The organism is Entomohabitans teleogrylli (assembly GCF_001484765.1).
Classification (GTDB): domain Bacteria; phylum Pseudomonadota; class Gammaproteobacteria; order Enterobacterales; family Enterobacteriaceae; genus Entomohabitans; species Entomohabitans teleogrylli.
In genome coordinates this window covers 1-56619 of sequence record NZ_KQ947377.1, presented here as the reverse complement: position 1 = coordinate 56619, position 56619 = coordinate 1, and the positions used below count along the sequence as shown (strand labels likewise).

Here is a 56619-nt window from a genome sequence, read left to right as displayed (position 1 = left end):
GCGGCATTGCAGGTCGGGAAGGGAATTATTCCGCCGCCGCTGCGCGAGTATGGCGCCTCTGAGGTGCGCTCGGTTACCCGGGCATTTAACCAGATGGCTTCCGGCGTCAAACAACTGGCCGATGACCGTACCCTGCTGATGGCGGGCGTTAGTCATGACTTGCGCACGCCGCTGACCCGCATTCGTCTCGCGACCGAGATGATGTGTAGCGAAGACGGCTACCTGGCCGAATCGATCAATAAAGATATCGAAGAGTGCAACGCGATTATTGAACAGTTTATCGACTATCTGCGCACCGGTCAGGAGATGCCGGTGGAGCCGGCGGATCTCAATTTAGTGCTGGGCGAAGTGATTGCGGCGGAGAGCGGCTACGAGCGGGAAATTGACACTGCGCTCCAGCCGGGCGAGATCCCGGTGACGGTGCATCCACTGTCTATCAAGCGCGCAGCCGCCAACATGGTGGTGAATGCCGCGCGTTATGGCAACGGCTGGATTAAGGTCAGTAGCGGCACCGAACTTAACCGCGCCTGGTTCCAGGTAGAGGACGACGGGCCGGGGATTAAGCCGGAACAGTTGCAGCATCTGCTACAGCCGTTCGTGCGCGGCGACAGCGCCCGCAGCACCAGCGGCACCGGGCTGGGGCTGGCGATTGTGCAGCGGATTATCGACAATCACCACGGGCAGATGGAGATTGGCGTGAGTGAGCGCGGCGGGTTATGTATCCGCGCCTGGTTGCCGATGCAGCAGAGCGCCAGGGCGCTACAGCCGGCTCAGAAAGAGAGTTAACCGGACGCCTGCCGGGGAGGCTGCGCAATAAAAAGGCCAGAAGCATGCTTCTGGCCTTTTTGCTGGTTTAGCCTGGCGGTGTTACCAGGCAAACCGTGCTTACAGCTGCGGACCGGCGCTGACCAGGGCAGCCCCGGCTGGCGTATCGGTATATTTCTCAAAGTTAGCGGTAAACAGCTTCGCCAGTTGGGTGGCTTTTTCCTGCCACTGTTCCGGAGAGGCGTAAGTATTACGCGGATCCAGAATGTGGGTATCCACGCCCGGTAACGAGGTGGGGATAGCCAGGTTGAACATCGGCAGCGTAAAGGTTTCCGCATCGTCCAGCGAGCCGTTGAGGATGGCGTCGATGATGGCGCGGGTATCTTTGATCGAGATACGCTTGCCGGTGCCGTTCCAGCCGGTGTTAACCAGGTAAGCCTGAGCGCCAGCCGCCTGCATGCGCTTAACCAGCACTTCGGCGTACTGAGTCGGATGCAGACTCAGGAAGGCGGCGCCAAAGCAGGCTGAGAAGGTCGGCGTTGGTTCGGTCACGCCGCGCTCGGTGCCCGCGAGTTTAGCGGTAAAGCCGGACAGGAAGTGGTACTGGGTCTGGTCGGCGCTGAGGCGTGATACCGGCGGTAGTACGCCGAAGGCATCCGCGGTCAGGAAGATAACCTTGGTGGCGTGGCCCGCTTTGGAGATCGGCTTAACGATGTTTTCAATGTGGTAGATCGGGTAGGAGACGCGGGTGTTTTCCGTCTTCGACGCGTCGTCAAAGTCGATAACCCCGTCAGCGCCTACGGTGACGTTTTCCAGCAGCGCATCGCGGCGGATCGCGTGATAAATATCCGGCTCGGCCTCTTCGGACAGGCGAATGGTTTTCGCATAGCAGCCGCCTTCGAAGTTGAATACCCCGTCGTCGTCCCAGCCGTGCTCGTCATCGCCGATCAGGCGGCGTTTCGGATCGGTGGACAGGGTGGTTTTGCCGGTGCCGGACAGGCCGAAGAAGACTGCCACATCGCCCTTCTCGCCGACGTTCGCAGAGCAGTGCATGGAGGCAATACCCTTGAGCGGCAGCAGGTAGTTCATGATTGAGAACATCCCTTTCTTCATTTCGCCGCCGTACCAGGTGCCGCCGATAAGCTGCATGCGCTCGGTCAGGTTGAAGGCCACAAAGTTTTCGGAGTTCATCCCCTGCTCTTTCCACTGCGGGTTAGTGCATTTGGCGCCGTTCATTACCACAAAGTCTGGCTCAAAACCCACCAGCTCTTCATCCGTGGGGCGGATAAACATGTTCTTGACGAAGTGCGCCTGCCAGGCCACCTCAGTAATAAAGCGCACTGAAAGACGAGTATCCGCATTGGCGCCGCAGAAGGCGTCAATGATGAATAACCGTTTTCCGGAAAGCTGCCCGGTGACCAGTTCTTTCAGGTGCTGCCAGGTTTCCTGCGACAGGGGTTTGTTGTCATTCTTGCCTTTACCGGTGTCCGCCCACCACAGGGTGTCACGGGTGGTGTCGTCACGGACGATGTATTTGTCCTTCGGAGAGCGGCCGGTAAAAATACCGGTATCTACAGCTACCGCGCCGAGGTTCGTTAACACACCGCGCTCATATCCTTCCAGGGAGGGATCGAGCTCTTCACGGTAAAGCGTGTCGTAATCGGGGTTGTAAACCACTTCACTTACGTCATGAATTCCATAAACCTTGAGGTCTTGCGGGGTCATACCTTTTTCGCGCATCTCACTACTCCTTAGCTAAATGGTACTGCCTGAAATTGTAGGGTTGTTTGGCGGTTGCTAACCGCGACGGGCCTCATAGATTTACGTATCTTCACAAACCCGTACTTCGTTGATCGTTGTGACCCCTGTCACACTGCGCGCCAGATTATGACAGGTTTTTACCAGAACTTGAGGTAATTGTTCTGACTATGTTAACTAAATGCAGGTAAAACCGACGCTTTGTGATGTGGGTAGCATTTTTTCGAAATTAGTGATTTTGATCCCATTTAAAAGTGCATGTGTAATCGCATCCAGAAATCGGGCTTTTGCACTATTTTCATATGAAAGCCGCGTGGGTCATCCATTAGCAAGGGTTGATGATAACGCGAGGGGATATTGACATCATGAACGGTTATGAAACAGACAGCGCGGAAAATGGCCCCTCCTGGTCGAGGGGCGCAGGGGATTAATGAATTTGCGGATCGGAAGGGGAGGCATTGGTACGGATTTCAGCGATATCCATACTGTTAAACAGATAATGCTTACCGCAGTAATCACAGTGCATATCAATTTCCCCTTCTTCCGCGAGGATGGTGTCGACCTCTTCTTCCGGCAGGCTTTTTAGCGCTCCTGCGCAGCGCTCCCGGGAACAGGTGCATTTGAATGCCACATCCTGCGGATCGTACAGCGTGACGTCTTCTTCATGATACAGGCGCCACAGCACGTCGCGGGCATTAAGCTCCAGTAGCTCTTCGGCCTTAATGGTTTCCGTCAGTGTCGCCAGGTGCTCAAAATCGCTGGTTTCGGCGTTTTGCGCCGGCAGCACCTGCAGGAGCATTCCGCCCGCGGCAGGCTCGCCGTTCGCCATGCCGGTACGGATAAACAGCCGCGTCGGCAACTGTTCCGAACGCATAAAGTAATCTTCGAGGCAGGCCGCCAGCGTATCGCCCTCCAGACCCACGACGCCCTGATAACGTTCGCCCTCTTCCGGGGTGATGGTGATCACCAGATAACCATTACCGACCAGGGTTTTCAGCGTGGCATTTTCCGGCACTGCGCCTTTAACGCGCGCTACGCCGCGCATCTGCTGTTGATGGGTACCGTTAATTACCGCCAGGCTCAGCGGGCCATCGCCCTGCAACTGAACGGTGATATCGCCGGCAAATTTCAGTGTCGCCGTCAGCAGGCTGGTGGCGACCAGTAATTCGCCGAGGATCTGTTTGACCGGCTGGGGATAGTCGTGATTTTCCAGAATGCGCCGCCAGGTTTCAGAAACCGTCACCAGCTCGCCGCGGACGGCATAGTTTTCAAACAGGTAGCGATGTAATTGGTCGTGTTGGGCCATAATTTTCTCTCTTGCGGGAGACGGTTATTCACCGTCGCCGTATTTAAATTTCATCAGATCGCGGCGCTCTTTTTTATCTGGCCGGCGATCGGGGTGCGGCATAGAAAGCGCATTCAGCTTTCTGGCCTGCGCCATTTGTTCGCGCTTGCTAATGCTCTGCGCCGTCTCTTCGTAGAGCAGTACCGCTTCGCTTGCCGGACGGCGCTGATCGGAAATATTTTTTACCACCACGGTACGGGTATCGTTTCCCTGGCGCAGGGTGACGGTGGCGTTCAGCTCCACCACTTTACCGGGCTTGCTGCGCTGCCCGTTATAGTGCACTTTTCCACCGTCGATCATCTCGCGGGCCAGGGCGCGGGTTTTGTAAAACCGCGCCGCCCATAGCCATTTGTCCAGACGAACCCCTTCGATCGTTTTCTCTTTCACGCGTGCTCCAGAAGTCCGGGGATGAGGCGCCGGTAATCGCTCAACGCCGGATGACGCTGGTACTGTTTGTCGCTCAAACCGGAGTCAGGATTGGCAACGCCGAAGCAGTAGCGGATACCGAAGCGGTTCGCGGCATCCAGTATGGCCTCGCTGTCGTCAATAAACAGTGTTCTGCCGGCGCGCAGGCCGGTACGTTCGGCCACGGCCTGCCACAGGCGCTGATCTTCTTTCGGATATCCAAATGTGTGGGTGGAAAGTAATAAATCAAGGTGTCTGTCCAGCCCGGTATGCTCCAGCTTCACCGCCAGATTATGGGGATGGGCGTTGGTCAGCAGGATGCGCTGCTTACCGCAGTTCTCCAGGCTCTCCAGGAACGGGATGGTATCGTCGCGTAATACCGCTTTTGGCCCCTGCGCGGTGGTCATCGCGCAGATATCCAGCCCCAGCCGATCGCTCCAGTAGTCCAGACAGTACCAGTTTAGCGTATGGGCGACGGCATGGTATTCATGGCGAATCAGCGCCTGCGCCTGTTCGGTGCTCAACCCACGCTGCTCGCTCAGGGTTTGCGGTACCAGCTCCTGCCAGAAGAAGTTATCAAAGGCGAGGTCCAGCAGCGTACCGTCCATATCCAGCAGAACGGTATCGATATTTTTCCAGTCGATATCACAAGACATAAAAGCTCCGGTTGCAGGGCTGAGTGCGCGACAGGGTAGCACAAGCCGGCGTCGCGCTCGAACAGCGCTGCGTCAGGGAAGCTCCTGATGGGTCAGCAGATGGTCATTGAGGCAGTTTTCGTAATACTGCTGGATTTGCGCCAGCCGCGACTGATGGCGCTGATAGCGGCGGATGGCGAGGAAGCCGTTGTAGCACAGCGCGACAAGCATCGACACCAGCAGTAGTGTGGTGCTGACGTTGCGCCACATGCCGGAACTGTCCGGGATCGCGTGCAGCATAACGTGGCGGGTGCCGTTGGCGTCGGTACGCAGACTGGTGACAATACCTTCCGCGCTGAACGGCGTGTCGAGTAGCGATTCCGCCAGACGGCGGAAGGCCTGCCACTGCTCCTGAGGCGGGTGGTCATTCAGCGCCACCGGCGGCGAGGGCAGGTTGACCAGATCGTTGCCTTCATCGCTGGCGATAACGAAACCGCCCGGCGCCGGGCTGTTCAACGCCTGTGCGGCGCGCGATGTTTCACGCAGGAAGAACGGCGCGGTAGACGTCGTCACCAGATTATCCAGCGACTCGGCGCTCACCGGACGCAACACCAGATTTACGCCGTTTAACTTTCCGGCATTGGCGCGCCGGGTCAGGGTGTCCCAGTCTTTACTGTTGCCCAGATTGACCAGCGCATTTTTCAGACGCACGCATTCATCTTCGCCGGTACACAGCGCCTGAGTGTTTTTCACAATACTGGCAAAATCGCTCATCAGGATCATGCCGGATTTCTGAATAGCCGAAGCCAGTTGCGGATTGACTTTATTATCATCCCCGGTTTGCGGATGAAGCTGGCGACTTACCACGTCAATCAGCGCCGAGGCCTTGTCGACCATATCCGATTCCGGCAGCGGCAGCGGGCGGGCGGTATTCCAGATAATCTGCGAGCAGTCGAAGGGCGCGAAAGCGCTCCCCTGACGCGCCGGGAAGCTACCGGACATGCTGATGTTACACATCCCTTTACCGCGCACCCGTAGCGTGTCGCCAACCCGTAGCCCGGCCTGTTCGAGTTGCCTGACATCGGTCGTCTCAATGGTCTGGGCGCCTTTAAGCCAGGAAAGGGTCAGTTTGAGCGGCATATCCAGCGGCACCCACAGCACCATCATGATCAGGACTACCAGCGCGCCGGTGGCGATGATCAGGTTGCGGATCCACGGCTGGAGGGGAAAATGTTTTACTTCATCATGCAGGGACAGATACGGCCCCTGGCGCGCCACGTGGCGATCGAGATAAATATCAATTTCCGTCGTCTGGCCCAGATCATTGGCGATAAACGGGCGCCAGTGCGCCGGATAAATCAGGTCGATAATGCCCATTGAGATATTGCTGGCCTGATCCTGGTTTGATTCCCCGAACAGCCCCCAGCGTTTTGGCGTCCCGCGCAGGCAGTGGATTTCCCGCAATGCGCTGTTCAGCGGCGGGCCAAACAGCCCCCACAGACTGGCCGCCAGCACTACACAGCCTCCGCCCAGCAGCCAGGGCTGCATAAATCCGGGGGTAATCAGACAAAGAAATAACAGCAAAAAGGCGCAGACCATCAGGAATGCTTCCCGCAGCCCTTCCTGGCGGCTGAGCTGGTACTCTTCCCGGGTCTCTTTACGGGTGCGCAGTAATTCAACCTGCTCGCTCTCTTCCCGGCGGATCGAGGCCTGGTTGGATGAGGGGTTTTCCAGCGCAGGAGCGCTGTGCGCTTCGCTGAGGTACTCCTGCAGGCTATGCCCGTTAAGGGAGATCACCAGCGGCAGAGAGTCGGTGGCAATCAGCTCAATGTCATTATCGCTGGAAATGTACTGTTCCCAGAAGGGGGGAAGATGAACTTCGGTGGATTCCAGGTAATAGCGCCATTTGTTCGGCGCATCGCCGGATAGCCCGTAACGAGTGATCGAGCGGGTCAGGCAGATGACGGTGTTGCTGTGGGCGTTGAGCGAAAGCGGCGCCGGCGCGGCGGACGCCATGATCTGCCGTGAGCGATTTACCGTGTCCAGATAGTTTTCGGCGGCGCTGCGTTCGGCGGCGGTCAGCCGACGGGTAGATGCTCCGGGGAATGGCAGGGACGAAAGCTTGCCGTACTGATAGCGCCAGTACCAGACGCCAGCCACGACAAGACTTACGAACATTACCGTAATGAATATCAGCACAGCGCTCATTCATTCCCCATGATTATCATCTTTCTTCTGGTGCAGCGTATAACATATGTTCACAAGCCAGGGTGATTGCGCGCTGGCGTGGGCAGAGGACTGCGGTATTTTTGTTCAGCGCGAAGGCACACCAACGGTGGCGCGATAGTAGCAAAGCCGCTAAAAGCGAAATATCAGCAAATTCCTGGTTCGTTTGCAACCGTCGGGAAGTTGCTTTTTTTTGACATGTGGTCTATGCAGGTTACGGAAATGTAAATAGATAGCGATTTCCATTGCTCAAAGCGTGCGGTGTGTCGCACAATGCTGCGTATGTCTAACCTGAGAAGTCCGCCCCGATGAGTGAACCACTAAAAAAACCGGTCATCCTGAACGTTGAAACCGTGGCTCGTTCGCGTCTGTTTAATGTAGAAACTGTCTCGCTGGAGTTCAGTAACGGCGTACAGCGGGTGTATGAGCGGATGCGGCCTTCCAGCCGTGAAGCGGTGATGATTGTGCCGATTGTTGATAACAGTCTGATCCTGATCCGCGAATATGCGGTGGGGACTGAAAGTTATGAGCTGGGCTTCTCGAAGGGGCTTATCGACCCGGGTGAGACAATGTATGAAGCGGCCAACCGCGAACTGAAAGAAGAAGTCGGGTTTGGCGCCCGGCAGTTGACGTTTCTGCGTAATCTGACTATGGCGCCCTCTTATTTTTCCAGCAAAATGAATGTCATGGTGGCTGAGGATTTGTATCCTGAGTCGCTGCCCGGCGATGAACCCGAGCCGCTGCCCCAGGTGCGCTGGCCGCTCAATGAGATGATGGCGCTGCTTGACGAACCCGATTTTGGCGAAGCCCGTAATGTCAGCGCACTGTTCCTGGTGCGCGAATGGCTGCGCCAGCAGGGGCGGCTGTAGCGGCTGATCCTGGCGGTTAAAAAAAGCCCCTGCTCAATGAGTCAGGGGTTTTTTTATTGTGGCGGGCCGGCAGCCGATACCTGTCAGAACAATTCCTGAGACTCGCCGTTATCAATTACCGTGGTGCCCACTTCATGGATCGCCTGGTGAGTGGGCTGTGTACCATCAATAAAGAACTCAGGTCGGCTGCTGCCGCCGCTGGCAAGCTGGCCGGTGGCCCGATCGATATTCACGGTAATAACGCCCGGCGGCGGCGTTAACGGTTGTTCCGGCACCCCTTCCAGCGCTGCTTTCATAAAGGCATCCCAGGCAGGTTGAGCGCTTTTGGCGCCGCCTTCATAGCCGGAAATCTGGTCTTTAATCGCACCGGAAGCCGTGGTGCGGCCCAGGTTGCGGCGGTGATCGTCAAACCCAATCCAGACCGTGGTGACGACTCCCGGGCCATAGCCGGAGAACCAGGCGTCTTTTGAGCTGTTGGTGGTACCAGTTTTGCCGCCGATATCGCGGCGCCCGAGATCGCGCGCAGCGCGCCAGCCGGTACCCTGCCAGCCTGGTTCACCGAAAACGTTAGTGTTCAGGGCGCTTTTGATCAGGAACGTGAGCGGGGTATTGATCACGTGAGGGGCGTATTGCTGCGGCTGGCTTTGGGCGACCAGCGCCTGGTTGGCTTGTTCCAGTTGCGGCATTGGCACCGTGCTGTTGTGCGGCTCCTGAGACACCGCAACGTTTTCCACGTCGTGATTTTCCAGCAAATCGGATTTCGGCGTGCTGCCGTAGATCACCGGCAGGTTGCATTCCGGACAGGCGATTTTCGGCTGCGCTTCAAACACGGTACCGCCCATGTCGCTTTCGATTTTCGCGATGAACCAGGGATCGACCAGGAACCCGCCGTTGGTCATTACCGCATAGCCGCGGGCAACCTGCAGCGGCGTAAACGATGCCGAGCCCAGCGCCAGCGATTCGGTATGGACGATATTCTGCGCCGGAAAACCGAAGCGCTGCAGATATTCAGCCGCGTAGTCAACGCCCATGGCGCGCATGGCGCGTACCATCACCACGTTTTTCGACTGCCCCAGCCCCTGACGCAGACGGATGGGCCCGTCGTACACCGGCGGCGAGTTTTTCGGGCGCCAGTCGGAGCCAGCGCCGGCGTCCCAGCGGGAAATCGGCACATCGTTAAGGATGCTGGCCAGCGTCAGGCCTTTATCCATGGCTGCCGTATACAGGAACGGTTTGATGTTGGAACCGACCTGGCGCAGGGCCTGGGTGGCGCGGTTGAATTTACTTTGATTGAAGTCGAAACCGCCCACCAGGGCGATGATCGCGCCGTCTTTCGGGTTAATCGAGACCAGCGCCGAGTTGACGTCCGGTACTTGCCCCAGCCACCAGGCGGTGTCTACCTGACGGACCCAGATCTGCTGGCCGGTTTGCACCACATCGGTGACTTTACGCGGCGTCGGCCCCTGCGCGGTATCAGAACGATACGGACGCGCCCAGCGCACCCCTTCCATCGTCAGCGCGACAGAACTCCCGTCCGCCAGTAGCGCGGTAGCTTCGGTCGGCGTGGCGGCGGTGACGACGGCCGGAAGCAGCGGTCCGTAGGTGGGCAGGCTTTTCAGGGAGGCGATAATTTTTTTCTGCTCCCAGGGCGTCTCGCCAATTTTCCATAACTGGTTGGTCGGTCCCCGGTAACCGTGGCGCATGTCATAAGCCATGACATTATCGCGCAGCGCTTTCTGCGCCGCCTGCTGCGTTTTGCGGTTTATGGTGGTGTATACCCGATAGCCGTCGGTATAGGCATTTTCGCCGTAGCGATTCACCATCTCGATACGCACCATTTCTGCGATATAGGGCGAAGAAAAGGCGATTTCCGGCGCATGGTAGTTAGCCTCAATGGGCTGATTACGCGCGTCATCGTACTGGCTGCGGTTGAGATAACCTTCTGCCAGCATGCGCGATAGCACCACATTGCGGCGCGCGGTGGCGCGATCCATAGAATACAGCGGGTTAAAAGTGGATGGCGCTTTAGGCAAACCTGCAATCACCGCCATCTCGCTCAGCGTAAGCTGATCGAGGGTTTTCCCGAAGTAGACCTGCGCCGCGGCGCCGACGCCGTAAGCCCGGTAGCCGAGATAGATTTTGTTCAGATACAGCTCAAGGATTTCGTCTTTACTGAGCAGTTGCTCAATGCGGATCGCCAGAAAGACTTCCTTGATCTTACGCATCAGCGTCTTTTCCGGACTCAGGAAAAAGTTACGCGCCAGTTGCTGGGTGATAGTACTCGCCCCCTGGGTGGCGCGTCCGGAAAAGAGCGCCACGCTGGCGGCGCGGAAAATCCCGATCGGATCGACGCCGTGGTGCTCGTAGAAACGGCTATCTTCGGTAGCGATAAACGCTTTGACCATTTCCGGCGGGATCTGGCTAAGCACTACGGGGATGCGGCGCTTTTCGCCGAACTGGGCGATCAGCTCGCCGTCGGCGCTGTAAACCTGCATCGGAATCTGGAGGCGCACATCTTTCAGTGTGGCGACGTCCGGCAACTGAGGCTCAACATATTTGTAGAGACCGTAGATCGAGCCGGCTCCCAACAGGATGCAACACACTGCAAGGATGAATAAATACTTTACGAACTTCACTCGGCATTTCTCATTTAGTGTTAACTGGGCAGTTTATAAACAACCGCGCGGTAGTATAAAGGCAAGCCAGAAGCTTTGATACGGCATTTTAGCAGCATGGGGCAGGGAGGTCGTCCGTCATGATAACAGGCAACTGGCAAATAGGGCTGGATATTCAGTCAGATAACATTTTCGCTGTGGGGGTGGTGCGCTGTCGCCAGGGGTGGCAACTGCGCCGCTGGTGGCAGATTCCGCTGGTGGGATGCGGCGCTGACGCGCAGTCGCTGGCGCCGGCGGAACGGCTGCGACGTGGCCTCGCCGGCTGGCATAAGTTATTGCCTTATCGCCATCGGTTACGGGTGTCATTTCCCGCTGGGCGTACCCTGCAGCGCCAGGTCGCCGCGCCGCCGCGCAGCCTGAACGAAGCGCAGCTTGGCGGCTATGTGGCACAGTCGGCGATACAGCAGCTACAGATTGTCGCTGAACCGCTGTACTGGGACTACGCGCCGCGCGTCGGCGAGGTCGGTGTGATCGACGTCACTGGTGGGCGAAAATCAGAAATAACATCTCTACAAAACACCCTTTCGTCACTCCATCTGCGCCCTGAAGCGATGGTTCCGGACGCCTGCGCGCTGCAAAGTTTTTTGCCGTGGCTGGCGCAGTCGCCGGCTCCCTGGCTGGTTTATGCGACCGCGCACCAGTGGCTGTGGGCCGGCGCAGAGCGCTGGGGTATGTATGAGCGGCAACATTGCCCGACGCTGGCCGATCTGTGCCAGCGCCTGGGCTGCAGCGACGGAGATATCTGGCTGTGTGACCGGGAACCCACAGCGGCGGCGGTGAACCGTTTCGATCCCTGGTGTGTGTTCGCACAACTCCAGCCGCCGCTGCCTACCCGTGGCGGCGATTTTGCTGTCGCCATTGGCCTGGCGATTGGGAGTATCGCGGGATGAGTTCGCTGGTTAATTTGCTGCCCTGGCGCGCCAGCCGGCGTCAGGCGCGCTATCGGCAAACCGGCGCGGCAGGAGCGGCGCTGCTGGTTGTTGTGGCGCTGGTGCTTTGGCAGCGCTGGGCCGGATGGTCGCTGGCGCTACGCCAGCAGGAGAGCATGATGATGCATTATCAGCATCTCCGGCAGGGTTACGGCAACGCGATAGCGCAGCGCGCCAGGGAAGTGGAACAGCTCAAGTCGCTGGAGCGGCAGGCTGAGCGTCAGCAGGCCGCCCGTGATGCGGTAAACCGCTGGCAGGGCGAACTTACCCAACTGGCGCAGCAGATGCCGGCCGATGTCTGGCTGACGACGCTGTCCGCCAGCGAGCAGCAATTGATACTTACCGGTCTGGGTGCGTCGGATTCCTCGATCCTGATACTTGAGACCGCGCTCGGACGGCTGGGCTACAACCACGTCAGTCTGGAGACGCTGCAACGTGAGGCGTCCGGAAAATGGTTATGGCGTCTCAGGCTGCGCCGCGGAGCGGCGTTATGAACCGACATGAACGACTCAGGTTGGCGGGGGGCGTTCTGGTGCCAGCGCTGGTCGTCGGGGTGTGTGGGGAGTGGTGGGGCGTGCGTCCTCTTCGATCGCAGATTGGGGAGCAGGAGCGCGCCGTTGCTGCGCAAATGCAGACTCTGGACGCCGGGCGGCGGCAGTTGCTGGCGTTGCCATTGCCTGAAGCCGTGGCGGCCAGAACCGAAATCGCCAGACAGCAGTCGGTCAGTCCGGCTTTTAATGTACTGGCCTTTGTGCAGCTGGCGGGTGGGCAACTGGTGAGCTGGAAACCTTCTGGTAATGAAGCCGAACTGCTGATCGACCTGGAGTGGGAGCAAGTTCCCGGGCTGTTTGCGGCGCTTGCGCGGTTTGCGCCGTCGCGGCTGACCTTTTCTCTGGCGCCTCATGAAGAAAAACTACGTCTGGCGCTCCAGTTGGCGGAGGTGCCAGGATGAGATTCAGAGGGGCGGTGGGGTTAGTTATTTTATGGCTGAGCGTTTCTCCGGCAGCGCTACGGGATCCATTTCGCCCGGCGGCAGATCCCTGTCGGCCGACGCTGGCGGAACCGTTTTATGCCGGGGCGCTGGTTGGCGAGCGCGGTGTTACGGGATTCATCAGAACCAGAGAAACCGGCTGGCGGCGGGTCAGCGCTGGTGCGGTGATTATTGATGGCTGGCGGGTGGAACAAGTGACGGCACAGTGTCTGGTACTGTCCGGACCGGCCCGGTGTCCGTCGTGGCGTTGGCCACGGGGAATAAAAGGAGGAGTCAATGGCAAGGATGCTGTGGGTTGTAATAGCAGCCCTGTTGTTAAGCCACAGCGCGGCGGCCCGGCAAAATAGCCCGGTCTCGCTGGTGGTGGATGAGGCGCCGGTCGCTCAGGTGCTACAGGCGCTGGCCGGTCATCAGCGGCAAAACCTGGTGGCTGCGCCGGAGATAAAAGGCAACATCTCCCTGAGCCTGAATAATGTACCGTGGCGCCAGGCGATGAATATCGTGGCGCACAGCGCCGGTCTGGAGTGGCGTAAGGAGGGTAATGTGCTGTTCGTTACCCCCGGCGGCTGGCGACATCAGCAGGAGCAGCAGCGCGCGCAGGAGCGCCAGGCCCGTTTGCAGCAGGCTCCTCTGCGCAGCGAAAGCCTGGTCATCCACTATGCGGATGTCGCGGAATTGGCCGAACAGCTAAAAGCCACAGGCCACCCGGGGATGAGCGCCAGAGGCAGCGTAGTGGCGGACCGCCGGACCAACCGGCTACTGATTCTCGACACGGCCGACAGGCTCCGGGAAGTAAAACAGTGGGTAGCGGAGATGGACATTCCGGTTGGCCAGGTCGAGCTTTCAGCCCATATTGTAACGATCGCCAGTAACAGCCTGCGCGAGCTGGGGATTAAGTGGGCTGCCGCCGGGCCGGCGGAGGGGCAGGGTAAGCTTTTACGCCCAACCGGCGTTTCGGCGGATCTCTCTGTCGGCAATGCCAGTACCCAGGTGGGGTTTAACATCGGGCGGATTGACGGGCGTTTTCTCTCTCTGGAACTTTCCGCGCTTGAGCAACAGAACAAAGTGGACATCATTGCCAGCCCGCGCTTGCTGGCGTCTCATCGCCAGCCGGCGAGCATTAAACAGGGCAGTGAAATTCCCTATCAGGTGTCCAGCGGCGAGAGCGGCGCCACTTCGGTGGAATTTAAAGAGGCGGTATTGGGAATGGAGGTGACGCCCACGGTGTTGTCCCGGGGGCGCGTCCAGTTGAAATTACGTATCAGCCAGAATATGCCAGGGCAGAAACTGCAGCAGGGCGATGGTGAAGTGCTGGCGATAGATAAACAGGAGATAGAAACCCAGGTTGAAGTGCAGGACGGTGAAACTATCGCGCTGGGCGGGATATTTCGCCACAAACAGCGTCGTGCAGAGGACCGGGTTCCGGTACTTTCTTCCGTTCCGCTGTTGGGGCATTTATTTCGCCATCGCGGAAAAGAGCAGGAACGCCATGAACTGGTAGTATTTATCACTCCTCGTCTGCTGGCGACGAAATAAATTTTCGTTGCCGAAGGTTTCTCCGCGGGTCGCCTTTTTGCGAGAAAAATCGCGCATCTGTTTGACGGCAGCAGTGAATTAGCATACAAGGAGTACCGATTTGCAGCGCCATAAGGCAGTGATGCAAAATACGGCGATGGCAGGGGATCGACATACGGCTCTTCCTTTCAGCGGTAAGGGGAGCGGTAATTTATTCGGTTGCCAAACAGCCTTGAGTGTTGAGATAATTTTCAGTCTGACTCTCGCACTATCGCATATGAGGTTTCAGTTCATGTCCTGTGCGCCACCGTAAGCTGGCGAACCAGGTTTATCATCAACGAATTGTCTTAGTAGTACCGAAAAAATGGCAGAGAAACGCAATATCTTTCTGGTTGGGCCCATGGGTGCCGGCAAAAGCACTATTGGGCGTCAGTTAGCGCAGCAGCTCAACATGGAGTTTTACGATTCCGATCAAGAGATCGAAAAGCGCACCGGAGCTGATGTGGGTTGGGTCTTCGACGTAGAAGGCGAAGAAGGCTTCCGCGAGCGTGAAGAAAAAATTATCAATGAACTCACGGAAAAACAGGGTATTGTGCTGGCAACAGGCGGCGGCTCTGTCAAATCCCGTGAAACCCGCAATCGTCTCTCCGCCCGCGGCGTGGTCGTATATCTTGAAACGACTATCGAGAAACAGCTGGCCCGTACTCAGCGCGATAAAAAACGTCCCTTACTTCAGGTGGATTCTCCGCCGCGCGAAGTTCTGGAAGCGCTGGCCGGTGAACGAAATCCGCTGTATGAAGAAATCGCCGATGTGACCATCCGTACCGACGATCAAAGCGCTAAGGTTGTCGCGAACCAGATTATTCACATGCTGGAAAACAACTAACTCTGGTTTAATAGCGGGTTACGCCTGCCTGCAGGCGCAGATATAAAGGGGCTGAGCGTCATGGAAAGGTTAAACGTCACGCTGGGGGAACGTAGTTACCCCATCACCATTGCCGCCGGGCTGTTTAGCGATGCGGCATCTTTCTGGCCGCTGCAGGCCGGCGATCAGGCTATGCTGGTGACCAACGAAACGCTGGCCGCGCTTTATCTGGAGCCGGTACGTCGGGTTCTGGAGCAGGCGGGCGTCAGAGTGGACCATGTCGTGCTGCCGGATGGAGAACAGTATAAAAGCCTGTCTGTGCTGGATACCGTGTTTACTGCCCTGCTGGAAAAACCGCACGGGCGGGATACCACGCTTATCGCGCTGGGCGGCGGCGTTATCGGCGATTTAACCGGATTTGCCGCAGCCTGTTATCAGCGCGGCGTGCGCTTTGTTCAGGTACCCACCACTCTACTCTCGCAGGTCGACTCCTCTGTGGGCGGAAAAACCGCCGTTAACCATCCGCTGGGCAAAAATATGATTGGCGCTTTCTGGCAGCCCGCCAGTGTGGTCGTTGATCTGAACTGTCTGCAGACCTTGCCACGTCGCGAACTGGCCTCTGGTCTGGCGGAAGTTATTAAATACGGCATTATTCTGGACGGTGAATTTTTCCTGTGGCTGGAAGAACATCTGGACGCCCTGCTGGCGCTGGATGAAAAAGCCATGGCCTACTGTATTCGCCGCTGCTGTGAAATAAAAGCCGAGGTTGTGGCGGCTGACGAGCGAGAAACCGGGTTACGTGCTTTACTGAATCTGGGCCATACCTTCGGACATGCGATTGAAGCCGAGATGGGCTATGGGAACTGGTTGCATGGCGAAGCCGTGGCGGCGGGCATGGTCATGGCGGCGCGTACCGCTCAACGTCTCGGGCAGTTCAGCGAAGCGGACGTTCAGCGGGTAATGGCGCTGCTGACGCGCGCCGGATTGCCGGTGACCGGCCCGCAGGGTATGGCGCCGCAGGCATATCTGCCGCATATGCTGCGCGATAAAAAAGTGCTGGCTGGAGACCTGCGTCTGGTATTGCCGTTAGCAATAGGGAAAAGTGAAGTGCGCGGGGGAGTGGCGCATGATGTGGTACTGAGCGCTATTGCAGATTGCCAGTAAAGGTCATTATTAGAACAATCTGCCGCCGTTTTACCGGCGGTTTTTAACTTCGGGTGTAGTGCGCTACAGGCATGCGCCGATGAGTGGGGTGTCAAATGGATGATTTTAAACCGGAAGACGAACTGAAACCCGATCCCAGCGATCGTCGTCCCGTTCGCTCGCGCAACAATGCTTCTGAGGCGGATCGCGAGCCCCGCATCAACGTTGATGATATCGATGTTGATGATGAGTATGACGAGCGTCGCGCTTCACGATCCCGCCGCAGTGGGCGTGAAGAGGAATATGATGAATACGAAACGGATGACGAAATGGCGGCGCAAGCCGCAGAGCGTCGTCCCCGCCAGCGTAACAAGGCGCTGGCAGGCAAAGGGCCGGTTTCCCGTCAGCATCTGATGATGGGCGTCGGGATTCTGGTTCTGTTGCTGTTGATTATCGGCATCGGTTCGGCCCTGAATTCGCCGCCTCCGTCTTCTGATACCGCCAGCCAGAGCGGCCCGAAAGATATTGATCTTTCTACCAGCGGCAGCGCAACGGCCTCTGCGCAGCCGGCGTCTGGCGAACAGCAGCAGAACGCGGCGCCTCAGGATGTATCTCTGCCGCCGATCTCCTCTACGCCGACGCAGGGGCAGGCTCAGGTTACCCCACAAGGCCAGCAGCGCGTTGAGGTTCAGGGCGATCTGAATACCGCCCTGACCCAGCAAGAGGGGCAGATAGATGCGGCGACTGGCGGCACCACAACGCTGCCGACTCAGCCAGCCACGGTATCGTCTACGCTGGGAGGAGCAGCGCAGGGGCGCCAGCCAGCGCGCACTGAGTCCACTGCGTCCACCGTCGCACCGCGCGAACGTCAGAGAACCACCATTGAAGTAGAACCGCGTAAGACGCAGGCGACTCAGTCCCGGCCGCAGGCGACGGCGAAAGCCGCTACTCCGGAACAAAAACCGGCAGCGACGGCGAAGCGTCCGGAAAATACGACGGCGGTGAGAACCCCTGCGGCAACCAGTACCTCGTCCACCGCGCCGAAAGCCGCCAGCAGCACGGCGACCACAACGGCGCCTGCGGCGACAGCGAGTAGCGCGGCGGTTTCCACCGGAAATGTCGGCGCGATGAAATCGGCGTCGGGCAGTAGCTATACGCTCCAGCTCAGCAGTTCTTCCAATTACGACAACCTGAATGCCTGGGCGAAGAAATCCAGTCTGCAGAACTATGTGGTGTACCAGACGCAGCGCAATGGTAAGCCATGGTATGTGCTGGTCAGCGGTATTTACGCTTCGCGTGATGAGGCCAAACGCGCCGTCGCGACGCTGCCAGCGGATGTTCAGGCGAAAAACCCCTGGGCGAAACCAATTCATCAGGTTCAGTCCGATCTTAAGCAATGAGTCAAAGCGCACAATGCTGTTGGAGTTTTCCCCACAGCTGGAGCAGGTGGTAAATAATCGGCAGCATGAAAAAAAATCGCGCTTTTTTGAAATGGGCAGGGGGGAAGTACCCCCTGCTTGAGGAGATCCGGCAGCATTTGCCGTCGGGAGATTGTTTGATTGAGCCCTTCGTTGGGGCAGGATCGGTGTTTTTGAACACCGATTATTCACATTATATTCTTGCCGATATTAACAGCGATCTGATCAATTTGTACAATATCGTCAAAGATCGCACCGATGAATATGTCAGCGCGGCGCGCGATCTGTTCAGCGAAGAACATAACCGCGCCGAGGCCTATTATCAGTTACGGTATGCCTTCAATACCAGCAAGGATCCGTTCCAGCGCGCGGTATTATTTTTGTATCTCAATCGCCATGGTTATAACGGGCTATGCCGGTACAATTTGCGCGGCGAATTTAATGTGCCGTTCGGCCGCTACCGGAAACCCTATTTTCCTGAAGATGAACTGCGTCAATTCGCCGAGCGGGCGAAACATGCGACGTTCCTTTGTCAGTCTTATGATATCAGTATGTCAGCTGCCCGGGCGGGCTGTGTGGTGTATTGCGATCCACCCTATGCCCCGCTGTCGGCTACGGCGAATTTTACCGCCTATCACACCAACAGCTTCAGCATGCGGCAGCAGCAGCACCTGGCTGAGCTGGCCGAGCGGTTGCAGTCGCAGGGAGTACCGGTACTGATTTCCAACCATGCCACGGAACTGACCCGGGCGTGGTATCAACAGGCGATGTTACACGAGGTGCGCGTGCGGCGTAACATCAGCAGCAATGGCGGCGCGCGCAACAAGGTGGATGAACTGTTGGCCCTGTATGACGTCCGGGCCGCTGTATCCGCCATTGAGTGAAACCCTCACCTGGAGAGACGGATGAAACAGTATTTGATTGCCCCTTCCATTCTTTCGGCGGATTTTGCCCGCCTTGGCGAAGATACCGCGCGGGCGCTGGCGGCTGGCGCCGATGTTGTCCATTTTGACGTGATGGATAACCACTATGTGCCGAACCTGACCATTGGCCCGATGGTGCTGAAATCCCTGCGCGACTACGGGATTACCGCGCCGATCGATGTCCATTTGATGGTCAAGCCGGTGGATCGCATTATTCCTGATTTTGCCGCCGCCGGGGCCAGCTTCATTACCTTTCATCCGGAGGCGTCTGAGCACGTCGATCGTTCGCTGCAACTGATTAAAGAACACGGCTGTAAAGCGGGGCTGGTGCTCAATCCGGCAACGCCGCTCAGCTATCTTGACCATGTGATGGACAAGCTGGACATCATTCTGTTGATGTCGGTGAATCCAGGCTTTGGCGGGCAGAGCTTTATTCCCCATACCCTGGAAAAACTGCGTCAGGTGCGCCAGTGTATTGATGAATCCGGCTACGACATTCGTCTGGAAGTGGATGGCGGCGTCAAAGCCAACAACATTGGCGAGATCGCCGCCGCCGGCGCCGACATGTTTGTCGCCGGTTCGGCCATTTTCGGCCAGCCGGATTATAAGAAAGTGGTTGATGAGATGCGCAGTGAGTTAGCAAAGGTACGTCATGGATAAGTTAGAACGTATTCGCGGCGTGGCGTTCGATCTCGATGGGACGCTGGTGGACAGCGCCCCCGGGCTGACGCAGGCCGTGGATCTGGCGCTGTATGCCCTGGAATTGCCCCAGGCCGGCGAGGCCCGGGTTACCACCTGGATTGGCAATGGCGCCGATGTGTTGATGGAGCGCGCGCTGGCGTGGGCGATTGAAGAGAAAGCCGCTCAGCAGGCGCTGTCCGGTAAAACGCCTGCGGCACGGCACGACATACCCGAGGCCGAACAGCGACTGATGATGCGTCGGCTGTTCGACCGCTACTATGCTCAGGCGGTTGAGGAAGGAAGCTTTCTGTTTCCTGAGGTTAGAGAGACGCTGGCGGCGCTGCGCGAGCAGGGCCTGCCGCTGGGGCTGGTGACCAACAAGCCGACGCCCTTCGTGCGCCCGATACTGTCGTCCCTCAACATCATTGATTATTTTGATGTCATCATCGGCGGCGATGATGTGCAGAACAAGAAACCGGATCCGGAAGCGCTGCTTCTGGTGAAGAACCAGTTTGGATTGTCCCCGGAGCAAATGCTTTTTGTCGGGGATTCCCGTAATGATATTCTGGCCGCCCGGGCTGCCGGCTTTTGCTCCGTCGGCCTGACTTATGGCTACAACTACGGTGAATCGATAGCACTCAGTCAGCCGGACTATGTGTTCGATCGGTTCAGGGATCTGCTGCCCGCGCTCGGGCTCCCTTACAGTGAACATCAGGAAGAGAAAAATGACTAAGCCCATCGTTTTTAGCGGCGCGCAGCCGTCAGGGGAACTGACCATCGGTAACTATATGGGAGCGCTGCGTCAGTGGGTGAACATGCAGGATGATTACCACTGCATCTACTGTATCGTCGATCAGCACGCCATTACTGTACGCCAGGATGCGCAGCAGTTGCGTAAAGCGACGCTGGATACTCTGGCGCTGTACCTGGCCTGCGGTATCGATCCGCAGAAGAGCACCATTTTCGTTCAGTCCCATGTGCCGGAGCACGCGCAACTGAGCTGGGTACTGAACTGCTACACCTACTTTGGCGAACTGAGTCGGATGACCCAGTTCAAGGACAAGTCCGCTCGCTATGCGGAAAACATTAACGCCGGGCTGTTTGATTATCCGGTGCTGATGGCGGCGGATATTCTGCTGTATCAGACCAACCAGGTGCCGGTCGGCGAAGATCAGAAACAGCATCTGGAACTGAGTCGCGATGTTGCCCAGCGCTTTAACGCTATCTACGGCGATGTGTTCAAAGTCCCTGAGCCGTTTATCCCGAAATCCGGCGCGCGGGTTATGTCGCTGCTCGAGCCGACCAAAAAGATGTCCAAATCCGATGATAACCGCAATAACGTTATCGGTCTGCTGGAAGAGCCGAAGTCGGTCATCAAGAAAATCAAACGCGCGGTGACGGACTCCGATGAGCCGCCGGTAGTGCGTTACGATCTGGCCAATAAAGCCGGGGTGTCAAACCTGCTGGATATTCTTTCCGGCGTGACCGGCCAGAGCATTGCGCAACTGGAGCAGCACTTCGAAGGCAAGATGTATGGTCATCTGAAGGGCGAAGTCGCGGAGGCGGTTGCCGGTATGCTGGGTGAGCTGCAGGAGCGCTACCATCGCTATCGCAATGATGAGGCTTTCCTGCAGCAGGTCATGCGCGACGGCGCGGCGAAAGCCAGTGAACGTGCGTCCGCCACGCTGAAGAAAGTCTATGAAGCGATTGGGTTTGTCGCCAAACCCTGAATCTGACTGGCGATGAACGACAAACCCTGGTACCTGCCGGGGTTTCGGACGGCTGACAAAAGAGGAAAAAGCGTGGTTTTTCCTCTTTTGTGGTTATCAACTGAAAATCAATAGATTGCTTTTCCTTGTTGGTTATCGGTGATATCCGCACGTTCGACAATAAGGTGAGATTGGTCATCCATATCAAACCCCGGTCGGTACCGGGGTTTGTGCTTTTAGTGGCTGGAAAACCAGTTGAGTTTGTCGCGTAACGCCACGACCCGGCCAACGATAATCAGCGCCGGACTTTCCACCTGCTGAGCCAGTTCGGATAACTGACTCAGGGTACCCGCGACGACCCGCTGTTTCACCGCGGTGCCGTTTTCCACCAGCGCGACCGGCATATCGCCGGACATGCCAAATGCGACCAGGTTGTGCTGAATATTGGTCGCCTGATTAAGTCCCATATAAAACACCAGGGTCTGTTTTTCCGCCGCCAGGTTTTCCCAGTCCAGTTCGCCGCCGGTTTTCAGGTGGCCAGTAACCAGACGGACGCTCTGGGCGTAATCGCGATGGGTCAGCGGAATGCCGGAATAGGCGGAACAACCGGAAGCTGCGGTAATACCCGGCACCACGGAAAAGGGGATACCGGCGTGGCACAGGGTTTCCAGCTCCTCGCCGCCGCGGCCAAAGATAAACGGATCGCCGCCTTTCAGGCGCACCACCCGTTTGCCGCGCTGCGCTTCACGCAGCAGGATCTGGTTGATCTCTTCCTGAGGCACGCAGTGGTAACCGGCGCGTTTGCCGACAAACACCCGATCGGCATCGCGGCGCACCAGATTCATAATCTCGTCGGAAACCAGTCGGTCATATACCACGACATCGGCCTGCTGGATTTGCTGCAATCCTTTAAGGGTCAGCAGCCCGGCGTCACCGGGGCCGGCGCCTACCAGCACCACTTCGCCGCGGTGATCGAGAGGTTCGCTGAGCAGGGTTTCAGTGATGCGTTCAACGGCCGCGATGTCCTGATTGGCCAGCGACTGGGCCAGCCGATCGTTAACAAAGAATTTTTCCCAGAAACGACGTCGCTCGCCAATGGTGGCGAAAGCGCTTTTCACCCGCTGGCGCAATTTTCCGGCGTAGCTGGCGACCTGTCCGAGATGTTGCGGTAGTACTGATTCCAGCTTTTCGCGCAGCAGGCGCGCCAGCACCGGAGAGGTACCGCCGGAGGAGACCGCCACCATCAGTGGAGAACGGTCAATAATCGAAGGCATGATGAAACTGGCCTGACGTGGGGCGTCTACCACGTTACAGAAAATCCGCCGCGCCTCGGCGGCGGCGCTGACCTGCTGGTTGACGGCGTCGTCGTCAGTGGCGGCGATGGCCAGCCAGCAGGTGTCGAGCAGCGTTTCGTCAAAATTACCGTGGACCAGCGTCAACATCTGCTCCTGTGCCCAGACCTGGAACTGGGGGCTGAAGGCCAGTGCGTTGACGGTCAGTCGGGCGCCGGCGTCCAGCAGCAGTCGGGCCTTACGTTCGGCGACATCGCCACCGCCAACCAGCAGGCAGTCACGTCCTTGTAGCTGGCAAAATATCGGCAGATGATCCACGGTATTTCCTCAGGTTAGTTAGCCGGTGATTGCTCGCCGACCGTCGCGTTAACCTGCGGACGCTCGGCGCGAGGGGTAGCATACCAGTAACCCAAACCCATGAATATGGCGCCAGACACACTATTTCCTAATGTTACCCACAGCAGGTTATGGCCAATGCCGGAGAGGGTATAGGCTTCGCTGTGGTTGCCGAACCAGGAGAGGGCGAACAGGGTCATGTTGGCGACGGAATGCTCGTAGCCGGACGCGATAAAGGCCAGCAGACACCACCAGATAGCGAGGAATTTCGCCGCCCCTTCACTGCGTAGCGCCATCCAGATAGCCAGGCATACCAGCCAGTTGCACAGGATACCTTTAAAAAACAGCGCCATGGCTGGCGCGGAGGTTTTCGCCAGCGCCACACTGTGCACGATGCTGTTGTCCGCAGGCAGCAAGCTGCCGCCGCCCCAGTGGTACAGCAGGGCGACGCATACTGAACCGAGCAGATTACCGACCCAGGTTTGCGGCAGGATGCGCCACATCTGGTTGTGGCTGATGGTGCCGGCTTTAACCCCCAGGGTCAGGAACATGGTATGGCCGGTAAATAGCTCGGAGCCGGCAATGATCACCAGCGTCAGGGCGATACCGAAAGTGGCGCCCATGACCAGCGGTCTGACGGCGGGGTCCAGCAGGTTGCCGAGAGTAAAAATCAAAATAATGCCCAGTCCGACGTAGGCGCCGGCCATGGCGGAGCTGACCCAGAAGCTGAGAGGATGGTTGGCGCTGAGACGCGCGATGCGCGCAGCATTCGCCGCACACTTATTAATGGTGTCGGTAAACATTGATTATCCTTTTAAAAATAGAGAGAAATTATTATTCGGTGCGGCGCATTTTTACCGGCCTGTATTTTCAGGGCTGCCTGGCGCCGTCACTGTGATTGACCGCAGACCCGCTCCGCATCCGGAAGCGGGCGAGAGCGTTAGCGTCTGACCTGGACCTGGCCGTCCTGAACCCGCGCTGCAAAGTGGGCGACGGAGCGGCTTTCATCTTCCATGCACACCCCGTCGCGCAACCGGAAGCGCTGTTTCTTCAGCGGGCTGGCGACCCATAGCTCGCCCTGGTGTTCGGCGATAAGTCCTCGGGAGAGTACGCTGGCGTCAAAAAACGGATCGATATTGCTGATGGCGTAGACGCGCTGGTCGTGCCAGGGACGGAAGACCGCCACCTGGTGTTCGTCTATCAGCGCGCAGACGCCGGTAGCAGGCACAATGTCGTCGATATGGCAAACGGTGATCCACTGGCTCATACGGTTTCCTCCACAAGCATTACCGGGATACGTTCATATGGGGTGGCCGGGCGATGCTGCTGGCGTTCCGCTACCACCTGAACATTGGGGTCGCGCAGCGGGCTGTTGATAAAGTGCCGGAAGCGGGTCTGAGCCTGCGGATTGTTGACCGTTGCGCTCCATTCGCAGATAACCGCGTCGCGCAGGCGCTTCATTTCGGCTTCCAGCTGCGAGTTGAGTCCCAGTTTGTCGTCAATGATAACGCTCTTCAGGTAGTCGATGCCCCCGTCGAGATTTTCCAGCCAGACAGAGGTGCGCTGCAGTTTGTCGCCGGTGCGGATATAGAACATCATGAAACGGTCGAGGTAGCGGACCAGGGTATCGCTGTCGAGGTCTGCCGCCAGCAGGTCGGCGTGGCGCGGCTTCATACCGCCGTTGCCGCACACGTACAGGTTCCAGCCTTTTTCGGTGGCGATGATGCCGACATCTTTCCCCTGGGCTTCGGCGCATTCGCGGGTGCAGCCGGAGACGCCAAATTTCATTTTGTGCGGTGTGCGAATGCCTTTATAGCGGTTTTCCAGCTCCACGCCGAAGCCGACGCTGTCGCCCACGCCGTAGCGGCACCAGGTACTGCCGACGCAGGTTTTCGCCATGCGCAGCGCCTTCGCGTAAGCGTGCCCGGTTTCGAAACCGGCGGCGATCAACTGGCGCCAGATTGCCGGCAGATCGTCTTTTTGCGCCCCAAACAGGCCGATACGCTGGGAGCCGGTGATTTTGGTATACAGATTAAATTCGCGGGCGATACGGCCCACGGCCATCAGCCCTTCCGGGGTGATCTCGCCGCCCGCAGAACGCGGGATCACCGAGTAGGTACCGTCTTTCTGAATATTGGCCAGGAAGTTGTCGTTGGTATCCTGCAGCGGCGTATGCTGAGGTTGTAGAACGTATTCATTCCAGCAGGAGGCCAGCAGCGAACCTACGGTCGGCTTACAGACTTCGCAGCCGTATCCTTTGCCGTATTTCGCCAGTAGTTCTTCAAAGGTTTTAATCCCTTCCACGCGAATCAGGTGATACAACTCCTGGCGGGAGAACGCAAAGTGTTCGCACAGGTTGTTGTCCACCTCGATACCCTGTTTGGCCAGTTCGGCATTCAGCACCTGGGTGACCAGCGGAATACAGCCGCCACAGCCGGTACCGGCTTTGGTTTCCGCTTTCAGCGCCGCGACGGTGTGGCAGCCTTGGTTGATGGCGGCAATCAGGTGGCCTTTGGTGACGTCAAAACAGGAGCAAATCTGGGCGCTGTCCGGCAGTTTATCCACTCCGATGGCCGGTTTACCGCCGCTGGCGTGGGCCGGCAGGATCAGCGAATCCGGGTTTTCCGGCAGTTCAATGGCGTTCAGCATCAGTTGCAGCAGGTTGCCGAAGTCGCTGGTATCGCCCACCAGTACCGCGCCGAGCAGCGTTTTATTATCGGCGCTGACGATCAGCCGTTTGTAGACTTCTTTGTTTTCATCGAGCCAGACGTAGCTGCGGCAGCCCGGCGCGCGGCCGTGCGCGTCGCCAATACCGCCGACATCCACCCCCAGCAGTTTGAGTTTGGCGCTCATATCGGCGCCCTGGAAGCGGTTCTCATTGCCCAGCAGGTGGTCTACTGTCACCTGCGCCATTTTGTAGCCCGGCGCCACCAGGCCGAAGGTACGGCTATTCCAGCTGGCGCATTCGCCGATGGCGTAGATATCCGGGTCGGAGGTCTGGCAGCAGTCGTTAATGACAATACCGCCGCGTTGAGCCACGGCCAGATCGCACTGGCGGGCCAGTTTATCCTGAGGGCGGATACCGGTAGAGAAGACGATAAAATCGATTTCCAGCTCGCTGCCGTCGGCAAAGCGCATGGTTTTACGCCCATCCGTGCCCTGCTGGACAATTTCCTGGGTGTTCTTACTGGTGTGTACTTTCACGCCCATCCGTTCAATTTTCCGGCGCAGCTGATCGCCGCCCATCTGATCGAGCTGTTCGGCCATCAGCATCGGCGCGAATTCGATAACGTGAGTTTCCACGCCGAGATTTTTCAGCGCCCCGGCCGCTTCGAGCCCCAGCAGGCCGCCGCCGACCACGGCGCCGCGCTTGCTGCGTCGGGCGCAGGCTTCAATGGCGTTGAGATCTTCAATTGTGCGGTAAACGAAGCAATCCTGAGTCTCGGCCCCTTTGATAGGCGGGATCCACGGGTACGACCCGGTGGCCATGATCAGTTTGTCATAGAACACGGTGCGTCCGGCGCTGGAATGGATCACTTTCTCCTGGCGATTGATGGTGATGGCGCGCTCCCCGATTAGCACGGTGACGCCGTGCTTCTGATAGTACCCTTCGCGTACCAGCGAAAGTTCTTCTGCGGTGTGGTGGGAAAAATAAGAGGAGAGATGAACCCGATCGTAGGCGATGCGCGGCTCTTCGCAGAAGACGGTGATATCGAACTGACCCGGTTCCGCTTTATCAATAAGCTCTTCGATAAAGCGGTGCCCGACCATGCCGTTACCAATAATAGCGAGTCTGGTTTTGCTCATTATTGCCTCAATTTCTGATCTTTTATCGCTTACCTTAACGATTCAGCAATGGCGATTATTGATGCAAATCAAATGCGGCTTTATATACCCCTTAAGTGGTATATCATTGATTTTGTGTGGTTTTTGTAAGTGATGGAAAACGATGGGGTTTCGCGAATCGGGGTGTTGACGACAAAAAACGCAGTATTGCGGCGCCAGCTATGCTATCACTCTGGGCAGGGAACCAATCATGAGGGTGTGGTGATGACGACAACGGCGCTGTGGCTGATTCAGAATGTGCGTTTACCAGGCAGAGAAGGGCTGTGGCAACTGGCTATCGATAAAGGGCGCTTCGGTGAGATTACGCCAATGGGGGAGATGCGCGCGGAGAGCTATGAAGTCCTGAATGCGCGCGGCGGGCTGGCGGTAGCGCCATTTGTCGAGCCTCACATCCATCTCGACACTACCCAGACCGCCGGTCAGCCGCACTGGAACCATTCCGGGACATTGTTTGAAGGGATTGAGCGCTGGGCGGAGCGTAAGGCGCTGCTGAGTCATGAGGATGTGAAAAACCGCGCCTGGCAGACCCTGAAATGGCAAATCGCCAATGGGATCCAGTATGTGCGCAGCCATGTCGATGTCTCTGACCCGACGCTCACGGCCCTGAAGGCGATGCTGGAAGTGAAACGCGAAGTGGCGCCGTGGATTGACCTCCAACTGGTGGCGTTCCCCCAGGAGGGCATTTTGTCGTATCCCAATGGCGAGGCCCTGCTGGAAGAAGCGCTGAAGCTGGGAGCGGATGTGGTGGGGGCGATACCGCATTTTGAGTTTACCCGCGAATACGGTGTTGAATCGCTTCACAAGGCTTTCACACTGGCTAAACGCTATGACCGTTCGCTGGATATTCACTGCGATGAGATCGATGACGAGCAATCGCGCTTTATCGAGACCGTTGCCGCGCTGGCGCACCGCGACGGCATTGGCGATCGGGTGACCGCCAGCCATACCACCGCGATGCACTCCTACAACGGCGCCTATACCTCGCGACTGTTCCGGTTATTGAAACTGTCCGGTATTCATTTTGTCGCGAATCCGCTGGTGAATATTCATCTGCAGGGGCGTTTTGACGATTACCCGAAGCGGCGCGGCGTTACCCGGGTGAAAGAGCTGCTGGAGGCGGGCATTAATGTCTGCTTCGGCCATGACGATGTCTTCGACCCCTGGTATCCCCTCGGTACCGCGAATATGTTGCAAGTGCTGCATATGGGGTTGCACGTATGCCAGATGATGGGCTATCCGCAGATTGATGACGGGTTAACGCTGATCTCGTCCAACAGCGCCCGCGCGCTGGGCGTGAAAGATTACGGCATCGCCACCGGCAATACGGCGAATCTGATTATTCTGCCGGCAGAGAACGGTTTTGAAGCGCTGCGCCGCCAGGTGCCGGTACGCTGGTCGATTCGCCAGGGGAGAGTGATCGCCACCACCCAACTGGCGCAAACCTGGGTGATGACCGATCGGGGCGGTGAGGAGATTGATTTTACGCGCTCCGCGCAGTAAATGCCGGGAGCGCGGCGGGTTATGGCGCGGCGTGCTGGCGATGTCGGGAGACAAAGCCCAGCGCCAGGCACATCACAACGACTACGCCGTACAGACCGTTGGCGGTAAATAATGCCGCCTGCGGACCGCTATGAGCGACGATAGGCCCGGTCACCACGAAAGTCAGCATGGTGCCGATAGTGCCGCAGGTCAGAACGAAATTGACCAGCTTCGGCGACGCGACGCGGGTTTGCTGGGAACCGAGGGTAATGATCGAGGTATAAATGGCGCTTGAGAAAAAGCCCAGCGCCAGTATAAACCACGCCATATGCCCGATATCGGCGTTGATAAAGCCGTACATCAGCACTGCCGCCATGGCGGCCAGCGCCGTCAGAATGCGCTGCAGATCGAAGTAGCGCAGGATAAAGCTGAAGGCCCACATCCCGAGCATGTAAGACATCCAGAAATCGCTGACCAGCTTACCGGCGTCATTGAGACTCATGCCGAGCCCTTTGGCGTATTCCGGTACCCAGGAGATAAAACCCAGTTGCCCGAGGATGTAGCACAGGGCGGCGATGGATAAAAACAGCACGCCAGGACCCCATTTTTCTTTGGCCGCCGGCTGATCGCTGGCATGGGCCTGTTTGCCCAGTACCGGGAAATCGCAGCCGATGGTCAGCAGGAAGATAGCGATATAGACCAGTCCGATACAGGCATATACCCAGTACCAGCTAATGCTGCGGGCCAGCAGGAAGGCGGCCACCATCGGGAAAATCATGCCGGCCATACTGAAAAACGAATCGGTAAACAGCAGGCGTGAGCCGCGCTGGCGACCGTGATACAGGTGAGTGACCAGAAATGTGCCGATCGACATGGTAATGCCGCTCACCAGCCCGAGAATGAACATCATCAGGGAAAACAGCGCCAGGCTGTGGCTGAACATCAGTCCGGCCACGGCGATAATCATCAGTATAAAGCCAAAGCGCAACTGGGTTTTCAGCGGCACAATTTCCATCAGCCAGGCGTTCAGGAAGATAGAGATCAGGATACCGGCGTTTAAAAAGGTGAAAGTGTTGCTCATGCTGGAGACGGGCAGATGAAAGTCGTCTGCGATGTTCCCCATCACCATCCCGGTGACAATCACTAGCGCGCCGGTGAGCGCGTAAGCGAAAAAACTGATCCATGTGAGCCTGATACGATTGCTGTTGGTCATAGCTGGCCTGTGAATAGAAAAGTAACGCGCACTGACTGCGCAGGAGGCGGCCAGATTGTAGAGATTAATGTGATCGAATTAAATATTTTATGAATTTATATATAAGAGTTGCTCATATTTTTATGATTATCATCACGCATGGATAATCTTACTGAGCCATTCCGCTGGCGGCAGGTAGTATTTTGGTTACGTAAATACAGGTAAAGGTGTGGCACGTTGCGCCATCGCTCTTTAGAATCATGGCTCTTGCCTTAATGATAGCTTTATAAAGGAAATCCCCATGTTCAAATCGACTCTGGCGGCTGTAGTAGCTGTACTTGCTTGTTCCGCAATGTCTCCGGCTGCGCTGGCCGCAAATGGCGATCCGCGCGTTCTGTTGACGACCTCTGCAGGAAACATTGAACTGGAACTGGACAGCCAGAAGGCGCCGGTGACAGTGAAAAACTTCGTCGATTATGTGAACAACGGTTTCTATAACAACACCACCTTTCACCGGGTGATTCCGGGCTTTATGATTCAGGGCGGCGGTTTTACCGCGGATATGAATCAGAAGGTAACCAATGCGCCAATCAAGAATGAAGCGGATAATGGTTTGCTCAACAAGCGCGGCACCATCTCTATGGCGCGCACCGCGGACAAAGACAGCGCTACCAGCCAGTTTTTTATCAATATTGCCGATAATGCCTTCCTCGACCATGGCCAGCGTGATTTCGGCTATGCGGTGTTCGGTAAAGTGGTGAAAGGGCTGGATGTGGCGGATAAGATAGCCCAGGTGCCGACCCATGATGTCGGCCCGTATCAGAATGTACCGTCTAAACCCGTGGTTATCCTCTCCGCAAAAGTTCTCCCCTGATTGATCGCGCGGGTGCTCCTGGCTGCCCGCTCCTGCCAGGCCTCTTTCCGGCGCATCCGGCGATTGCTGCTTATACTTGTGGCAATACTGTCCGGTACTGAAGGAGGCTGAATGAACGCGCTGACAGACAGACAAAAACAGCATTTCTGGGAATCCTGCCGCAGTCGCAACTACCAGGCCAGCCAGCGTCTGGAAGGTATTGATGCGCCACCGATCGCGCTTTCCGGCGAACAGGCCGTAGCCCGTATTGCCGAACTGAGGAGGCACTATGAGCGATAAATTCGGCGCCGGGCGCGATCCCTACTACTGGTCCGGTATTCAGGTACTGCGTAACCGCCTGAATATCCGCGAAGCGCACCGCCTCGCCGCCGCGGAGGCTGAACTTAGCGCCCTGCGCGCCGCGACGCTGCCTTTGGGGCCGCAGGCGCGCGGCCTGCCGTATCTGTGCGAAATCCATCATCAACTCTTTCAGGATCTTTACGATTGGGCCGGGAAGCTGCGTGAGGTGGATATTTACCGCGGCGATACACGTTTTTGCCATTTCGAATATATCGAAAAAGAGGGCAATGCCCTGATGCGCGCCCTTGAAGAGGAGGGGTATCTGGTCGGTCTGGCGCACCAGATATTTGTCGAACGGCTGGCTCACTATTATTGTGAGATCAATGTGTTGCACCCATTCCGCATCGGCTCCGGTCGCGCCCAGCGCGTCTTTTTTGAACAACTGGCGGTTCATGCCGGATACAGTATTGACTGGCGGGATATTGATGTGGATGGTTGGCGGGCGGCCAACCAGCAGGGGGCGATGGGCGATCTGCAACCGCTGATCGCTATTTTCAGCCGCGCGGTGAGCGTCGTACCGGAAGGCGCCCGGACAGACGCCGCCGGAGCTGATAGCCATTCAGGATGAGTCGGGGCGCAGGCACGCCTGCAACGCCAGAATATTTGCCTGGCCCATGCCGTTGCGCCAGATAATCTCAGTGGTGACGTCGCCGGTTGTCGGCGGCAGCGCATGTACCGATAACGTGCGCTTATCCGGGAACAGCGCCAGTACCGCCGCCGGGACAATCCCCACCCCCATGCCGGCGGCCACACCGCCCATAATCGCATGGTAAGAGGCCAGATCGACAATGTTTCCCGGTTCCAGATGACCGGACTGAAACCAGCCGATAAACCGTGTCCGGTAGGAACAGCCTTCCCGAAAAGTCAGCAGCGTCTTGCCGGCGATATCGTGAGGATCGCGCACCGGTGGATGAGCGGCAGGCGCAATCAGCACCAGTTGCTCCTCAAACGCTACCGCTCGTCCGGTTATCTCGTCGCTGCCGATATCCGCGGCGAAAATAGCGTCCAGTTGATTATCCAGTAGTTGTTCATAAAGCCAGCGGCTGGTGCCGGTGGTCAATTCCAGGGCGAGGCCTGGATAACGCTGGTGAAGTCTGGCCAGCGGCTCGGGCAGCCTGACGGCGGCGGTACTTTCCATGGCGCCGATGCGCAGCTTCCCGGCGGGCTCCGCGCTGGTGACCTGCTGTTCGGCTTCGCGCATCATTTCCAGAATGCGCCGGGCGTGTTGATACATCAGGCGTCCTTTGGGCGTCACCACCAGACGCCGCTTTTCACGCAGGAAAAGCGCGACGCCGAGCGTCGCTTCCAGTTGCAACAATCGGGTAGTGACGCCGGAAGGCACCCGGTTAAGCGTCCGGGCTGCGCCGGTAATGCTGCCGTTATCAACCACGGCGATAAGCATTCTGAGATCTGCAATATCCATTTTCACTATTCCAGAACAACCTGGTTATTTTTATTCATTTTACCTGAATATGGTTTTTACTTACATTGGCTGATGAATGACCCCCTGAAAAGCGGAGAAGCGGGTGTTGAGATCAAAAAACGCTGTAACTATGTCCGTCCCGGCATCCGGCTATGGCAATGGCATCATTTCCACCCTCGGAGGGCTGTGCGGGCTGGCGGTTGTGATGGGGATTGGCCGCTTTGCTTATACCGCGCTGCTGCCGGATATGATGGCGGACTGGGGATTTGGCGAAGACATTGCCGGCGCCATCGCTGCCTGGAATTACGCCGGGTATCTGGCTGGCGTACTCGCTGTGCGCAGGGCAAAGCCGGGGTTGAGCCGCTACCTTGGGTTTGTGCTGCTGTCAGGGGTGAGTCTGGCGACCACGGCGGCCATGGGACTGGCATCGACACCGCTATGGTGGTGTGCGCTGCGCTTTGCCGGGGGATTCGCCTCCGGCGCCTGCTTTGTACTCTGTTCTTCCATTGTGCTCGATACTCTGGCCGCACTCCGTCGTCCGGCGCTGGCCGGCGTTTTATACAGCGGCGTGGGGGTGGGGATCGCGCTGGGAGGCGCCGCCGCGGGTTTACTGCCCCAGGCCGGCGGCCCGGAGGCGATATGGCTCGCTCTGGCGGCGTTTTGCCTGCCGCTGACGCTTTTTGCCGCTGTCGCGTTACATCCGGGACGTAACCTGGCGCCGGAGGTTCGCCTGGCCGCGGAACCCGGCGTGACGCAGGGCGCCGATCGCCCGCAGCGCCGCTACCGTATATTGCTGGTCAGCTATTTCCTTGAAGGTTTCGGCTATATCATTGGCGCGACCTTCCTGGTATCGCTGATCCAGACTACCACGCAGTCGCCGGAAACCGCCCGGCTGGCTTGGGTGGTGACCGGCTGCGCCGCCGCGCTCAGTACGCCGCTGTGGCGCTATGCGGCCGGTAAGGGATACGCGCGAATGTTGATACTGGCGTTCGTGCTCCAGGGGCTTGGCGCGCTGCTACCGGTGTTGTCCGACTCAATGGTTGCCGCTTTGAGCGCAGGCCTGCTGCTCGGGGGAACCTTTATGGGTATCACCGTGCTGTCGCTGCAATATGGAGTAACGCTAAGCGGCCGCCCCAGCGCCCAAACGGTCGCCACCATGACGGCCCTGTATGGCGTCGGGCAAATTATTGGTCCGCTGGTCGCCGGGAGTCTCGCCGACGGGCAGGGATTTTCTATGGCGTTTGCGCTGGCTGCGCTCAGCCTTTTCATTGCGGCAGCCCTGTTGTTGCGCTTACGTAAATCTTAACCCACTGTTAATTATCAGGATAACACTATGCCATACGTTAATATTAAAGTGACTGGCGGCACAGAAGCGCCGACGGCAGAACAAAAAAGTGAGCTCATCAGGGGGGTAACCGAACTGTTGGCCCGGGTGCTGAATAAAAATCCAGCCACCACTGTGGTGGTTATTGACGAGGTTGAAATGGATAACTGGGGTATCGGCGGCGATTCGGTTACCGTGATCCGCAGCAGAAAATGATACCCTTGGGCGCTGGCGATCGCTCAACAGGGTGTGGATGAAAGAAATGGTATTGCTGATTGACAACTATGACTCCTTTACCTGGAATCTGTACCAGTACTTTTGCGAACTGGGCGCCGGGGTTGTGGTAAAACGCAATGATGAGCTGACGCTGAGCGACATTGAAGCGCTGGCGCCGCGGAAAATCGTTATCTCTCCTGGCCCCTGTACGCCGAATGAGGCCGGAATATCTCTGCAGACGATCCGCCGCTTTGCCGGGCAACTGCCGCTGTTAGGCGTTTGTCTTGGGCACCAGGCGATAGCCCAGGCGTTTGGCGCGCGTATCGTACGGGCAGAGAAGGTGATGCATGGTAAAACGTCGGCTATTCGCCATACCGGGGTGGGGGTGTTCAGCGGTCTGAATAACCCGCTGACGGTCACCCGCTATCATTCGCTGGTTATCGATCCGCAAACCTTGCCGGATGCGTTTGAGGTAACGGCGTGGAGCGATAGCCGTGAAATCATGGGCATTCGCCACCGGCGCTGGGATCTGGAAGGGGTGCAGTTCCACCCGGAAAGTATTCTCAGCGAACAGGGGCACGCGCTGCTGAATAATTTTCTACGGCGCTGATTTGCTATTGCCATGCTGTGATTTTTTATGCATATTTTGTGATTATATTTTCACTGAATGCGTTGGCGCAGTAAGGGATGGGATATAAATGGCAAGTGAACAATCAGCAATTACCCGGGATACCTTTGATGAGGTCATTCTGCCGATTTATGCACCGGCGGAATTTATCCCGGTAAAAGGCAAGGGCAGTCGGGTGTGGGATCAGCAGGGCAAAGAGTATGTCGATTTTGCCGGCGGTATCGCGGTAACGGCGCTGGGGCACTGCCATCCGGCGCTGGTCGGGGCGCTGAAAACCCAGGGGGAAACCCTGTGGCACACCAGTAATGTGTTCACCAATGAACCGGCTCTGCGGTTGGCGCGCAAAATTATTGATGCCACCTTTGCCGAACGTGTGGTGTTCATGAACTCCGGTACCGAGGCAAACGAAACAGCGTTCAAACTGGCGCGCCATTACGCGGTGACCCGCCACAGCCCGTATAAAACCAAGATCATTGCTTTCCATAATGCGTTTCACGGCCGCTCGCTGTTTACCGTTTCGGTCGGCGGGCAGCCGAAGTACTCCGATGGTTTCGGTCCCAAGCCGGCCGACATTGTCCATGTTCCCTTTAACGATCTCCACGCTGTCAAAGCGGTGATCGACGACCATACCTGTGCGGTGGTGGTGGAGCCGATTCAGGGGGAAGGCGGCGTCACGGCGGCTACGCCGGAATTTCTCACCGGGCTGCGCGAGCTGTGCGATCGGCACCAGGCGCTACTGGTATTTGATGAAGTGCAGTGTGGTATGGGGCGTATCGGCAAGCTCTTCTCTTATATGCACTATGGCGTCACGCCGGACATCCTCACCAGCGCCAAGGCGTTGGGCGGCGGTTTCCCGATAAGCGCGATGTTGACCACTGCGCAAGTCGCCGCGGCGTTTCACGCCGGTTCCCACGGTTCTACCTACGGCGGCAACCCGTTGGCCTGCGCGGTGGCTGGCGCGGCATTCGATATCATCAATACTCCGCAGGTACTGAGCGGCGTACAGGCGAAGCGGGAATTGTTTGTTGAACATTTGCGTCAGATTGATCGGCAGCTTGATCTGTTCAGCGATATCCGCGGGATGGGGCTGCTGATTGGCGCCGAATTAAAACCGCAGTATCGCGGTCGGGCCAGCGGTTTGCTGCACGCGGCGGCGGCGGAAGGGGTGATGGTATTGAACGCCGGACCGGACGTCATGCGCTTTGCTCCGTCGCTGGTGGTCGAAGAGGCTGATATTCACGCCGGGATGGAGCGTTTTGCCCGGGCGGCGGCGCGGGTGGTTAAAGGTTAATCCCGTGATTCTGACGTTCGCCGCCGCAGGCGGCGGTTGAGCCAGGAACCATGGTGGGGGCGCTGGCGCCAGGCGACCGACGAGATGGTGTGCATGGTGTTCAGGTGGCCGAGAATACGCCGCAGGTGTTGTTCCATGGTGCTCAGAGGCCCTGAGGGCGGTTGCTCTTCGGCTTCGAGAATATTGGCGTCGTGGGTCTCCCCCGGCCCATCGTACTCCAGTCGCTGCTGGCAGCGCTGGAGGGCGATTTCGCAGGATTGTAAGTATCGCTGCGCCAGGTCTGGCGTCAGCATCTCATGCTCCCTGGCCAGGGTTGTCATCGCGTTGATATGCTCGACGATAAACTGGCTATGGGTCACCCAGAGTTTCATGTCCGCCAGATAGTGGTTGTTAAAGCCCGGCTCCTGCATTGCCTGGTTAAGTGAGTTATACAGCGCATTATGGGCCTGATTGACGCGCATTCGTTGGTAAGCCAGCGGTTCGGGCTGTGGATCGTTGCTCAGTATCAGGCGGATCGCATCCTGATCGGTTTCCAGCGCGTCGTGGGCGTTCTGGCGCAGCAGCCCGCTCTGCCACTGGGGCCACAGCCAGACGGTGCCGCCGAAGGCGATTAGACAGCCAATCAGAGTATCCATCAGCCGGGGCAACAGTAGCTCTTCACCGTTCAGAGACAACAGTTGCAGGGTATAAACCGCTGTCACCGTAAAGCCAATCGTCGCCCAACCGTAGTTCTTGCGAATAATCAAATAGCTTACCAGGGTAATCAACAGCATCGCGCTCAGGGTGTAGCTCTGTGGAACGTGGAAGTGGAGCGTGGCGCCGGCGATCAGCAGGCCCGCCATGGTGCCGCCCGCCCGGTGCAGAATACGTACCCGGGTGGCGCTATAGCCATTCTGAGTGACAAACATGACGGTCATCAGGATCCAGTACGGCTTCGGCAGTTGTAGCGCCGCCCCCAGCAGGCTGGCGGTGGCCAGCATCAGGCCGGTGCGGGAGGCGTTGCGCAGCGCGGCGGACTTCAGCGACAGATAACTGCGCAGCGCCGGAATCAGCGGCAGACGACGCTCGCGATCGGCCATCAGATCGCGGCGGTACAGCGGGCGCTGGGTGCGTAAAACCCGGGCAATACGGCTGAAGTGGTAATGGCAGAACTGCCCCACCGGATTATCCGGATGCTGACGGGCGATCTTTTCGAGGGCGCCGATCGGTTTGTCCATGGTAAAACGGCGCGGATAGCGATGATAGAGAATGTCGTCCGCCAGTACCCGCAGGCGAGCGGAAATGGTCTGCGCGTTCCAGCGAATCACCGCTTCGGCGTGGCTTTGCTCCACCAGTTTCTGAACCTCCTCCGGCTGGTGGAGGCTAACGGAAATATGTTCCTGGAGATCCAGCGCCACCTGAAAAGCGCGCAGCAGCCGCTGATAACCCTGTTGCCTGGAGGTGGACAGCATATGCAGTTGTTGGTAGCAGACGCTGATCATGTCCACCACTTTCTGCTGACGGGTTAGCAGCGGCGGCAGCGCGCTTTCCGGGTCAGTATGTTGAGTGAGCAGGCTGTATTTAGCTTCGCAGTAGTCCGCCAGTTGTCGGTACAGCAGGCTCAGGGATTCGCGCAACGGCTGCTCTTTCCACAGCCAGAACCAGAACCAGTTGAACAGCCCGTACCAGAGGGTGCCGCAGATATACAGTAGCATCGGCTGTTGCGGTGGCATATTGCCGGCGAGGCTGAGCGTAAAAATCGCCGCAATCAACGCCGCCGGCAGCAGGCGGGCGTGCAGGGCGCTGATTTCCGCCGTCACGCCGAGTAACAGCGCCATACCAAACATCATCAATGGTAATGGCACACTGTGCTCTAATAGCGACTGGACGCAGAAGCTGCTGAAGGCGAACAGCGCGCCACCAACGATCAGGCGTTTGAAAAAACGTTTATGGGGGGTATCAAGACCGGCGATATTGCAACAGGCGGGGACCAGAGAGAATAATAACCCCTGCTGGAGGTGGCCCAGCAGCATACCGACAGCGACAGGCAGGCAAAGTACCAGCGTTTGCCGCAGTGCGTAGTTAACCTCCGGGTGGTAAATCAGTCGGCGCCACATAATCTCTGACATCAGAGACAAAAACGGCGCGCTACCCGAAAGGCAACACGCCGTATTGCAACGGAATTAACGGGTTCCGTAGACGACGATGGTTTTACCGTGGGCGGAGATCAGGTTTTGATCTTCCAGCATTTTCAGAATACGGCCAACGGTTTCACGGGAGCAACCAACGATCTGGCCGATCTCCTGACGGGTGATTTTGATTTGCATACCGTCCGGGTGTGTCATGGCGTCTGGCTGTTTTGCCAGGTTCAGCAGCGTTTGCGCGATACGGCCGGTCACATCAAGGAATGCCAGGTTGCCGACTTTCTCGGACGTGACCTGCAGACGACGCGCCATCTGCGCAGAGAGGCGCATCAGAATATCCGGGTTAACCTGAATTAGCTGACGGAATTTTTTGTATGAGATTTCAGCGACTTCACAGGCCGTTTTAGCGCGCACCCAGGCGCTGCGTTCCTGGCCTTCTTCAAACAGGCCCAGTTCACCGATGAAATCCCCCTGGTTAAGGTAAGAAAGGATCATCTCTTTTCCTTCCTCGTCCTTGATCAGGACGGCAACGGAGCCTTTTACGATGTAATACAACGTTTCCGCTTTCTCACCCTGGTGAATGAGCGTGCTCTTCGATGGATACTTATGAATGTGGCAATGGGACAAGAACCATTCGAGAGTCGGGTCTGTTTGCGGTTTGCCAAGCACCATGCGCTATTATCCTCTGTTGTAAACGGACGCCAAAGAGAGGGCGCGTTTTCCCGTCTCTGGGGTTGCAATCGTGAAAAATTTCCCCACCCTGGGGTATGACTATCAGCACATCTGTAGCCTTAAATTGTGATGTCCCGCTGATACATGCATGATGTGAATGTATCTTTGCTGCATCAGGTTTGTTTTAGCATAGCTTTGCGCCCATGTCTCCTGGTGTCTCGTTTCAGTTTGATTCAAGTCTCCTTCTGTTGCGACTTTTGTTTCCGCAGCTTACTCTGGGGAAAAATATTCGCATAAGGAGCGTACAACATGCAGGCGAGAGTGAAATGGGTGGAAGGGCTGACATTCCTTGGTGAATCAGCTTCCGGGCACCAGATCCTGATGGATGGCAACTCCGGAGATAAAGCGCCAAGCCCGATGGAAATGGTGCTGATGGCCGCCGGGGGCTGTAGCGCCATTGATGTGGTGTCGATACTGCAAAAAGGGCGCTATGACGTGAAAGATTGCGAGGTCAAACTGACCTCGGAGCGCCGCGAAGAAGCGCCGCGTTTGTTTACCCATATTAATCTGCACTTTGTGGTTTCCGGTAAGGCGCTGAAAGATAATGCCGTCGCCAGGGCTGTAGACCTGTCTGCCGAGAAGTATTGTTCTGTGGCGCTAATGTTGGGCAAATCGGTAAACATTACCCATTCTTATGAAGTTATTGAGCTATAGGGCTGAAAGGCGACGTGATTTGCCGTCAAAGTTGTTGCCGGAGTCCTGAAAACCTCTGGTTTCAGGGCCCTGGCGTTAAGCGGTGAAAAGTAGGATTAGCTACCCGCCGCTTTTGCGCCAGCTCCGCGGCAGGAACTGAGTATTATCAGGTTCAGGCCGCCCTGATTAGCCAATCGCGCGGCCTTCCATCAGGTGCTGCACCAGCGGCGTCATGATCAGCTCCATCGCCAGCCCCATTTTCCCGCCCGGTACCACCAGAGTATTCATGTGAGAAATGAATGATCCCTGGAGCATCGCCAGCAGCCAGGGGTAGTCGATATTTTCCAGATTGCGGAAGTGGATCACCACAAAGCTTTCGTCGAGAGAGGGGATGCCTTTGGCGGCGAAAGGGTTGGAGGTATCCACAGTGGGAACGCGCTGGAAGTTGATATGGGTGCGCGAGAATTGCGGCGTGAGGTAGGTGATATAGTCCTCCATGGAGCGCACAACCGAGTCCATCACCGCTTCCCGGGAGTGGCCGCGCTCGCTGGTGTCGCGGATCATCTTCTGGATCCACTCCAGGTTGACGATCGGCACCACCCCGACCAGCAGATCCACATGCTGCGCCACATTATGCTGTTTGGTTACCACTCCGCCGTGCAGTCCTTCGTAAAACAGGACGTCGGTGGGTTCCGGCAGCGACTGCCAGGGGGTAAAGGTGCCCGGTACCTGATTCCAGGGCACCGCTTCATCATAAGTATGGAGGTATTTGCGCGATTTGCCGGTGCCGCTGTGGCCATATTCGGCAAAGGTCTGCTCCAGCAGGCCAAAGTCGTTGGCGTCCGGCCCAAAGTAGCTGATGTGGCGCCCCAGATCCCGGGCTTTGCGAATCGCCATGTCCATCTCCGGACGGGTATAGCGATGGAAGCTGTCCCCTTCCACTTCGGCGGCGTGGAGATTCAGTTGTGCGAAAATTTTGCGGAACGCCAGGCTGGTGGTGGTGGTCCCCGCTCCGCTGGAGCCGGTGACGGCGATAACCGGATGTTTGGCAGACATAAGATGACAACTCCTGGGTTAGCAAATGGCAACTTACTGAATAGCGCGTGGTTTTTTGATCGTATTCAGCAGTATAGTCGGTGATTCATTCCCAAAACCTCAGCCGCGAAACGAGGTACGCGGCATGATATTGACTGTTTCATGCAATTCAGACCACACCAGCACCGCGTCTCCGCTCTGTAACTGGCGCTTTACGTCTTCTACCTTCTGTTCCAGGCTGCGCTCCTGTTCGCCATAATCGGTGCCTTCGCGTAATACAAAGGATTCGATCAGATTATCAAGAGTCTCCGGGGCGATGTCCTGCCAGGGAATAATCATGTTATTTCTCCAGCCGGGCCGTCAGCCAGTCCGGTATGCGCTGTTCCAGCCACATTTGCGGATGGCGCCAGCTACCGCCGACAAAACCGACGTGGCCGCCATGCTCTGTTAACTGGTATTCAATGTTATCCGGCAGATGCTGCGGATCGGGAATCACATTATGATCCATGAAAGGATCGTCTTTGGCGTGGATGATCAGCATCGGTTTCGCCACGCCCGGCAGTACCGGCAGGGCGCTGCAGCGCCGATAGTAGTCCAGGGCGTCGGCAAAACCGTGGATTCTGGCGGTGATCAGGTCATCGAACTCACGAATGCGGCGTACTTTTCTCAGTTGCGCCAGCCCGATGGGCAGCGAACCCGGGTAGGCCTGCAGCTTCCGGGTGGCGTTCCCCTTCAGCAGGTTGAGCAGATAGTGCTGATAGAAACGTGAAAAGCCTTTGTCCATATGGTAGCTACAGGCTTCAAGCATCAGCGGCGCAGAGACCACTACCCCGGCCGCCAGCGAACATTGTTCTCCCTGAGCGGCCATCAGGCAGGCCAGCATATTGCCGCCCAGCGAAAAGCCGACTGCCGCGGTGGGAGCTGCGCCATAACGTTGCGTCATCCATGTCAGGAAGTAGCTGGCGTCCTCTGTTTCCCCCGAGTGATAGATACGGTATTTACGATTGGGAATACCGCTACAACCGCGAAAGTGCATCACCACTCCCAGCCAGCCGCGCTGGCGGGCCGCCTCTATCAGACCGTGGGCGTATGGGCTGAGCAGACTGCCTTCCAGGCCATGAAACACGACCAGCCGCGGTTTATGGCGCGCCAGCGCAGGATCTTCACTCCAGGCCAGATCGACGAAATCACCGTCGGGCATGTCCAGTCGCTGCCAGTGCGGAGTGAATTTCAGCCGACGGCGAATGATCCGCGGCAGCATGGTCTGCAGATGCGGATTGCGGGCGCCGGGCAGGGGGATGAAATCGGCGCTGCTGCCGTTACCGGCGCTGTATTCAGAGGAGATGATATCGGACATGGTCAGTGTTATTTAATTTGCATGCTAATGATTATACCGGTTTTGACCGGCTCCTGGCGGCGAAGTACTAATCCGCCAGCAAATTGCGTGAAAACAGGTGGATATCGACATTCGGTTTACGCCGCCACAGACGCGCCTTGCGCGCCCCGGTCGCCACGCTTTCCCCGGTTTCTTCAAACATTCCCGAGGCTTCGAAACGGCGGATCAGGCTTTTACGCTGGATTGACTGACCGAGAATAATCTCGGTGGCCTCCTGAAGCTGCGACTGGGTAAACGTTTCCGGCAGGCAATAGGCCGGGAGCAGGGAATACATGGTCTTCTGGCGCAGACGGTGTAGCGCGGCCTGAATAATCGCGCCGTGGTCAAAGGCCAGTTCGATCTTTTCCAGCTCGCTGACGGCTATCCACCGGGCATCGCTGACGCTGGCGATATGCGGCGCACAGTCCGCCCAGGCGATGAGCGCATACCAGGCAACGGTCAGACTCCAGCCGCGCGGATCGCGCTGCGGACCGGAGAACGTATCCAGTTGCTCAAGCCAGGACGGGGAGACGCCGGTCTTTTCCGTCAGTTTGCGCAGCGCCGTGGCGCGGGTGGAGGTGTCCCGGGCAATATCTATGAATCCCCCAGGCAGCCCCCAACGCCCCTGTTGGGGCTGGCTGGCCCGCTTAACCATCAGTACGCACAGCGCGCCCTGGTGCAGGGTGAACAGCACGCTATCCACGGTAACCAACGGGGCGGGAAAACGGCTGGCGTCGTAGTTTTTCAGGTACTCCGCTTCGGAAATCATGGCTTACTCACGGCTGATACAGGCTACCTGAGTGTACCAGCCTGGTAAAAAGCAACAAGCGGTTAACTATTTTTCCCCGATTATCAAAGCGATAACATCAAATATTGTCTCATAGACAATTTTATGTTTGCCAAATTATGTCTCATGGACAATATTAATTATGTCTAAGGGACATAAATGGGGCGAGTGATGAACGGAAAACTGGAACTATATCTGGATGAGCAGGCGATAAATATTGAACATGGAATATTTCCGGATGGCGCTGTGTGGCTGCGGGTGGCGCAGGCGCTGCCATTGCGCGCACGACTGATGCGGGTTCGGGCGACGGCGCTGCGCGATATGAATGACTTTATGCTGCTGGCGCAACTGGTGGAGGCGGTCAGCCACGGCTGTGATGTGGGCGTCCGCCATCTGGAACTCCCCTGGCTGCCCTACGCCCGTCAGGATAGACATATGTGCCCGGGCGACAGCTTTGCGCTACGGGTTTTTGCTCAGCACCTGAACATGCTGAATTTTCATCGCGTTATAGTACTGGATCCACATAGTGAAGCCGCGGCGGCGGCGATTGACAGACTGGTGGCGATTCCTCAGCAGCAATGTTTGTTGCAGCACCCGGGACTGCGGGCCGCGTTGGGCAAAGGGCGGTTGCTGCCGGTGGCGCCGGACGCCGGCGCGCTGAAGAAAATCCACGATGTGGCCCGGGAGAGCGGGGCCGCGGAGTACGCCATCATGACCAAGCAGCGTGATATCGCGACCGGTAATCTGAGCGGATTCAGGCTACTGGCGGGAGAGGTGGCCGGACGCGATGTGTTGATTGTCGATGATCTGTGCGACGGCGGCGGTACATTTATCGGCTCAGCCCGGGTGCTGCGCGACGCCGGCGCTCATAGCGTCAGCCTTTATGTGACGCACGGGCTGTTCTCAAAAGGTGTGGATCATTTGCTGACTCAGGGTATCGACACTATCTACACCACCACGTCGCTGAGCGCTGCAGCGCCGCGCCATCCGCAGGTAGAACTGATTGGTATTGATGCGATTTATCGCGCACAAGGGAGATAAAAATGAAAATGAATCCTGTTCTGGCGATTGACGGCTATAAAGTCTCCCACCGCGAGCAGTACCCGCAAGGGACTACCCGAATCTATTCCAATCTGACACCGCGCAGCGACCGCTATTTTTCCTCACCGGTGGCGGATGGAAAACTGGTTTTCTTTGGTTTACAGGGCGTACTGCGCTGGCTGCTGGTGGATCTGTTTCATGAGGGGTTTTTCGCCCGCCCACAAGAAGAGGTGGCGGGTGAGTACCAGCGGTTGATGGACGGTTATCTCGGCCGCGGCACGGTAACGGTGGACCATATTCGCGCGCTGCACCGCCTCGGGTATTTGCCGTTGCATATCAAAGCGCTGGATGAGGGAAGTAAAGTGCCGATGCAAATACCGGTACTGACCATCACTAATACCCGCGATGAATTTTTTTGGTTGGTTAACTATCTGGAGTCGGTTCTGTGCGCGGAGCTGTGGAAAGCCTCTACCAATGCCACTATTGCCCATCACTACCGGCGAATATGCGAGCGCTGGGCAGACATAACCTGTAACGATATGACGCATCTGGATTTTCAGTGCCATGACTTTTCGTTCCGCGGTATGTCCGGACTCCACGATGCGGCGCAGGCTGGCTGCGGCCATTTGCTGAGTTTCAAAGGGACTGACAGCATTCCATCACTGCTGTACGCCCGGAATTACTACACTCAGCAGGGTGATGAAACTTTTATTGGCGCCAGTATTCCGGCCACTGAGCATAGTGTGATGTGTATGGGGCAGCAGGAAACCGAGATCGAGACTTTTCGGCGCCTGATCGCGGAGGTTCATCCGCGTGGGTTTGTGTCGATTGTCTCGGATACCTGGGATTACTGGCAGGTACTGACCCGCTATACCCGCGAGCTGAAAGCCGCCATTCTCGGGCGCGAGGGGCGAGTGGTCTTTCGCCCGGACAGCGGCGATCCGGCGGATATTCTCTGCGGTACCGCGGCGGCGGACGATACCCGGCCGCAGCGCAGCGCGCAGGAGAAAGGTTCCGTCGAGGTGCTGTGGGAAATTTTTGGCGGTACAGTGAATGAGAAAGGCTATAAAGTTCTCGACCCGCATGTCGGGCTGATCTACGGCGACTCAATTACCCTGGAGCGCGCTGATGAGATTTTGCGTCGCCTGGCGGCAAAGGGATTCGCCAGTTCGAATGTGGTATTTGGCGTCGGCTCTTTTACCTACCAGTATCACACCCGCGATACCTTCGGATTTGCCATGAAGGCCACCTGGGGCGTGGTTAACGACGCAGAGCGGGTTATCTATAAAGCGCCGAAAACGGATAATGGGTTAAAGCGTTCGGCGCGGGGATTGCTACGGGTGGCGCGTAACGCCCGGGGGGAGTTGCAACTGTTTGATCAGCAAACACCGCGCCAGGAGCAGCAGGGGGAACTGAAGACCCGTTTTCTGGACGGTAAGCTATATGGCGTCGATTCGCTGGAGACGATTCGCCAGCGTCTGGCAAATCAGGCGTGAAACAACCGGGGAGTTGCGGCTCCCCGGGTGTCGGTTTATTCCTGCTGCATCATCTGTTCCAGCTCTTCCTGAGCGGCCAGCCAGGCCATTTCGCACTCTTCCAGCTCGCCCCTGGTTTTGGCCTGGACCTGCAGGCACTCCGTCATTTCAGCTTTGCGCTGCGGCTCATAGATGGCGCTGTCGGAAAGCTGATTTTCGACCTCTTCCAGCCGGGTATTGAGTTTTTCCATCTGCGTTTCCAGCCTGGTTATCTCTTTACGCAGTGGCTGAGTACGCGAACGCAGCTCCGCCTCACGGCGTTTCTGGTCTTTGCGCGCCTGGGCGCTGTTGGTATTGTCCCGGGCCGCCTCCTGCGGCTGGCTCTCCTGCTTTTGCAGATCGCTCAGCCACTGCTGGTAATCTTCCAGATCGCCATCGAAGGGCTCGACTTTGCCACCGTGTACCAGGTAGAGATCGTCAGTGGTTGAACGCAGCAAATGGCGGTCGTGGGAGACCACCACCAGGGCGCCGTCGAAATCAATAAGGGCTTCCGTCAGCGCCTGGCGCATGTCCAGATCGAGGTGGTTAGTGGGTTCGTCAAGCAGCAGCAGGTTGGGACGCTGCCAGACAACCAGCGCCAGCACGAGGCGCGCCTTTTCGCCGCCGGAAAACCGCCCGGTGGCTTCGTTAACCTTATCGCCCTGGAAGCCGAAACCGCCGAGGTAGTCGCGCAGTTTCTGTTCCAGCTCCTGGGGAGCCAGCCGGGACAGGTGCTGGAGCGGAGATTCGTCGGCGCGCAGATATTCCAGTTGGTGCTGAGCGAAGTAACCCAGTTTGATCCCCTTCGCCAGGCCGATTTCACCGTGCAGCGGCTGGAGTTCGCCGGCCAGCAGCTTGATTAGCGTGGATTTACCGGCGCCGTTACGCCCCAGCAGCCCGATACGCGAACCGGGCACCAGATTCAGCTTAATGGATTCCAGCACCCTACGCGCGCCATAGCCGGCACTGACTTTTTCCATTTTCAGCAGCGGGTTGGGCAGGCTTTCCGGCGCCCGAAAGCTGAAGTGGAACGGATTGTCCACATGAGCCGGCGCGATCAGTTCCATGCGTTCCAGCATTTTGATACGGCTCTGGGCCTGTTTTGCCTTGGTGGCCTTGGCCCGGAAACGATCGATATAGCTTTGCAGGTGGGCGACTTTCAACTGCTGACTTTCGTACATCGCCTGTTGTTGCGCCAGCCGGGTGGCGCGCTGTAGCTCGAAAGAGCTGTAGTTGCCGGTATATTCAAACAGACTTTGCTGCTCAATATGCAGGATCTTATCGACGATAGGGTCAAGGAAGTCCCGGTCGTGGGAGATCAGAATCAGGGTGCCGGGATAACTTTTGAGCCACTTTTCCAGCCAGATTACGGCGTCGAGATCGAGGTGGTTAGTCGGTTCGTCGAGCAGTAGCAGGTCGGAACGGCAAAGCAGGGCCTGGGCGAGGTTAAGGCGCATACGCCAGCCGCCGGAAAAATCGCTTACCGGCCGCGCCAGCTGTTCATTGCTGAACCCCAATCCGTGCAGCAGAGTGGCGGCCCGGGCGCGAATCGTCCAGGCGTCGATGGCGTCCAGTTGGCCGTGCAGGGTGGCGATGGCGTGGCCATCGTTGCGCTCGTTGGCTTGCTGTAGTTCCTGCTCAAGGCGGCGATATTCACGATCCCCGTCAATCACATACTCAATGGCCGGAACGTCCAGGGCCGGGGTTTCCTGATTCACCCAGGCGAGTTGCCAGGTGCCGGGAAAAGTGACGTTTCCGCCATCGGCGCTGATCTCATTTTTCAGGAGCGACAGCAGGGTGGATTTTCCGCAGCCGTTTTTACCCACCAGGCCCACTTTCTGACCGGGGTTAATGGTGGCCGTGGCGTTATCCAGTAATACCCGGATACCGCGACGAATTTGTAATGAAGAGAAAACAATCATAACGCGCCGTATGTATAGAATATGTTAAATTGTCATTATAATCGGGTAACGTAGTACGACGCCGCTGAGCGTCGCGCTGCATGGTAGCCCAAAAAACTTTCTCTGACGACGCCCTGGAGGGGAATGATGTCACAGCCGCCTAATGTTCTGCTGCTGTATGCCCATCCGGAATTTCAGGATTCAGTAGCCAATCAGGTTCTACTACAGCCTGCCTGGCGACTGCCGAATGTGACAGTACACGACCTGTACGGCTGCTATCCTGACTTTTTTATCGATATTCAACATGAACAGGAACTGTTGCGCGCCCATGAGGTGATTGTCTTTCAGCACCCTTTGTATACCTGGAGTTGCCCGGCGCTGCTTAAAGAGTGGATGGACCGGGTGCTGAGCCGGGAGTTCGCCAGCGGCCCGGGGGGTAATCAACTGGCGGGAAAATACTGGCGCAGCATGATCACTACCGGTGAGCCGGAGAGCGCCTACCGTAGCGACGGGCAGAATCGCTATCCGCTGACTGAAATCCTGCGTCCGTTCGAGTTGACGGCGGCGATGTGCCGGATGCACTGGCTGACTCCGGTGATAGTCTACCAGGCGCGCCGCCAGTCCCGGGAGATGCTGGAGAATCACGCCCGGGCGTGGGGTGAATGGCTGGCCTCTCCGCTGGGTCAGGGAGGACGCTGATGGAAGGCTCCGATCTGTTATTAGCCGGCGTACTGTTTCTGTTCGCCGCCGTACTGGCGGTGCCGCTGGCGGCGCGACTAAAGATTGGCGCGGTGCTGGGTTACCTGCTGGCGGGGATGGCGATTGGCCCTTGGGGACTGGGGTTTATCAGCGATGTTGATGAAATTCTGCACTTCTCCGAGCTTGGGGTGGTGTTTCTGATGTTCATTATTGGCCTGGAGCTCAATCCCGCAAAGCTGTGGCAACTGCGGCGTTCTATCTTTGGCGTCGGCGCCGCGCAGGTGATTGTCAGCGCCGCCGTGCTGGGGGGATTGTTGTTGCTGGCGCAGTTTTCCTGGCAGGCCGCGGTGGTGGGCGGCGTTGGCCTGGCGATGTCCTCAACGGCGATGGCGCTGCAGATCATGCGTGAAAAGGGTATGAATCGCAGCGAGGCGGGGCAACTGGGTTTTTCGGTATTGCTATTTCAGGACCTGGCGGTGATTCCGGCGCTGGCGATGGTACCGTTGCTGGCTGGCAATGGCGACGAGCACCCGGACTGGATTAAAATCGGTCTGAAAGTGCTGGCCTTCGCCGGTATGCTTATCGGCGGTCGATATCTGCTGCGTCCGGTATTTCGCTTTATCGCCGGGTCCGGCGTACGTGAGGTGTTCACCGCCGCGACGCTGCTGTTGGTGCTGGGCGCCGCGCTGTTTATGGATGCGCTGGGGCTTTCTATGGCGCTGGGCACCTTTATTGCCGGCGTACTGTTAGCGGAGAGCGAATATCGCCACGAGCTGGAAACCGCGATTGAGCCTTTTAAAGGACTGCTGCTGGGGCTGTTTTTTATCTCGGTCGGGATGGCGCTTAATCTCGGGGTGCTTTATACCCATCTGCCGGAGGTGGTAATTGGCGTTGCGGCGCTGGTGGTGGTGAAAAGCCTGATCCTCTGGCTGTTATCGCGAGTGTATGGACTACGTACCGCGGAACGTCTGCAGTTTGCCGGGGTACTCAGCCAGGGCGGTGAATTTGCCTTTGTGCTGTTCTCGCTGGCCTCGTCACAACGGCTGTTTAAAGGCGACCAGATGGCGCTGTTGTTGGTGACGGTGACGCTGTCGATGATGACCACGCCGCTGGTGATGAAAGCCATCGATCTGCTGCTGATAAAGCGCTTTAACGCCCCGGAAGAGGGCGATGAAGCGCCGTGGGTGGAAGACGATCAGCCGCAGGTGATTATTGTCGGGTTTGGCCGTTTCGGGCAGGTGATTGGGCGCCTGCTGATGGCCAATCAGATGCGGATTACAGTGCTGGAGCGGGACATCAGCGCGGTGAATCTGATGCGCAAATACGGCTATAAAGTTTATTACGGCGATGCCACCGAGCTTGAGCTGTTGCGCTCCGCCGGCGCCGGGGCGGCGAAATCGATAGTCATTACCTGTAATGAGCCGGAAGATACCATGAAGATTGTCAACCTTTGCCAGCAGCACTTTGGCCACCTGGAGATCCTCGCCCGGGCGCGTGGACGGGTTGAAGCCCATGAGTTGCTGCAGGCCGGCGTGAAACAATTTTCCCGTGAAACCTTCGCCAGCGCGCTGGAACTGGGGCGCAAGGCGCTGATGTCGCTGGGCATGCATCCACACCAGGCGCATCGTGCGCAGTTACATTTTAAACGACTGGATATGCGGATGCTGCGCGAGCTGATGCCGGTACACAGCGACACGGCGCAGATTTCCCGGGTCAGAGAAGCCCGGCGTGAGCTGGAAGAAATTTTCCAGCGCGAGATGCAAAAAGAGCGCCGCCAGCCCGACGGTTGGGATGAGTTTGAATAGCTATCAGACATCGTATGATGGTGCTGGTATGCAATTAAGGGGAGCGATGTCAGTGCGTAAACGTTTTATTGCCGGGGCAGTCTGCCCACAGTGCCAGGCACGAGATACTCTCGCCATGTGGCGGGAGAATAATATTGATGTTGTTGAATGCGTTAAATGCGGCCATCAGATGCGCGAAGCAGATAAACAGGCCCGCGAGCACGTTCGCAAAGATGAACAAGTTATAGGGATTTTTCATCCGGACTAGCGGGATGGGGCAGGTTTTTTTAAGCTAAGGGGTACACGGGCGCAGATTTCGGCTACAATCTGCGCCAGTTTTTTCCCTCGCTCAGGAGATATCATGAAAGTTGCAAAAGACCTGGTGGTCAGCCTGGCCTATCAGGTACGTACAGAAGATGGTGTGTTAGTTGATGAGTCTCCGGTGAGTGCGCCGCTGGACTATCTGCATGGTCACGGCTCCCTGATTTCAGGGCTGGAAAAAGCGCTGGAAGGCCATGAAGTCGGCGATAAGTTTGATGTGAACGTTACCGCTAACGATGCCTACGGTCAGTATGATGAAAACCTGGTGCAGCGTGTACCGAAAGACGTCTTTATGGGCGTTGATGAACTGCAGGTAGGGATGCGTTTCCTGGCGGAAACCGACCAGGGGCCGGTACCGGTAGAAATCACCGCTGTGGAAGATGACCACGTCGTGGTTGACGGTAACCATATGCTGGCTGGCCAGAACCTCAATTTCCACGTTGAAGTCGTGGCGATCCGCGAAGCGACTGCAGAAGAGCTGGCTCACGGCCACGTTCACGGTGAACACGATCACCATCATCACGATCACGAAGGTTGCTGCGGCGGACACGGCCATGGTCACGACCATGAGCACGGTAAAGGCGGTTGTGGCGGTAACGGCGGCTGCGGCTGCCACTAATCACTGTCCGGGTGGTTTTGATGAAAAAGGCGTGCATTGCACGCCTTTTTGCTATCTGTCAGTAGTGGGGCGGCGGCGTTTCTTCCGCCTGAGAAGCCACTAACGAAGGCTGACTGGCTTTCATCTTTTCCACCAGAAGCCGTAAATGTTCGCGCAGCTTCGCCATTTCGAGTTCATGGGCGGTTACCGTCTGGTTTAACTCTTCGATGGTAATTTCCTGAAAGGCCAGGCGGCTTTCAAGCTCTGCCAGGCGGTCCTCGGTTGATTTGTGCTGCATGGTCGGTCTCCGGTGGTTTAGGCCCGCAAAGGAAGCGGGGGTAGGATTTTACTGAAAATTCCCCTGTTTTGCAGAGAGACTGTGAGATGGATAGAAACTAATTCACACAAAAATAGTCTGAATTAGACTTCATATTGGTGCGGGAGATTGTGTATACACGTTATTCTTACAGGCTGCATTCTGATGGTCGGCGTTTGCGCCAGGAGCCCCGATTGTAACCTGAATGATTTTGTGTATAGATTTCTTGCGAAACGCTATAGTAAGGCGTTCAACTTGTTATTAACCCTGGGGTGAGAGGCCCCGGCCCTGGAGAAAATGGATGAAATCACTGTTTAAAGTAACGCTGCTGGCTAGCGCCATGGCTGTCGCCTTCAATGCACCGCTGGCTTCTGCCGCCGATGCTGCTAAAAAAGAGGCCGCGCCGGCGCAGGAAAGCTCCTCCGCATTTAAAAATGATGATCAGAAAGCAGCGTACGCACTGGGGGCATCCCTGGGTCGTTATATGGAAAACTCCCTGAAAGAACAGGAAAAACTGGGGATTAAACTGGATAAAGACCAGCTGATTGCCGGCGTGCAGGATGCTTTCGGCGATAAGAGCAAGCTTTCCGATCAGGATATTGAGCAGACCCTCCAGACCTTTGAAGCGCGCGTGAAGACCGCGGCCCAGGAGAAAATGGAGAAAGATGCCAAAGAAAATGCTGAAAAAGGCAAAGCTTACCGCGACACCTTCGCCAAAGAGAAAAACGTGAAAACCACGTCTACCGGCCTGCTGTACCAGGTAGAGAAAGAAGGTAGCGGCGAAGTGCCGAAAGATACCGATACCGTGGTGGTGAACTACAAAGGCACCCTGATTGATGGTAAAGAGTTCGACAACTCGTATACCCGCGGCGAGCCGCTTTCCTTCCGTCTGGATGGCGTCATCCCGGGCTGGACCGAAGGTCTGAAGCACATCAAGAAAGGCGGTAAGATCAAACTGGTTATCCCGCCGGAGCTGGCCTACGGTAAAACCGGCGTTCCGGGTATCCCGGCTAACTCCACACTGGTGTTTGACGTAGAACTGCTGGATATCAAACCGGCGCCGAAGGCTGATGAGAAGCCGGAAGCTGCCGCTGAAGCCGGCGCGGCTGACGCCAAAGCCGACGCGGCGGATAAGAAATAATCCCCTGCGTTATTATCGCCGCCCAATGGGCGGCGATTTTGTCTGAATCAGAATATAATTAAAACTGGAAAACACGCTTTACGCTGTATACCCTTCAGTTTCCAGAATCGGCAATTCGCGCCTGCGAAGCTGGGATAAAACTAATAGACTCCCGGGAATTCATGTAGTTGTCGCCTTTCATCAGTCCGGTGCCCGGGGTATATTGTTTCGCATTTCGCACATCAATAATGAGTGATGAGTCTGCCCTGACAACGAAAAAAAACGACAGGCTCTGTTTAGAGGGTGGTATTTTTTCATGTCCAATTCGCTTTTAACTAACGAAACCAGCGAGCTTGATTTACTGGATCAGCGTCCGTTTGAACCCTCTGATTTCGAAATACTGAAGTCTTACGAAGCCGTTGTGGATGGGCTGGCAATGCTGATTGGCCCGCACTGCGAGATCGTGCTGCATTCGCTGCAGGATCTGAAATGTTCGGCAATTCGTATCGCCAACGGTGAACATACCGGGCGTAAAATCGGCTCGCCGATCACCGATCTGGCGCTGCGGATGCTGCACGATATGACCGGTGCCGACAGTAGCGTTTCGCGCTGCTATTTTACCCGGGCGAAGAGCGGCGTGCTGATGAAGTCCGTCACCATCGCCATCCGCAACCGTGAGCAGCGCGTTGTGGGCCTGTTGTGCATTAATATGAACCTTGATGTGCCGTTCTCACAGATAGTCAGCACGTTTGTGCCGCCGGAGACCCAGGATCAGGAAGTGCCTTCTTCCGTTAACTTTGCTTCATCGGTGGAAGACCTGGTGACGCAGACCCTGGAGTTTACCATTGAAGAAGTGAATGCTGACCGCAACGTCTCCAACAATGCCAAGAATCGCCAGATTGTTCTTAATCTGTATGAAAAAGGGATTTTTGACATTAAAGACGCCATTAACCAGGTGGCGGACAGGCTGAATATTTCCAAACATACCGTCTATCTCTACATCCGCCAGTTTAAGAGCGGCGACTTTCAGGGCCAGGAGCGCTAATGCGTTTTGCCCTGATGGTGACCGGCCCCGCTTATGGCACCCAGCAGGCCAGTAGCGCACTGCAGTTCGCTAAGGCACTGATTGCGCAGGGACATACGCTGGCTTCAGTCTTTTTCTATCGCGAAGGGGTGTATAACGCCAATCAGCTTACCGCGCCCGCCAGCGATGAATTCGATCTGGTGCGCGCCTGGCAGCAACTGCACGAGCAGCATCAGGTGGCGCTTCATATCTGTGTGGCGGCGGCGCTGCGACGCGGGGTGACGGATGCGCAGGAAGCGCAGCTAGCCGGGTTACCGGGCAGTAACCTGCAGGCCGGGTTTACGCTCAGTGGTCTGGGATCGCTGGCGGAAGCTGCATTAACCTGCGACAGAGTGGTACAGTTTTAATGAAACGACTGGCTGTAGTTTTCACTTCCGCCCCTCATGGCTCATCCGCCGGCAGGGAAGGGCTTGATGCGCTGCTGGCGGCGTCGGCGCTGTGTGAAGCGCCGGGCGTTTTTTTTATCGGCGACGGAGTCTTTCAGATTCTGTCAGGGCAGCAGCCGCAGGCGATTCTCTCCCGGGACTATATCGCCACATTTCGCATTCTGCCGCTGTATGATATCAACGACATCATGATATGCGCCGCATCGTTGCGCGAACGGGGACTGGCCGCGAAGCCGGGGAGCTTTGTTATTGATGCTCTGCCGATGGAGCCGCAGGTATTACGCGAGCGCCTGGCGGAATATGATGTTTTGCTGACTTTCTGAGGTTCTATGCTGCATACACTCAGCCGTTCGCCCTGGCAAACCGATTTGGCCGCGTTGTTACGCATGCTTGCTCCCGGCGATGATGTCCTGCTGATTCAGGATGGTGTGCTGGCGGCCCTTTCCGGCTCTGCTCCCCTTGAATTATTACGCGGCGCCCCTATATCGCTTTCTGTTCTGATGGATGATGTGCGGGCTCGCGGACTCGCTGCTCAAATTTCATCCGATATCAGGCAGGTCAGCTATACTGATTTCGTTACCCTGACGGTGAAACATACCAGCCAGATGTCCTGGTAAAAGCGAAATCGCTGTATATTTCTTGACACCTTTTCGGGTCAGCCCTAAAATTCCGCGTCCTCATATTATATGAGGCCGTTTTATTACGTGTTTACGAAGCAAAAACCAGGAGCTATTTAATGGCAACAGTTAACCAGCTGGTACGCAAACCGCGCGCGCGCAAAGTTGCAAAGAGCAACGTGCCGGCGCTGGAAGCATGCCCGCAAAAACGTGGTGTATGTACTCGTGTATATACCACCACTCCGAAAAAACCGAACTCCGCACTGCGTAAAGTTTGCCGTGTGCGTCTGACTAACGGTTTTGAAGTCACCTCCTACATCGGCGGTGAAGGTCACAACCTGCAGGAGCACTCCGTGATCCTGATCCGTGGCGGTCGTGTTAAGGACCTCCCGGGTGTGCGTTACCACACCGTTCGTGGTGCGCTGGACTGCTCTGGTGTTAAAGACCGTAAGCAGGCTCGCTCCAAGTATGGCGTGAAGCGTCCTAAGGCTTAATGGTTCTCCGTTAAGTAAGGCCAAACGTTTTAACTTTAATGTCAAACTAAACTCGTAGAGTTTTGGACAATCCTGAATTAACAACGGAGTATTTCCATGCCACGTCGTCGCGTCATTGGTCAGCGTAAAATTCTGCCGGATCCGAAGTTCGGATCTGAACTGCTGGCTAAATTTGTAAATATCCTGATGGTAGATGGTAAAAAATCTACTGCAGAAGCTATCGTATACAGCGCGCTGGAGACCCTGGCTCAGCGCTCTGGTAAATCTGAACTGGAAGCTTTCGAAGTAGCCCTCGAAAACGTGCGCCCGACTGTCGAAGTTAAGTCTCGCCGCGTTGGTGGTTCTACTTATCAGGTACCAGTTGAAGTCCGTCCGGTCCGTCGTAATGCGCTGGCAATGCGTTGGATCGTTGAAGCTGCTCGTAAACGCGGTGATAAATCCATGGCTTTGCGCCTGGCGAACGAACTCTCTGACGCTGCAGACAACAAAGGTACTGCGGTTAAGAAACGTGAAGACGTTCACCGTATGGCCGAAGCCAACAAGGCGTTCGCTCACTACCGTTGGTAATCCCTTCGTAGTGTTAGTCAACCAGACGGGCGCTTCAGTAAGCCGCCCGTACTGGGTAACTTAACTTGAACGTCCCAGGATATAGAGGAATCAAATGGCTCGTACAACACCCATTGCACGCTACCGTAATATCGGTATCAGTGCGCACATCGACGCCGGTAAAACCACTACTACCGAACGTATTCTGTTCTACACCGGTGTAAACCATAAACTCGGTGAAGTTCATGACGGCGCCGCAACCATGGACTGGATGGAGCAGGAGCAGGAGCGTGGTATTACTATTACCTCCGCTGCGACTACCGCATTCTGGTCAGGTATGGCTAAGCAGTATGAACCGCATCGTATCAACATCATCGACACCCCAGGGCACGTTGACTTCACCATCGAAGTAGAACGTTCCATGCGTGTACTCGACGGTGCGGTAATGGTTTACTGCGCAGTTGGTGGTGTTCAGCCGCAGTCTGAGACCGTATGGCGTCAGGCTAACAAATACCACGTACCGCGTATCGCGTTCGTTAACAAAATGGACCGTATGGGTGCGAACTTCCTGAAGGTTGTTGGTCAGATCAAAACCCGTCTGGGCGCGAACCCGGTTCCGCTGCAGCTGGCGATTGGTGCTGAAGACGCTTTCACCGGTGTTGTTGACCTGGTGAAAATGAAAGCCATCAACTGGAATGAAGCTGATGCAGGCGTGACCTTCACTTATGAAGACATCCCGGCTGACATGCAGGATCTGGCTGAAGAATGGCACCAGAATCTGATCGAATCCGCAGCTGAAGCATCTGAAGAGCTGATGGAAAAATACCTGGGCGGCGAAGAGCTGACCGAGGAAGAGATCAAACAAGCACTGCGTCAGCGCGTGCTGAACAACGAAATCATCCTGGTAACCTGTGGTTCTGCGTTCAAGAACAAAGGTGTTCAGGCAATGCTGGATGCTGTTGTTGATTATCTGCCGTCTCCGGTTGATGTACCGGCGATCAAAGGTATTCTGGATGACGGTAAAGATACCCCGGCTGAGCGTCATTCTGACGACAAAGAGCCGTTTGCGGCGCTGGCGTTCAAAATCGCTACTGACCCGTTCGTGGGTAACCTAACCTTCTTCCGCGTGTACTCTGGTGTGGTTAACTCCGGCGACACCGTACTGAACTCAGTGAAATCTGCGCGCGAGCGTTTTGGCCGTATCGTACAGATGCACGCCAACAAGCGTGAAGAGATCAAAGAAGTTCGCGCAGGCGACATCGCTGCGGCGATCGGTCTGAAAGACGTGACCACCGGGGATACCCTGTGCGATCCGAACGCGCCGATCATCCTGGAGCGTATGGAATTCCCTGAGCCGGTAATCTCTATCGCCGTTGAGCCGAAAACCAAAGCGGACCAGGAAAAAATGGGTATCGCTCTGGGCCGTCTGGCTAAAGAAGACCCGTCTTTCCGCGTTTGGACTGACGAAGAATCTAACCAGACCATCATCGCTGGTATGGGTGAACTGCACCTTGAAATCATCGTTGACCGTATGAAGCGTGAGTTCAACGTTGAAGCGAACGTCGGTAAACCGCAGGTTGCTTACCGTGAAACTATCCGCGATACCGTTAAGGATATCCAGGGTAAACACGCCAAACAGTCTGGTGGTCGTGGTCAGTACGGTGATGTCGTTATCGACATGTACCCGCTGCAGCCTGGCGGCCCGGGCTACGAGTTCGTCAACGATATTAAAGGCGGCGTGATCCCGGGTGAATACATCCCGGCGGTTGATAAAGGTATCCAGGAGCAGCTGAAATCTGGTCCTCTGGCCGGTTACCCGGTAGTGGATATCGGTGTTCGTCTGCACTACGGTTCTTACCATGACGTTGACTCCTCTGAGCTGGCGTTTAAACTGGCTGCGTCTATCGCCTTTAAAGAAGGCTTTAAGAAAGCGAAGCCGGTTCTGCTTGAGCCGATCATGAAGGTTGAAGTGGAAACCCCGGAAGACTACATGGGTGACGTAATCGGTGACCTGAACCGTCGTCGCGGTATGATCGAAGGTATGGATGATACTGCAACTGGTAAGACTGTTCGTGCGCAGGTTCCGCTGTCTGAAATGTTTGGTTATGCAACTGACCTGCGTTCCCAGACTCAGGGTCGTGCTTCTTACTCCATGGAGTTCCTGAAGTACGCTGAAGCGCCGAATAACGTTGCTCAGGCCGTAATCGAAGCCCGTGGTAAATAAGCCGCAGGGTTTAACACAATGATCCCGTGCTCTCTCCGGATGGGGAGAGCACACTAGTAAGGAATATAGCCGTGTCTAAAGAAAAATTTGAACGTACAAAACCGCACGTCAACGTCGGTACTATCGGCCACGTTGACCATGGTAAAACTACCCTGACCGCTGCCATCACTACCGTTCTGGCGAAAACCTACGGTGGT

58 protein-coding genes (1 of these 58 only partly in view) are annotated in these 56619 nt (G+C 56.8%); 38 read left to right on the top strand and 20 right to left on the bottom strand.

All coding sequences use genetic code 11. From position 1 onward, the window contains the following. A protein-coding gene (gene envZ / locus AQ981_RS03520) for a two-component system sensor histidine kinase EnvZ (protein WP_058910386.1) crosses the window boundary here: on the top strand, positions 1-786 show its 3' portion. It extends 573 nt beyond the left edge of the window; the window shows 786 of its 1359 coding nt (coding positions 574-1359); its start codon lies beyond the left edge, outside the window; its stop codon occupies positions 784-786. 99 nt (positions 787-885) lie between these two features. Here the strand turns inward: envZ and pckA are convergent, their stop codons facing one another. The 5 genes from pckA to AQ981_RS03495 all read right to left on the bottom strand — a co-directional run bounded on the left by pckA (position 886) and on the right by AQ981_RS03495 (position 7116). Beyond that, entirely contained in the window at positions 886-2505 is a 1620-nt protein-coding gene (gene pckA / locus AQ981_RS03515) for a phosphoenolpyruvate carboxykinase (ATP) (protein WP_058910385.1), read from the bottom strand. A 445-nt stretch (positions 2506-2950) separates the two neighbouring features. Next, the gene (gene hslO / locus AQ981_RS03510) at positions 2951-3829 is read right to left on the bottom strand and encodes an Hsp33 family molecular chaperone HslO (RefSeq protein WP_058910384.1); all 879 of its coding nucleotides are present in this window, start codon (positions 3827-3829) and stop codon (positions 2951-2953) included. Positions 3830-3853: 24 nt separating this feature from the next. Further along, a complete protein-coding gene (gene hslR, locus AQ981_RS03505) occupies positions 3854-4255 on the bottom strand; it encodes a ribosome-associated heat shock protein Hsp15 (RefSeq protein ID WP_058910383.1) in 402 nt (133 codons plus the stop codon). Continuing rightward, entirely contained in the window at positions 4252-4929 is a 678-nt protein-coding gene (gene yrfG, locus AQ981_RS03500) for a GMP/IMP nucleotidase (RefSeq protein ID WP_058910382.1), read from the bottom strand. The genes hslR and yrfG overlap by 4 nt, the downstream gene beginning before the upstream one ends. Before the next feature lie 72 nt (positions 4930-5001). Further along, positions 5002-7116, bottom strand: a complete 2115-nt coding sequence (locus AQ981_RS03495; RefSeq protein WP_058910381.1) for an intracellular growth attenuator family protein — start codon at positions 7114-7116, stop codon at positions 5002-5004. 326 nt (positions 7117-7442) lie between these two features. Here AQ981_RS03495 and nudE point away from each other — a divergent pair, with 326 nt between their 5' ends. Continuing rightward, entirely contained in the window at positions 7443-8003 is a 561-nt protein-coding gene (gene nudE / locus AQ981_RS03490) for an ADP compounds hydrolase NudE (protein ID WP_058910380.1), read from the top strand. A gap of 83 nt (positions 8004-8086) precedes the next feature. On the opposite strand, the gene mrcA is transcribed toward nudE, so the two are convergent. Then, entirely contained in the window at positions 8087-10639 is a 2553-nt protein-coding gene (mrcA, locus tag AQ981_RS03485; protein WP_058910379.1) for a peptidoglycan glycosyltransferase/peptidoglycan DD-transpeptidase MrcA, read from the bottom strand. A gap of 119 nt (positions 10640-10758) precedes the next feature. On the opposite strand from mrcA, the gene AQ981_RS03480 reads away from it, so the two are divergent. The 12 genes from AQ981_RS03480 to trpS all read left to right on the top strand — a co-directional run bounded on the left by AQ981_RS03480 (position 10759) and on the right by trpS (position 20873). Further along, the gene (locus AQ981_RS03480; protein WP_058910378.1) at positions 10759-11568 is read left to right on the top strand and encodes a hypothetical protein; all 810 of its coding nucleotides are present in this window, start codon (positions 10759-10761) and stop codon (positions 11566-11568) included. Continuing rightward, a complete protein-coding gene (locus AQ981_RS03475; RefSeq protein WP_058910377.1) occupies positions 11565-12101 on the top strand; it encodes a PilN domain-containing protein in 537 nt (178 codons plus the stop codon). The genes AQ981_RS03480 and AQ981_RS03475 overlap by 4 nt, the downstream gene beginning before the upstream one ends. Next, the gene (locus AQ981_RS03470) at positions 12098-12559 is read left to right on the top strand and encodes a HofO family protein (RefSeq protein WP_154675897.1); all 462 of its coding nucleotides are present in this window, start codon (positions 12098-12100) and stop codon (positions 12557-12559) included. Before AQ981_RS03475 ends, AQ981_RS03470 begins: the two co-directional genes overlap by 4 nt. Beyond that, on the top strand, positions 12556-12945 hold the full coding sequence (locus AQ981_RS25680; RefSeq protein WP_071608795.1) for a HofP DNA utilization family protein: 390 nt from the start codon (positions 12556-12558) through the stop codon (positions 12943-12945). The genes AQ981_RS03470 and AQ981_RS25680 overlap by 4 nt, the downstream gene beginning before the upstream one ends. Further along, positions 12884-14134 (top strand): DNA uptake porin HofQ, encoded by a 1251-nt coding sequence (gene hofQ, locus AQ981_RS03465; protein ID WP_058910375.1) that lies wholly within the window; start codon positions 12884-12886, stop codon positions 14132-14134. Before AQ981_RS25680 ends, hofQ begins: the two co-directional genes overlap by 62 nt. A gap of 343 nt (positions 14135-14477) precedes the next feature. Further along, positions 14478-14999, top strand: a complete 522-nt coding sequence (aroK, locus tag AQ981_RS03460; RefSeq protein ID WP_058910374.1) for a shikimate kinase AroK — start codon at positions 14478-14480, stop codon at positions 14997-14999. 60 nt (positions 15000-15059) lie between these two features. Then, positions 15060-16142, top strand: a complete 1083-nt coding sequence (gene aroB, locus AQ981_RS03455) for a 3-dehydroquinate synthase (protein ID WP_058910373.1) — start codon at positions 15060-15062, stop codon at positions 16140-16142. Positions 16143-16237: 95 nt separating this feature from the next. Next, positions 16238-17521 carry a cell division protein DamX gene (gene damX / locus AQ981_RS03450; protein ID WP_058910372.1) on the top strand — a complete coding sequence of 428 codons (1284 nt, stop codon included), beginning with the start codon at positions 16238-16240 and terminating at the stop codon, positions 17519-17521. 65 nt (positions 17522-17586) lie between these two features. Beyond that, on the top strand, positions 17587-18423 hold the full coding sequence (dam, locus tag AQ981_RS03445) for an adenine-specific DNA-methyltransferase (protein ID WP_058910371.1): 837 nt from the start codon (positions 17587-17589) through the stop codon (positions 18421-18423). Between the two features lie 21 nt (positions 18424-18444). Then, positions 18445-19122 (top strand): ribulose-phosphate 3-epimerase, encoded by a 678-nt coding sequence (rpe, locus tag AQ981_RS03440; protein WP_058910370.1) that lies wholly within the window; start codon positions 18445-18447, stop codon positions 19120-19122. Next, positions 19115-19876 carry a phosphoglycolate phosphatase gene (gene gph / locus AQ981_RS03435; RefSeq protein WP_058910369.1) on the top strand — a complete coding sequence of 254 codons (762 nt, stop codon included), beginning with the start codon at positions 19115-19117 and terminating at the stop codon, positions 19874-19876. The genes rpe and gph overlap by 8 nt, the downstream gene beginning before the upstream one ends. Next, positions 19869-20873: a tryptophan--tRNA ligase gene (gene trpS / locus AQ981_RS03430; protein WP_058910368.1), complete on the top strand. Its 1005-nt coding sequence runs from the start codon at positions 19869-19871 to the stop codon at positions 20871-20873. The genes gph and trpS overlap by 8 nt, the downstream gene beginning before the upstream one ends. 215 nt (positions 20874-21088) lie before the next feature. Here trpS and cysG read toward each other — a convergent pair whose 3' ends face one another. The 4 genes from cysG to nirB form a co-directional block, all read right to left on the bottom strand. Further along, positions 21089-22462 (bottom strand): siroheme synthase CysG, encoded by a 1374-nt coding sequence (gene cysG / locus AQ981_RS03425; protein WP_058910367.1) that lies wholly within the window; start codon positions 22460-22462, stop codon positions 21089-21091. A gap of 14 nt (positions 22463-22476) precedes the next feature. Continuing rightward, complete coding sequence (nirC, locus tag AQ981_RS03420; protein ID WP_058910366.1) at positions 22477-23283, bottom strand: nitrite transporter NirC; 807 nt, start codon at positions 23281-23283, stop codon at positions 22477-22479. A gap of 137 nt (positions 23284-23420) precedes the next feature. Next, positions 23421-23747 carry a nitrite reductase small subunit NirD gene (gene nirD / locus AQ981_RS03415; RefSeq protein ID WP_058910365.1) on the bottom strand — a complete coding sequence of 109 codons (327 nt, stop codon included), beginning with the start codon at positions 23745-23747 and terminating at the stop codon, positions 23421-23423. Beyond that, positions 23744-26287 (bottom strand): nitrite reductase large subunit NirB, encoded by a 2544-nt coding sequence (gene nirB / locus AQ981_RS03410; RefSeq protein ID WP_058910364.1) that lies wholly within the window; start codon positions 26285-26287, stop codon positions 23744-23746. Before nirB ends, nirD begins: the two co-directional genes overlap by 4 nt. 243 nt (positions 26288-26530) lie before the next feature. Here nirB and AQ981_RS03405 point away from each other — a divergent pair, with 243 nt between their 5' ends. After that, positions 26531-27826, top strand: coding sequence for a cytosine deaminase (locus AQ981_RS03405; RefSeq protein WP_058910363.1), 1296 nt, complete (start codon positions 26531-26533; stop codon positions 27824-27826). A 19-nt stretch (positions 27827-27845) separates the two neighbouring features. Here AQ981_RS03405 and tsgA read toward each other — a convergent pair whose 3' ends face one another. Beyond that, positions 27846-29018, bottom strand: coding sequence for an MFS transporter TsgA (gene tsgA, locus AQ981_RS03400; protein WP_058910362.1), 1173 nt, complete (start codon positions 29016-29018; stop codon positions 27846-27848). 280 nt (positions 29019-29298) lie between these two features. Between tsgA and ppiA the strand changes: the two genes are divergently transcribed. The 3 genes from ppiA (at position 29299) to AQ981_RS03390 (ending at position 30778) form a co-directional block, all read left to right on the top strand. Further along, a complete protein-coding gene (ppiA, locus tag AQ981_RS03395; RefSeq protein ID WP_058910361.1) occupies positions 29299-29871 on the top strand; it encodes a peptidylprolyl isomerase A in 573 nt (190 codons plus the stop codon). A 111-nt stretch (positions 29872-29982) separates the two neighbouring features. Next, a complete protein-coding gene (locus AQ981_RS25670) occupies positions 29983-30150 on the top strand; it encodes a YhfG family protein (protein WP_071608794.1) in 168 nt (55 codons plus the stop codon). Continuing rightward, on the top strand, positions 30140-30778 hold the full coding sequence (locus tag AQ981_RS03390) for a putative adenosine monophosphate-protein transferase Fic (protein WP_058910360.1): 639 nt from the start codon (positions 30140-30142) through the stop codon (positions 30776-30778). Before AQ981_RS25670 ends, AQ981_RS03390 begins: the two co-directional genes overlap by 11 nt. Here AQ981_RS03390 and AQ981_RS03385 read toward each other — a convergent pair. After that, positions 30770-31633: a LysR family transcriptional regulator gene (locus AQ981_RS03385; RefSeq protein ID WP_058910359.1), complete on the bottom strand. Its 864-nt coding sequence runs from the start codon at positions 31631-31633 to the stop codon at positions 30770-30772. The two genes, AQ981_RS03390 and AQ981_RS03385, sit on opposite strands and share 9 nt — an antisense overlap. A 130-nt stretch (positions 31634-31763) precedes the next feature. On the opposite strand from AQ981_RS03385, the gene AQ981_RS03380 reads away from it, so the two are divergent. From AQ981_RS03380 to argD, 4 genes are all read left to right on the top strand, one after another. Next, complete coding sequence (locus AQ981_RS03380) at positions 31764-32939, top strand: YbfB/YjiJ family MFS transporter (RefSeq protein WP_058910358.1); 1176 nt, start codon at positions 31764-31766, stop codon at positions 32937-32939. A 27-nt stretch (positions 32940-32966) separates the two neighbouring features. Further along, positions 32967-33173, top strand: coding sequence for a tautomerase family protein (locus tag AQ981_RS03375; RefSeq protein WP_058910357.1), 207 nt, complete (start codon positions 32967-32969; stop codon positions 33171-33173). Positions 33174-33219: 46 nt separating this feature from the next. Beyond that, a complete protein-coding gene (gene pabA, locus AQ981_RS03370; RefSeq protein WP_058910750.1) occupies positions 33220-33783 on the top strand; it encodes an aminodeoxychorismate synthase component 2 in 564 nt (187 codons plus the stop codon). Between the two features lie 88 nt (positions 33784-33871). Then, positions 33872-35092 (top strand): bifunctional acetylornithine/succinyldiaminopimelate transaminase, encoded by a 1221-nt coding sequence (gene argD, locus AQ981_RS03365; protein ID WP_058910356.1) that lies wholly within the window; start codon positions 33872-33874, stop codon positions 35090-35092. On the opposite strand, the gene AQ981_RS03360 is transcribed toward argD, so the two are convergent. Next, positions 35089-37188, bottom strand: a complete 2100-nt coding sequence (locus AQ981_RS03360) for a YccS/YhfK family putative transporter (protein ID WP_058910355.1) — start codon at positions 37186-37188, stop codon at positions 35089-35091. The two genes, argD and AQ981_RS03360, sit on opposite strands and share 4 nt — an antisense overlap. Positions 37189-37254: 66 nt before the next feature. Beyond that, on the bottom strand, positions 37255-37887 hold the full coding sequence (crp, locus tag AQ981_RS03355) for a cAMP-activated global transcriptional regulator CRP (RefSeq protein WP_000242755.1): 633 nt from the start codon (positions 37885-37887) through the stop codon (positions 37255-37257). Between the two features lie 309 nt (positions 37888-38196). On the opposite strand from crp, the gene AQ981_RS03350 reads away from it, so the two are divergent. After that, positions 38197-38601, top strand: coding sequence for an OsmC family protein (locus AQ981_RS03350; RefSeq protein ID WP_058910354.1), 405 nt, complete (start codon positions 38197-38199; stop codon positions 38599-38601). A gap of 165 nt (positions 38602-38766) precedes the next feature. On the opposite strand, the gene AQ981_RS03345 is transcribed toward AQ981_RS03350, so the two are convergent. The 4 genes from AQ981_RS03345 to AQ981_RS03330 all read right to left on the bottom strand — a co-directional run bounded on the left by AQ981_RS03345 (position 38767) and on the right by AQ981_RS03330 (position 41759). Continuing rightward, entirely contained in the window at positions 38767-39636 is an 870-nt protein-coding gene (locus tag AQ981_RS03345; RefSeq protein WP_058910353.1) for a phosphoribulokinase, read from the bottom strand. Positions 39637-39735: 99 nt separating this feature from the next. Beyond that, entirely contained in the window at positions 39736-39954 is a 219-nt protein-coding gene (locus AQ981_RS03340) for a YheU family protein (RefSeq protein WP_058910352.1), read from the bottom strand. Position 39955: 1 nt separating this feature from the next. Further along, positions 39956-40972 carry a hydrolase gene (locus AQ981_RS03335; protein WP_058910351.1) on the bottom strand — a complete coding sequence of 339 codons (1017 nt, stop codon included), beginning with the start codon at positions 40970-40972 and terminating at the stop codon, positions 39956-39958. A gap of 67 nt (positions 40973-41039) precedes the next feature. Next, positions 41040-41759 (bottom strand): NUDIX hydrolase, encoded by a 720-nt coding sequence (locus AQ981_RS03330; RefSeq protein WP_058910350.1) that lies wholly within the window; start codon positions 41757-41759, stop codon positions 41040-41042. 189 nt (positions 41760-41948) lie between these two features. Between AQ981_RS03330 and prs the strand changes: the two genes are divergently transcribed. Together prs and AQ981_RS03320 are read left to right on the top strand one after the other, a co-directional pair. Next, a complete protein-coding gene (gene prs, locus AQ981_RS03325) occupies positions 41949-42818 on the top strand; it encodes a ribose-phosphate diphosphokinase (protein WP_058910749.1) in 870 nt (289 codons plus the stop codon). A 2-nt stretch (positions 42819-42820) separates the two neighbouring features. Further along, on the top strand, positions 42821-44314 hold the full coding sequence (locus AQ981_RS03320) for a nicotinate phosphoribosyltransferase (protein WP_058910349.1): 1494 nt from the start codon (positions 42821-42823) through the stop codon (positions 44312-44314). 35 nt (positions 44315-44349) lie between these two features. Here AQ981_RS03320 and AQ981_RS03315 read toward each other — a convergent pair whose 3' ends face one another. After that, positions 44350-46254 (bottom strand): ABC transporter ATP-binding protein, encoded by a 1905-nt coding sequence (locus tag AQ981_RS03315; protein WP_058910348.1) that lies wholly within the window; start codon positions 46252-46254, stop codon positions 44350-44352. A gap of 123 nt (positions 46255-46377) precedes the next feature. Between AQ981_RS03315 and kefG the strand changes: the two genes are divergently transcribed. From kefG to slyD, 4 genes are all read left to right on the top strand, one after another. Next, positions 46378-46932 carry a glutathione-regulated potassium-efflux system ancillary protein KefG gene (gene kefG / locus AQ981_RS03310; protein ID WP_058910347.1) on the top strand — a complete coding sequence of 185 codons (555 nt, stop codon included), beginning with the start codon at positions 46378-46380 and terminating at the stop codon, positions 46930-46932. Beyond that, positions 46932-48737, top strand: a complete 1806-nt coding sequence (gene kefB / locus AQ981_RS03305; RefSeq protein WP_058910346.1) for a glutathione-regulated potassium-efflux system protein KefB — start codon at positions 46932-46934, stop codon at positions 48735-48737. The genes kefG and kefB overlap by 1 nt, the downstream gene beginning before the upstream one ends. A gap of 46 nt (positions 48738-48783) precedes the next feature. Continuing rightward, positions 48784-48984 (top strand): YheV family putative zinc ribbon protein, encoded by a 201-nt coding sequence (locus AQ981_RS25665; protein ID WP_071608793.1) that lies wholly within the window; start codon positions 48784-48786, stop codon positions 48982-48984. Between the two features lie 93 nt (positions 48985-49077). After that, complete coding sequence (gene slyD / locus AQ981_RS03295) at positions 49078-49656, top strand: peptidylprolyl isomerase (protein ID WP_058910344.1); 579 nt, start codon at positions 49078-49080, stop codon at positions 49654-49656. Between the two features lie 58 nt (positions 49657-49714). On the opposite strand, the gene AQ981_RS03290 is transcribed toward slyD, so the two are convergent. Then, positions 49715-49933 carry a protein SlyX gene (locus tag AQ981_RS03290; RefSeq protein WP_058910343.1) on the bottom strand — a complete coding sequence of 73 codons (219 nt, stop codon included), beginning with the start codon at positions 49931-49933 and terminating at the stop codon, positions 49715-49717. 319 nt (positions 49934-50252) lie between these two features. Here AQ981_RS03290 and fkpA point away from each other — a divergent pair, with 319 nt between their 5' ends. From fkpA to AQ981_RS25660, 9 genes are all read left to right on the top strand, one after another. Then, on the top strand, positions 50253-51092 hold the full coding sequence (gene fkpA / locus AQ981_RS03285) for an FKBP-type peptidyl-prolyl cis-trans isomerase (protein WP_058910342.1): 840 nt from the start codon (positions 50253-50255) through the stop codon (positions 51090-51092). Positions 51093-51387: 295 nt separating this feature from the next. Then, entirely contained in the window at positions 51388-52116 is a 729-nt protein-coding gene (locus AQ981_RS03280) for a helix-turn-helix transcriptional regulator (RefSeq protein ID WP_058910341.1), read from the top strand. Then, the gene (tusD, locus tag AQ981_RS03275) at positions 52116-52502 is read left to right on the top strand and encodes a sulfurtransferase complex subunit TusD (protein WP_058910340.1); all 387 of its coding nucleotides are present in this window, start codon (positions 52116-52118) and stop codon (positions 52500-52502) included. Before AQ981_RS03280 ends, tusD begins: the two co-directional genes overlap by 1 nt. Then, positions 52502-52864, top strand: coding sequence for a sulfurtransferase complex subunit TusC (gene tusC / locus AQ981_RS03270; RefSeq protein ID WP_058910339.1), 363 nt, complete (start codon positions 52502-52504; stop codon positions 52862-52864). The genes tusD and tusC overlap by 1 nt, the downstream gene beginning before the upstream one ends. A 6-nt stretch (positions 52865-52870) precedes the next feature. Continuing rightward, positions 52871-53158, top strand: coding sequence for a sulfurtransferase complex subunit TusB (tusB, locus tag AQ981_RS03265; RefSeq protein WP_058910338.1), 288 nt, complete (start codon positions 52871-52873; stop codon positions 53156-53158). Between the two features lie 119 nt (positions 53159-53277). Beyond that, a complete protein-coding gene (rpsL, locus tag AQ981_RS03260; protein ID WP_000246815.1) occupies positions 53278-53652 on the top strand; it encodes a 30S ribosomal protein S12 in 375 nt (124 codons plus the stop codon). A 96-nt stretch (positions 53653-53748) separates the two neighbouring features. Continuing rightward, positions 53749-54219, top strand: coding sequence for a 30S ribosomal protein S7 (gene rpsG, locus AQ981_RS03255; RefSeq protein ID WP_024558557.1), 471 nt, complete (start codon positions 53749-53751; stop codon positions 54217-54219). 94 nt (positions 54220-54313) lie between these two features. Continuing rightward, positions 54314-56422 carry an elongation factor G gene (fusA, locus tag AQ981_RS03250; protein WP_058910337.1) on the top strand — a complete coding sequence of 703 codons (2109 nt, stop codon included), beginning with the start codon at positions 54314-54316 and terminating at the stop codon, positions 56420-56422. Positions 56423-56493: 71 nt separating this feature from the next. Next, a partial coding sequence (locus AQ981_RS25660) for a GTP-binding protein (protein WP_000031650.1) occupies positions 56494-56619 on the top strand: 126 nt, incomplete at its 3' end.

Bases quoted from the DNA above. Each gene is read 5' to 3' on its own strand.
- pckA (WP_058910385.1), bottom strand. From the start codon at position 2,505: ATGCGCGAAAAAGGTATGACCCCGCAAGACCTCAAGGTTTATGGAATT.
- hslO (WP_058910384.1), bottom strand. From the start codon at position 3,829: ATGGCCCAACACGACCAATTACATCGCTACCTGTTTGAAAACTATGCC.
- yrfG (WP_058910382.1), bottom strand. From the start codon at position 4,929: ATGTCTTGTGATATCGACTGGAAAAATATCGATACCGTTCTGCTGGAT.
- AQ981_RS03495 (WP_058910381.1), bottom strand. From the start codon at position 7,116: ATGAGCGCTGTGCTGATATTCATTACGGTAATGTTCGTAAGTCTTGTC.
- nudE (WP_058910380.1), top strand. From the start codon at position 7,443: ATGAGTGAACCACTAAAAAAACCGGTCATCCTGAACGTTGAAACCGTG.
- AQ981_RS03480 (WP_058910378.1), top strand. From the start codon at position 10,759: ATGATAACAGGCAACTGGCAAATAGGGCTGGATATTCAGTCAGATAAC.
- AQ981_RS03475 (WP_058910377.1), top strand. From the start codon at position 11,565: ATGAGTTCGCTGGTTAATTTGCTGCCCTGGCGCGCCAGCCGGCGTCAG.
- AQ981_RS03470 (WP_154675897.1), top strand. From the start codon at position 12,098: ATGAACCGACATGAACGACTCAGGTTGGCGGGGGGCGTTCTGGTGCCA.
- AQ981_RS25680 (WP_071608795.1), top strand. From the start codon at position 12,556: ATGAGATTCAGAGGGGCGGTGGGGTTAGTTATTTTATGGCTGAGCGTT.
- hofQ (WP_058910375.1), top strand. From the start codon at position 12,884: ATGCTGTGGGTTGTAATAGCAGCCCTGTTGTTAAGCCACAGCGCGGCG.
- aroK (WP_058910374.1), top strand. From the start codon at position 14,478: ATGGCAGAGAAACGCAATATCTTTCTGGTTGGGCCCATGGGTGCCGGC.
- aroB (WP_058910373.1), top strand. From the start codon at position 15,060: ATGGAAAGGTTAAACGTCACGCTGGGGGAACGTAGTTACCCCATCACC.
- damX (WP_058910372.1), top strand. From the start codon at position 16,238: ATGGATGATTTTAAACCGGAAGACGAACTGAAACCCGATCCCAGCGAT.
- dam (WP_058910371.1), top strand. From the start codon at position 17,587: ATGAAAAAAAATCGCGCTTTTTTGAAATGGGCAGGGGGGAAGTACCCC.
- rpe (WP_058910370.1), top strand. From the start codon at position 18,445: ATGAAACAGTATTTGATTGCCCCTTCCATTCTTTCGGCGGATTTTGCC.
- gph (WP_058910369.1), top strand. From the start codon at position 19,115: ATGGATAAGTTAGAACGTATTCGCGGCGTGGCGTTCGATCTCGATGGG.
- trpS (WP_058910368.1), top strand. From the start codon at position 19,869: ATGACTAAGCCCATCGTTTTTAGCGGCGCGCAGCCGTCAGGGGAACTG.
- nirC (WP_058910366.1), bottom strand. From the start codon at position 23,283: ATGTTTACCGACACCATTAATAAGTGTGCGGCGAATGCTGCGCGCATC.
- nirD (WP_058910365.1), bottom strand. From the start codon at position 23,747: ATGAGCCAGTGGATCACCGTTTGCCATATCGACGACATTGTGCCTGCT.
- nirB (WP_058910364.1), bottom strand. From the start codon at position 26,287: ATGAGCAAAACCAGACTCGCTATTATTGGTAACGGCATGGTCGGGCAC.
- AQ981_RS03405 (WP_058910363.1), top strand. From the start codon at position 26,531: ATGACGACAACGGCGCTGTGGCTGATTCAGAATGTGCGTTTACCAGGC.
- tsgA (WP_058910362.1), bottom strand. From the start codon at position 29,018: ATGACCAACAGCAATCGTATCAGGCTCACATGGATCAGTTTTTTCGCT.
- ppiA (WP_058910361.1), top strand. From the start codon at position 29,299: ATGTTCAAATCGACTCTGGCGGCTGTAGTAGCTGTACTTGCTTGTTCC.
- AQ981_RS25670 (WP_071608794.1), top strand. From the start codon at position 29,983: ATGAACGCGCTGACAGACAGACAAAAACAGCATTTCTGGGAATCCTGC.
- AQ981_RS03390 (WP_058910360.1), top strand. From the start codon at position 30,140: ATGAGCGATAAATTCGGCGCCGGGCGCGATCCCTACTACTGGTCCGGT.
- AQ981_RS03385 (WP_058910359.1), bottom strand. From the start codon at position 31,633: ATGGATATTGCAGATCTCAGAATGCTTATCGCCGTGGTTGATAACGGC.
- AQ981_RS03380 (WP_058910358.1), top strand. From the start codon at position 31,764: ATGTCCGTCCCGGCATCCGGCTATGGCAATGGCATCATTTCCACCCTC.
- AQ981_RS03375 (WP_058910357.1), top strand. From the start codon at position 32,967: ATGCCATACGTTAATATTAAAGTGACTGGCGGCACAGAAGCGCCGACG.
- pabA (WP_058910750.1), top strand. From the start codon at position 33,220: ATGGTATTGCTGATTGACAACTATGACTCCTTTACCTGGAATCTGTAC.
- argD (WP_058910356.1), top strand. From the start codon at position 33,872: ATGGCAAGTGAACAATCAGCAATTACCCGGGATACCTTTGATGAGGTC.
- AQ981_RS03360 (WP_058910355.1), bottom strand. From the start codon at position 37,188: ATGTGGCGCCGACTGATTTACCACCCGGAGGTTAACTACGCACTGCGG.
- crp (WP_000242755.1), bottom strand. From the start codon at position 37,887: ATGGTGCTTGGCAAACCGCAAACAGACCCGACTCTCGAATGGTTCTTG.
- AQ981_RS03350 (WP_058910354.1), top strand. From the start codon at position 38,197: ATGCAGGCGAGAGTGAAATGGGTGGAAGGGCTGACATTCCTTGGTGAA.
- AQ981_RS03345 (WP_058910353.1), bottom strand. From the start codon at position 39,636: ATGTCTGCCAAACATCCGGTTATCGCCGTCACCGGCTCCAGCGGAGCG.
- AQ981_RS03340 (WP_058910352.1), bottom strand. From the start codon at position 39,954: ATGATTATTCCCTGGCAGGACATCGCCCCGGAGACTCTTGATAATCTG.
- AQ981_RS03335 (WP_058910351.1), bottom strand. From the start codon at position 40,972: ATGTCCGATATCATCTCCTCTGAATACAGCGCCGGTAACGGCAGCAGC.
- AQ981_RS03330 (WP_058910350.1), bottom strand. From the start codon at position 41,759: ATGATTTCCGAAGCGGAGTACCTGAAAAACTACGACGCCAGCCGTTTT.
- prs (WP_058910749.1), top strand. From the start codon at position 41,949: ATGAACGGAAAACTGGAACTATATCTGGATGAGCAGGCGATAAATATT.
- AQ981_RS03320 (WP_058910349.1), top strand. From the start codon at position 42,821: ATGAAAATGAATCCTGTTCTGGCGATTGACGGCTATAAAGTCTCCCAC.
- AQ981_RS03315 (WP_058910348.1), bottom strand. From the start codon at position 46,254: ATGATTGTTTTCTCTTCATTACAAATTCGTCGCGGTATCCGGGTATTA.
- kefG (WP_058910347.1), top strand. From the start codon at position 46,378: ATGATGTCACAGCCGCCTAATGTTCTGCTGCTGTATGCCCATCCGGAA.
- kefB (WP_058910346.1), top strand. From the start codon at position 46,932: ATGGAAGGCTCCGATCTGTTATTAGCCGGCGTACTGTTTCTGTTCGCC.
- AQ981_RS25665 (WP_071608793.1), top strand. From the start codon at position 48,784: ATGTCAGTGCGTAAACGTTTTATTGCCGGGGCAGTCTGCCCACAGTGC.
- slyD (WP_058910344.1), top strand. From the start codon at position 49,078: ATGAAAGTTGCAAAAGACCTGGTGGTCAGCCTGGCCTATCAGGTACGT.
- AQ981_RS03290 (WP_058910343.1), bottom strand. From the start codon at position 49,933: ATGCAGCACAAATCAACCGAGGACCGCCTGGCAGAGCTTGAAAGCCGC.
- fkpA (WP_058910342.1), top strand. From the start codon at position 50,253: ATGAAATCACTGTTTAAAGTAACGCTGCTGGCTAGCGCCATGGCTGTC.
- AQ981_RS03280 (WP_058910341.1), top strand. From the start codon at position 51,388: ATGTCCAATTCGCTTTTAACTAACGAAACCAGCGAGCTTGATTTACTG.
- tusD (WP_058910340.1), top strand. From the start codon at position 52,116: ATGCGTTTTGCCCTGATGGTGACCGGCCCCGCTTATGGCACCCAGCAG.
- tusC (WP_058910339.1), top strand. From the start codon at position 52,502: ATGAAACGACTGGCTGTAGTTTTCACTTCCGCCCCTCATGGCTCATCC.
- tusB (WP_058910338.1), top strand. From the start codon at position 52,871: ATGCTGCATACACTCAGCCGTTCGCCCTGGCAAACCGATTTGGCCGCG.
- rpsL (WP_000246815.1), top strand. From the start codon at position 53,278: ATGGCAACAGTTAACCAGCTGGTACGCAAACCGCGCGCGCGCAAAGTT.
- rpsG (WP_024558557.1), top strand. From the start codon at position 53,749: ATGCCACGTCGTCGCGTCATTGGTCAGCGTAAAATTCTGCCGGATCCG.
- fusA (WP_058910337.1), top strand. From the start codon at position 54,314: ATGGCTCGTACAACACCCATTGCACGCTACCGTAATATCGGTATCAGT.